The sequence below is a fragment of the Haloplanus sp. GDY1 genome, from assembly GCF_023703775.1.
In the GTDB taxonomy this organism is placed as follows: domain Archaea; phylum Halobacteriota; class Halobacteria; order Halobacteriales; family Haloferacaceae; genus Haloplanus; species Haloplanus halophilus.
Genome location: NZ_CP098514.1, coordinates 2,195,289 through 2,249,306, shown reverse-complemented (window position 1 = coordinate 2,249,306; position 54,018 = coordinate 2,195,289). Strand labels below are relative to the sequence as shown.

61 protein-coding genes and 2 pseudogenes (2 of these 63 running past the window's edge) are annotated in these 54,018 nt (G+C 70.8%); 27 read left to right on the top strand and 36 right to left on the bottom strand.

The genetic code is table 11. The features are described from left to right. From NBT67_RS12080 to NBT67_RS18010, 3 genes are all read right to left on the bottom strand, one after another. Positions 1-54, bottom strand: the beginning of a protein-coding gene (locus NBT67_RS12080) for a hypothetical protein (RefSeq protein WP_251341964.1). The gene continues 345 nt to the left of window position 1, outside the view; 54 of the gene's 399 nt are visible here — the first part of the coding sequence; its start codon is at positions 52-54; the stop codon falls past the left edge of the window. Positions 55-125: 71 nt separating this feature from the next. Continuing rightward, positions 126-371: a PRC-barrel domain containing protein gene (locus NBT67_RS12075; RefSeq protein WP_251341963.1), complete on the bottom strand. Its 246-nt coding sequence runs from the start codon at positions 369-371 to the stop codon at positions 126-128. 73 nt (positions 372-444) lie between these two features. After that, positions 445-567 (bottom strand): hypothetical protein, encoded by a 123-nt coding sequence (locus tag NBT67_RS18010; protein ID WP_256474646.1) that lies wholly within the window; start codon positions 565-567, stop codon positions 445-447. A gap of 115 nt (positions 568-682) precedes the next feature. Between NBT67_RS18010 and NBT67_RS12070 the strand changes: the two genes are divergently transcribed. Together NBT67_RS12070 and NBT67_RS12065 are read left to right on the top strand one after the other, a co-directional pair. Continuing rightward, positions 683-1,360, top strand: a complete 678-nt coding sequence (locus NBT67_RS12070) for a helix-turn-helix domain-containing protein (protein WP_251341962.1) — start codon at positions 683-685, stop codon at positions 1,358-1,360. A 60-nt stretch (positions 1,361-1,420) separates the two neighbouring features. Further along, on the top strand, positions 1,421-2,566 hold the full coding sequence (locus NBT67_RS12065; protein ID WP_251341961.1) for a pyridoxal phosphate-dependent aminotransferase: 1,146 nt from the start codon (positions 1,421-1,423) through the stop codon (positions 2,564-2,566). Between the two features lie 4 nt (positions 2,567-2,570). Here the strand turns inward: NBT67_RS12065 and NBT67_RS12060 are convergent, their stop codons facing one another. Then, a complete protein-coding gene (locus NBT67_RS12060; protein WP_251341960.1) occupies positions 2,571-4,712 on the bottom strand; it encodes a PAS domain S-box protein in 2,142 nt (713 codons plus the stop codon). A 116-nt stretch (positions 4,713-4,828) separates the two neighbouring features. Between NBT67_RS12060 and NBT67_RS12055 the strand changes: the two genes are divergently transcribed. From NBT67_RS12055 to NBT67_RS12045, 3 genes are read left to right on the top strand one after another with little or no spacing between them, the layout of a single operon-like run. Further along, positions 4,829-5,740 carry a DUF5995 family protein gene (locus NBT67_RS12055; protein WP_251341959.1) on the top strand — a complete coding sequence of 304 codons (912 nt, stop codon included), beginning with the start codon at positions 4,829-4,831 and terminating at the stop codon, positions 5,738-5,740. 31 nt (positions 5,741-5,771) lie between these two features. Further along, on the top strand, positions 5,772-6,935 hold the full coding sequence (locus NBT67_RS12050; protein WP_251341958.1) for a thiolase C-terminal domain-containing protein: 1,164 nt from the start codon (positions 5,772-5,774) through the stop codon (positions 6,933-6,935). Continuing rightward, on the top strand, positions 6,928-7,392 hold the full coding sequence (locus NBT67_RS12045; RefSeq protein ID WP_251341957.1) for a Zn-ribbon domain-containing OB-fold protein: 465 nt from the start codon (positions 6,928-6,930) through the stop codon (positions 7,390-7,392). The genes NBT67_RS12050 and NBT67_RS12045 overlap by 8 nt, the downstream gene beginning before the upstream one ends. Positions 7,393-7,398: 6 nt before the next feature. Here the strand turns inward: NBT67_RS12045 and NBT67_RS12040 are convergent, their stop codons facing one another. Beyond that, on the bottom strand, positions 7,399-9,024 hold the full coding sequence (locus NBT67_RS12040) for a Na+/H+ antiporter NhaC family protein (RefSeq protein WP_251341956.1): 1,626 nt from the start codon (positions 9,022-9,024) through the stop codon (positions 7,399-7,401). A gap of 84 nt (positions 9,025-9,108) precedes the next feature. Between NBT67_RS12040 and NBT67_RS12035 the strand changes: the two genes are divergently transcribed. After that, positions 9,109-9,582 (top strand): redoxin domain-containing protein, encoded by a 474-nt coding sequence (locus NBT67_RS12035; protein ID WP_251341955.1) that lies wholly within the window; start codon positions 9,109-9,111, stop codon positions 9,580-9,582. A gap of 13 nt (positions 9,583-9,595) precedes the next feature. Here the strand turns inward: NBT67_RS12035 and NBT67_RS12030 are convergent, their stop codons facing one another. Next, positions 9,596-10,435 carry an ABC transporter permease gene (locus NBT67_RS12030; protein ID WP_251341954.1) on the bottom strand — a complete coding sequence of 280 codons (840 nt, stop codon included), beginning with the start codon at positions 10,433-10,435 and terminating at the stop codon, positions 9,596-9,598. Then, the gene (locus NBT67_RS12025; protein ID WP_251341953.1) at positions 10,432-11,100 is read right to left on the bottom strand and encodes an ABC transporter ATP-binding protein; all 669 of its coding nucleotides are present in this window, start codon (positions 11,098-11,100) and stop codon (positions 10,432-10,434) included. Before NBT67_RS12025 ends, NBT67_RS12030 begins: the two co-directional genes overlap by 4 nt. A gap of 101 nt (positions 11,101-11,201) precedes the next feature. On the opposite strand from NBT67_RS12025, the gene NBT67_RS12020 reads away from it, so the two are divergent. Further along, complete coding sequence (locus tag NBT67_RS12020) at positions 11,202-11,591, top strand: DUF8048 family protein (protein WP_251341952.1); 390 nt, start codon at positions 11,202-11,204, stop codon at positions 11,589-11,591. Positions 11,592-11,644: 53 nt separating this feature from the next. Then, positions 11,645-12,850: an MFS transporter gene (locus NBT67_RS12015; protein WP_251341951.1), complete on the top strand. Its 1,206-nt coding sequence runs from the start codon at positions 11,645-11,647 to the stop codon at positions 12,848-12,850. Here NBT67_RS12015 and NBT67_RS12010 read toward each other — a convergent pair whose 3' ends face one another. Beyond that, positions 12,851-13,270, bottom strand: a complete 420-nt coding sequence (locus NBT67_RS12010) for a universal stress protein (RefSeq protein WP_251341950.1) — start codon at positions 13,268-13,270, stop codon at positions 12,851-12,853. Between the two features lie 386 nt (positions 13,271-13,656). Here NBT67_RS12010 and NBT67_RS12005 point away from each other — a divergent pair, with 386 nt between their 5' ends. After that, positions 13,657-15,045: an Nramp family divalent metal transporter gene (locus NBT67_RS12005; protein WP_251341949.1), complete on the top strand. Its 1,389-nt coding sequence runs from the start codon at positions 13,657-13,659 to the stop codon at positions 15,043-15,045. Between the two features lie 20 nt (positions 15,046-15,065). Here NBT67_RS12005 and NBT67_RS12000 read toward each other — a convergent pair whose 3' ends face one another. The 3 genes and pseudogenes from NBT67_RS12000 to NBT67_RS11990 form a co-directional block, all read right to left on the bottom strand. Further along, a complete protein-coding gene (locus NBT67_RS12000) occupies positions 15,066-15,758 on the bottom strand; it encodes a DUF8127 domain-containing protein (protein ID WP_251341948.1) in 693 nt (230 codons plus the stop codon). A gap of 60 nt (positions 15,759-15,818) precedes the next feature. After that, positions 15,819-17,129, bottom strand: a pseudogene (locus tag NBT67_RS11995) (putative PEP-binding protein); the annotation flags it as partial. 36 nt (positions 17,130-17,165) lie between these two features. Beyond that, a complete protein-coding gene (locus NBT67_RS11990; protein WP_251341947.1) occupies positions 17,166-18,158 on the bottom strand; it encodes a type II glyceraldehyde-3-phosphate dehydrogenase in 993 nt (330 codons plus the stop codon). Between the two features lie 127 nt (positions 18,159-18,285). Between NBT67_RS11990 and NBT67_RS11985 the strand changes: the two genes are divergently transcribed. Both NBT67_RS11985 and NBT67_RS11980 read left to right on the top strand, forming a co-directional pair. Next, positions 18,286-18,495, top strand: coding sequence for a hypothetical protein (locus tag NBT67_RS11985; RefSeq protein WP_251341946.1), 210 nt, complete (start codon positions 18,286-18,288; stop codon positions 18,493-18,495). 167 nt (positions 18,496-18,662) lie between these two features. Next, complete coding sequence (locus tag NBT67_RS11980; protein WP_251341945.1) at positions 18,663-18,914, top strand: hypothetical protein; 252 nt, start codon at positions 18,663-18,665, stop codon at positions 18,912-18,914. An 8-nt stretch (positions 18,915-18,922) separates the two neighbouring features. Here NBT67_RS11980 and NBT67_RS11975 read toward each other — a convergent pair whose 3' ends face one another. After that, complete coding sequence (locus NBT67_RS11975) at positions 18,923-19,645, bottom strand: glycosyltransferase family 2 protein (protein ID WP_251341944.1); 723 nt, start codon at positions 19,643-19,645, stop codon at positions 18,923-18,925. 76 nt (positions 19,646-19,721) lie between these two features. Between NBT67_RS11975 and NBT67_RS11970 the strand changes: the two genes are divergently transcribed. Beyond that, complete coding sequence (locus tag NBT67_RS11970) at positions 19,722-20,081, top strand: DUF7475 family protein (protein WP_251341943.1); 360 nt, start codon at positions 19,722-19,724, stop codon at positions 20,079-20,081. A 23-nt stretch (positions 20,082-20,104) separates the two neighbouring features. Here the strand turns inward: NBT67_RS11970 and NBT67_RS11965 are convergent, their stop codons facing one another. From NBT67_RS11965 to NBT67_RS11945, 5 genes are read right to left on the bottom strand one after another with little or no spacing between them, the layout of a single operon-like run. Next, entirely contained in the window at positions 20,105-20,932 is an 828-nt protein-coding gene (locus NBT67_RS11965; protein ID WP_251341942.1) for a class I SAM-dependent methyltransferase, read from the bottom strand. Continuing rightward, complete coding sequence (locus tag NBT67_RS11960) at positions 20,932-21,309, bottom strand: 6-pyruvoyl trahydropterin synthase family protein (protein WP_251341941.1); 378 nt, start codon at positions 21,307-21,309, stop codon at positions 20,932-20,934. Before NBT67_RS11960 ends, NBT67_RS11965 begins: the two co-directional genes overlap by 1 nt. Positions 21,310-21,345: 36 nt before the next feature. Then, positions 21,346-22,401: a zinc-dependent alcohol dehydrogenase gene (locus NBT67_RS11955; protein ID WP_251341940.1), complete on the bottom strand. Its 1,056-nt coding sequence runs from the start codon at positions 22,399-22,401 to the stop codon at positions 21,346-21,348. 50 nt (positions 22,402-22,451) lie between these two features. Further along, positions 22,452-23,228 carry a CDP-alcohol phosphatidyltransferase family protein gene (locus NBT67_RS11950; protein ID WP_251341939.1) on the bottom strand — a complete coding sequence of 259 codons (777 nt, stop codon included), beginning with the start codon at positions 23,226-23,228 and terminating at the stop codon, positions 22,452-22,454. Then, positions 23,225-25,204 (bottom strand): aldo/keto reductase, encoded by a 1,980-nt coding sequence (locus NBT67_RS11945; RefSeq protein WP_251341938.1) that lies wholly within the window; start codon positions 25,202-25,204, stop codon positions 23,225-23,227. Before NBT67_RS11945 ends, NBT67_RS11950 begins: the two co-directional genes overlap by 4 nt. Before the next feature lie 68 nt (positions 25,205-25,272). Here NBT67_RS11945 and NBT67_RS11940 point away from each other — a divergent pair, with 68 nt between their 5' ends. After that, positions 25,273-26,409: a glycosyltransferase gene (locus tag NBT67_RS11940; protein ID WP_251341937.1), complete on the top strand. Its 1,137-nt coding sequence runs from the start codon at positions 25,273-25,275 to the stop codon at positions 26,407-26,409. 4 nt (positions 26,410-26,413) lie between these two features. Here the strand turns inward: NBT67_RS11940 and NBT67_RS11935 are convergent, their stop codons facing one another. Further along, positions 26,414-26,578 (bottom strand): hypothetical protein, encoded by a 165-nt coding sequence (locus NBT67_RS11935; RefSeq protein WP_251341936.1) that lies wholly within the window; start codon positions 26,576-26,578, stop codon positions 26,414-26,416. A 226-nt stretch (positions 26,579-26,804) separates the two neighbouring features. Between NBT67_RS11935 and NBT67_RS11930 the strand changes: the two genes are divergently transcribed. The 8 genes and pseudogenes from NBT67_RS11930 to NBT67_RS11895 all read left to right on the top strand — a co-directional run bounded on the left by NBT67_RS11930 (position 26,805) and on the right by NBT67_RS11895 (position 33,072). Further along, on the top strand, positions 26,805-27,140 hold the full coding sequence (locus tag NBT67_RS11930; RefSeq protein WP_251341935.1) for a DUF8134 family protein: 336 nt from the start codon (positions 26,805-26,807) through the stop codon (positions 27,138-27,140). A gap of 111 nt (positions 27,141-27,251) precedes the next feature. Then, positions 27,252-29,030, top strand: coding sequence for a nitrite/sulfite reductase (locus NBT67_RS11925; RefSeq protein ID WP_251341934.1), 1,779 nt, complete (start codon positions 27,252-27,254; stop codon positions 29,028-29,030). Between the two features lies 1 nt (position 29,031). Further along, positions 29,032-29,313 carry a DUF6360 family protein gene (locus NBT67_RS11920; protein WP_251341933.1) on the top strand — a complete coding sequence of 94 codons (282 nt, stop codon included), beginning with the start codon at positions 29,032-29,034 and terminating at the stop codon, positions 29,311-29,313. After that, positions 29,310-30,086: pseudogene (locus NBT67_RS11915) on the top strand (CbiX/SirB N-terminal domain-containing protein); the annotation flags it as partial. The gene NBT67_RS11920 and the pseudogene NBT67_RS11915, both read left to right, overlap by 4 nt. Before the next feature lie 63 nt (positions 30,087-30,149). Beyond that, entirely contained in the window at positions 30,150-30,830 is a 681-nt protein-coding gene (locus tag NBT67_RS11910) for a DR2241 family protein (RefSeq protein WP_251344377.1), read from the top strand. Further along, entirely contained in the window at positions 30,827-31,669 is an 843-nt protein-coding gene (gene cobA, locus NBT67_RS11905; RefSeq protein ID WP_251341932.1) for a uroporphyrinogen-III C-methyltransferase, read from the top strand. The genes NBT67_RS11910 and cobA overlap by 4 nt, the downstream gene beginning before the upstream one ends. 22 nt (positions 31,670-31,691) lie before the next feature. After that, positions 31,692-32,708 (top strand): anthranilate phosphoribosyltransferase, encoded by a 1,017-nt coding sequence (locus NBT67_RS11900; protein WP_251344376.1) that lies wholly within the window; start codon positions 31,692-31,694, stop codon positions 32,706-32,708. Between the two features lie 28 nt (positions 32,709-32,736). After that, on the top strand, positions 32,737-33,072 hold the full coding sequence (locus tag NBT67_RS11895; RefSeq protein WP_251341931.1) for a ferredoxin: 336 nt from the start codon (positions 32,737-32,739) through the stop codon (positions 33,070-33,072). 28 nt (positions 33,073-33,100) lie between these two features. Here the strand turns inward: NBT67_RS11895 and NBT67_RS11890 are convergent, their stop codons facing one another. Further along, positions 33,101-33,751 carry a precorrin-2 dehydrogenase/sirohydrochlorin ferrochelatase family protein gene (locus NBT67_RS11890; RefSeq protein ID WP_251341930.1) on the bottom strand — a complete coding sequence of 217 codons (651 nt, stop codon included), beginning with the start codon at positions 33,749-33,751 and terminating at the stop codon, positions 33,101-33,103. A gap of 71 nt (positions 33,752-33,822) precedes the next feature. Between NBT67_RS11890 and NBT67_RS11885 the strand changes: the two genes are divergently transcribed. Further along, positions 33,823-34,176, top strand: a complete 354-nt coding sequence (locus NBT67_RS11885; protein WP_251341929.1) for a TFIIB-type zinc ribbon-containing protein — start codon at positions 33,823-33,825, stop codon at positions 34,174-34,176. Positions 34,177-34,196: 20 nt separating this feature from the next. Here NBT67_RS11885 and NBT67_RS11880 read toward each other — a convergent pair whose 3' ends face one another. From NBT67_RS11880 to NBT67_RS11860, 5 genes are all read right to left on the bottom strand, one after another. Continuing rightward, positions 34,197-34,526, bottom strand: coding sequence for a DUF8062 family protein (locus NBT67_RS11880; protein WP_251341928.1), 330 nt, complete (start codon positions 34,524-34,526; stop codon positions 34,197-34,199). A 220-nt stretch (positions 34,527-34,746) separates the two neighbouring features. Then, on the bottom strand, positions 34,747-36,462 hold the full coding sequence (locus tag NBT67_RS11875; RefSeq protein ID WP_251341927.1) for a formate--tetrahydrofolate ligase: 1,716 nt from the start codon (positions 36,460-36,462) through the stop codon (positions 34,747-34,749). Positions 36,463-36,540: 78 nt separating this feature from the next. Further along, positions 36,541-37,041: a KEOPS complex subunit Cgi121 gene (cgi121, locus tag NBT67_RS11870; RefSeq protein ID WP_251341926.1), complete on the bottom strand. Its 501-nt coding sequence runs from the start codon at positions 37,039-37,041 to the stop codon at positions 36,541-36,543. Next, positions 37,038-39,326, bottom strand: a complete 2,289-nt coding sequence (locus NBT67_RS11865; RefSeq protein WP_251341925.1) for an ATP-dependent DNA helicase — start codon at positions 39,324-39,326, stop codon at positions 37,038-37,040. Before NBT67_RS11865 ends, cgi121 begins: the two co-directional genes overlap by 4 nt. 54 nt (positions 39,327-39,380) lie before the next feature. Continuing rightward, positions 39,381-39,626 (bottom strand): hypothetical protein, encoded by a 246-nt coding sequence (locus tag NBT67_RS11860; protein WP_251341924.1) that lies wholly within the window; start codon positions 39,624-39,626, stop codon positions 39,381-39,383. An 80-nt stretch (positions 39,627-39,706) separates the two neighbouring features. On the opposite strand from NBT67_RS11860, the gene NBT67_RS11855 reads away from it, so the two are divergent. The 3 genes from NBT67_RS11855 to thrC are packed head-to-tail and all read left to right on the top strand — an operon-like array spanning position 39,707 to position 41,673. Beyond that, the gene (locus NBT67_RS11855) at positions 39,707-39,940 is read left to right on the top strand and encodes a DUF8001 family protein (protein ID WP_251341923.1); all 234 of its coding nucleotides are present in this window, start codon (positions 39,707-39,709) and stop codon (positions 39,938-39,940) included. Positions 39,941-39,995: 55 nt separating this feature from the next. Next, positions 39,996-40,373 (top strand): helix-turn-helix domain-containing protein, encoded by a 378-nt coding sequence (locus NBT67_RS11850; RefSeq protein WP_251341922.1) that lies wholly within the window; start codon positions 39,996-39,998, stop codon positions 40,371-40,373. A 40-nt stretch (positions 40,374-40,413) separates the two neighbouring features. Further along, on the top strand, positions 40,414-41,673 hold the full coding sequence (gene thrC / locus NBT67_RS11845; protein ID WP_251341921.1) for a threonine synthase: 1,260 nt from the start codon (positions 40,414-40,416) through the stop codon (positions 41,671-41,673). A gap of 6 nt (positions 41,674-41,679) precedes the next feature. Here the strand turns inward: thrC and NBT67_RS11840 are convergent, their stop codons facing one another. Next, complete coding sequence (locus NBT67_RS11840; RefSeq protein WP_251341920.1) at positions 41,680-41,988, bottom strand: hypothetical protein; 309 nt, start codon at positions 41,986-41,988, stop codon at positions 41,680-41,682. 101 nt (positions 41,989-42,089) lie between these two features. On the opposite strand from NBT67_RS11840, the gene NBT67_RS11835 reads away from it, so the two are divergent. Further along, entirely contained in the window at positions 42,090-42,413 is a 324-nt protein-coding gene (locus tag NBT67_RS11835; RefSeq protein WP_251341919.1) for a hypothetical protein, read from the top strand. Here the strand turns inward: NBT67_RS11835 and serA are convergent. Then, positions 42,410-44,026, bottom strand: a complete 1,617-nt coding sequence (gene serA, locus NBT67_RS11830) for a phosphoglycerate dehydrogenase (RefSeq protein WP_251341918.1) — start codon at positions 44,024-44,026, stop codon at positions 42,410-42,412. The two genes, NBT67_RS11835 and serA, sit on opposite strands and share 4 nt — an antisense overlap. 25 nt (positions 44,027-44,051) lie before the next feature. After that, a complete protein-coding gene (locus tag NBT67_RS11825; protein WP_251341917.1) occupies positions 44,052-45,089 on the bottom strand; it encodes an ATP-binding protein in 1,038 nt (345 codons plus the stop codon). A 100-nt stretch (positions 45,090-45,189) separates the two neighbouring features. Here NBT67_RS11825 and serB point away from each other — a divergent pair, with 100 nt between their 5' ends. After that, positions 45,190-45,828 carry a phosphoserine phosphatase SerB gene (serB, locus tag NBT67_RS11820; RefSeq protein ID WP_251341916.1) on the top strand — a complete coding sequence of 213 codons (639 nt, stop codon included), beginning with the start codon at positions 45,190-45,192 and terminating at the stop codon, positions 45,826-45,828. Positions 45,829-45,898: 70 nt separating this feature from the next. Here serB and NBT67_RS11815 read toward each other — a convergent pair whose 3' ends face one another. The 9 genes from NBT67_RS11815 to NBT67_RS11775 form a co-directional block, all read right to left on the bottom strand. Then, positions 45,899-46,171 (bottom strand): hypothetical protein, encoded by a 273-nt coding sequence (locus NBT67_RS11815; RefSeq protein WP_251341915.1) that lies wholly within the window; start codon positions 46,169-46,171, stop codon positions 45,899-45,901. A 72-nt stretch (positions 46,172-46,243) separates the two neighbouring features. Beyond that, on the bottom strand, positions 46,244-47,548 hold the full coding sequence (locus tag NBT67_RS11810; RefSeq protein ID WP_251341914.1) for an O-acetylhomoserine aminocarboxypropyltransferase/cysteine synthase family protein: 1,305 nt from the start codon (positions 47,546-47,548) through the stop codon (positions 46,244-46,246). Positions 47,549-47,611: 63 nt separating this feature from the next. Next, positions 47,612-48,328, bottom strand: a complete 717-nt coding sequence (locus NBT67_RS11805; RefSeq protein ID WP_251341913.1) for an ABC transporter ATP-binding protein — start codon at positions 48,326-48,328, stop codon at positions 47,612-47,614. Then, positions 48,328-49,092, bottom strand: coding sequence for an ABC transporter ATP-binding protein (locus NBT67_RS11800; protein ID WP_251341912.1), 765 nt, complete (start codon positions 49,090-49,092; stop codon positions 48,328-48,330). Before NBT67_RS11800 ends, NBT67_RS11805 begins: the two co-directional genes overlap by 1 nt. Beyond that, on the bottom strand, positions 49,089-49,952 hold the full coding sequence (locus NBT67_RS11795) for a branched-chain amino acid ABC transporter permease (protein WP_251341911.1): 864 nt from the start codon (positions 49,950-49,952) through the stop codon (positions 49,089-49,091). The genes NBT67_RS11800 and NBT67_RS11795 overlap by 4 nt, the downstream gene beginning before the upstream one ends. After that, complete coding sequence (locus tag NBT67_RS11790) at positions 49,953-50,900, bottom strand: branched-chain amino acid ABC transporter permease (protein WP_251341910.1); 948 nt, start codon at positions 50,898-50,900, stop codon at positions 49,953-49,955. A 54-nt stretch (positions 50,901-50,954) separates the two neighbouring features. Continuing rightward, complete coding sequence (locus NBT67_RS11785) at positions 50,955-52,280, bottom strand: ABC transporter substrate-binding protein (RefSeq protein WP_251341909.1); 1,326 nt, start codon at positions 52,278-52,280, stop codon at positions 50,955-50,957. A gap of 178 nt (positions 52,281-52,458) precedes the next feature. Continuing rightward, positions 52,459-53,685, bottom strand: a complete 1,227-nt coding sequence (metX, locus tag NBT67_RS11780; RefSeq protein ID WP_251341908.1) for a homoserine O-acetyltransferase MetX — start codon at positions 53,683-53,685, stop codon at positions 52,459-52,461. Then, a protein-coding gene (locus NBT67_RS11775; RefSeq protein ID WP_251341907.1) for an O-acetylhomoserine aminocarboxypropyltransferase/cysteine synthase family protein crosses the window boundary here: on the bottom strand, positions 53,682-54,018 show its final stretch. Its footprint extends 929 nt past the window's final position; the window shows 337 of its 1,266 coding nt (coding positions 930-1,266); its start codon lies off the right edge, out of view; it ends in the stop codon at positions 53,682-53,684. The genes metX and NBT67_RS11775 overlap by 4 nt, the downstream gene beginning before the upstream one ends.

The window sequence follows — 54,018 nt, the reverse complement described above, 5'->3', positions numbered from 1 at the left end:
GATCGCGTCCCGTTCGACGAGCACCTCTCGCGAACCTGGATCGGTGTCGTTCACGTGTCTCCCGTGTGGCTCGACGCCCGTAGGGTCACCGCTTGCAGACGCAGCTTTTCCCGCCCTGTGGGGCTCTACAGGTCCGACCGGAGCCTGATCTCGTCGTCGGTCACCGTCTCGATCGCCTCCTCCTGGAGGGGGTAGGCGTCGTCGTCGGTGTCCTCCCACCCGAGTTTCGCCTTCAGCGTCGCCGCGAGTCCGGGGTCCGGTTCCACGTACGCGGTTCCGTGTTCCACTGCGCTGACGATGCCGACGTCGTCGCCGTCGCCGTCGACGACCGACGCGCCGACGTGGTCGTCCGTGATCTGAACGCTTGCCATTGCGACCGTCTCTACCCGTCTCAGCCGCTTCGGCGTAGTGCTTGCCCACGCAGTCCCGTGCGACGCGGACGGCTCACGTGAGGGCGCGCGCACCGACGCCGGCCCCGACGGTGAGCGCGCCGAGGACGAAGGTCCCGGGGATCGGAAGCACGAACACGAACGCGCCGAGCACGATGGCTGCAGTCGAGAGTCGCATGTCCCCACGGAGGGGCGTGAGCGGCCTAACCTCGGTGCTTGTGGCTGCAAGTCGGCCGCCGTCGACGGCCGGGCTCCCACGAGGGATATTTAGGGCCGGTTCGCGAATCGAGGGTATGGCGACCATCGTACTCGGGACGGTCCCCGCCGAGGAGTTCGCCCTCGCCCGGACGCTGGATGCGTGTCCCGACCTCAGCGTCGAGACGGAGCGCATCGTCGAGACGGGCAAGGACACGGTCATGCCGCTGCTGTGGGCGCGCGGAACGCCCCGGTCGACGGTCGAGGAGGCCCTCGCGGCCGACCCCTCGGTCGACAACGTGACGCTCCTCGACGAGTTCGACGACGAACTCCTCTACCGGATGGAGTGGATCGACCACGTCCAGTTGCTGGTCCAGATGCTCGCCAACTCGTCGGCCACGGTCATGGACGCCTGGGGGTCGGCCGACCGGTGGGAGCTTCGGGTCCTCTATCCGGACCGCGACCACTTCTCGCGCACACACGAGTTCTGTGCCGAACACGGCCTCGGCTTCGACGTTCGCTCCATCCGCGACCTGGACGGGGAGCCGGCCGGCCGGTACGGGCTCACCGACGAGCAGTACCGGGCGCTTGCGGCGGCGACCCGTGCGGGCTACTTCGACGTCCCGCGCTCGGTCGACCTGGAGTCGCTGGCCGAGGAGTTCGACATCTCCCACCAGGCGCTCTCCGAGCGACTCCGGCGCGGGACGAAGGCGCTCGTCGAGGACACCCTGTTCGTCGGCGAGGGGGAGCCCGACGACCCCATCCGGTCGGAGTGACCTCCCCGCCAGTCGACCGGAGCGTATTCCCGCTCCCCCGCCGTATCGCCTCCGACACCGATGGTCTCCGAGCGCGCAGCCGACGTCAGCCCGTTCCTGGCGATGGACGTGCTGGAGCGGGCGAACGACACCGACGACGTGATCCACCTGGAGGTTGGCGAACCGGACTTCGACCCCCCGGAGCGGGTGGTCGAGACGGCCGTGGAGTCGCTCCGAGCCGGCAACACGGACTACACCGCGGCGCGGGGGAAGCCGGAACTCCGGCGCGCCATCGCCGCCCACTACGACCGCACGTACGGCGTCGACGTCGACCCCGGACGCGTCGTCGTCACTCCGGGCTCCTCGCCGGGCCTCCTGTTGGCCATGGCGGCGCTCGTCGACCCGGGCGACGAGGTGGTGCTCACCGACCCGCATTACGCCTGCTATCCCAACTTCGTGCGCGTCGTCGGCGGCACCGTCCGCACGGTCCCGTTGCGCCCGGCCGACGGCTTCCGTCCCCGGGCGTCGGCGTTCGCGGACGCGATGGGGCCCGACACCCGAGCGCTGCTGTGCAACTCCCCCGCCAACCCCACCGGGGCCGTGATGGACGGCGACACGCTCTCGGCCCTCGTCGACCTCGCGGCCGAGGCCGACGCCACGCCCGTCGTCGACGAGGTGTACCACGGGCTCTCGTACGACGCCGAGGAGCACACGGTCCTCGAGTACACGGACGACGCCGTCGTCCTCGACGGCTTCTCGAAGCGGTTCGCGATGACGGGCTGGCGCCTCGGGTGGATGGTCGTGCCGCCGGGTCTCGTCGACGCGGTCAACCGCCTCGCGCAGAACCTGTTCATCTGTGCCCCGAACTTCGTGCAGGACGCGGGCGTCGCCGCCCTGGAGACGCCGCCCGAGCGCCTCGACGCCATCCGAGAGACCTACCGCGAGCGCCGCGACCTGCTGGTCGACGCCGTCGCCGACTGGGGGCTGGACCCCGGCTACACCCCACAGGGCGCCTACTACCTGCTGGCTGACGTGAGCGACCTGCCCGGCGACGCGTTCGACGTCGCCGACCTGTTCCTCGAGGAGGCGGGCGTCGCGGTCACGCCCGGCGCCGACTTCGGCGATCAGGCGGCGGCCTACCTCCGGTTCTCCTACGCGACCGACGCGGACGCGATCCGGGAGGCGATCTCCCGCCTCGACGACCTGCTGGCGACGGTCGAGCGGTAGGTCGTCACTCGACGACGTCCACGGCGGTGATCTCGAAGCGGGCGCCGCCGGCCGCGCTCTCGGTCACGCCGATGGACCAGCCGTGGGCCTCCGCCACCTCCTCGGCGATGGCGAGGCCGAACCCGGTGCCGTCCGCCGCGGTCGAGAAGCCGCTCTCGAAGACCCGCCCCCGGTTCGATTCCGGAATCCCGGGCCCGTCGTCGGCGACGTAGAATCCGGTCCCGTCGTCGAGGGTGCCGACCGTGACCGTGACGCTCCGGTCGTCGGTCCCCGTCACCCCGTGTTCGACGGCGTTCTGCAGGAGGTTCGCCAGGAGGTGCTGGAGCCGTCCGGGATCGCCACGGATCGTCAGCGACGTCTCGACGACGAGGCTCGCCCCCGCCGTCTCGACGTTGCGCCAGCAGTCCTCGACGGCGTCCGCGAGCGTCACGGAGTCGATCTCGTTCACCCGCTCTCCCTCCCTCGCCAGACGGAGCAGGTCCGAGATCAGTTCGTCCATCCGGTCGAGGGCGCCCGCGACGCCGTCGAGGTGGCCGCTCTCGCACTCCTCGCGTGCCAGTTCGACGCGCCCCGCGGCGACGTTGAGCGGGGTCTGCAGGTCGTGCGAGACGACGCCGACGAAATCCTCCAGGCGATCGTTCTGTCGGCGGAGTTCGCGCTCCCGGCGCCGGCGCTCGGTGATGTCGATGGCGACGCCGATGGCCCCGGTGACGGTGCCGTCGTCGAACACCGGCTGGTAGGCGGTCTCGTAGAACCGGTTTTCGACCTCCTGTATCGTGCTCACCTCCTCGCCGTCGAGGGCACGCTCGACGGCGTCGATCACGTCCGGCTGGTCCCCGTACAGGTCGAAGACGGAGGAACCGACGACCTCGCCGGATTCCAGGTCGAGCGTGCTCAATCCCTTCCCCTCCGACAGCGTGAACACGCCCTCGGCGTCGAGCGCGAAGAGCACGACGGGCACGTTCGAGACGACCGTGTCGAGGCGCTCCTTGGTCGCCTCCAGGTCCTCCTCCCGGGCCTTCCGCTCGGAGATGTCGCGGCTGATGACGACGAACCGCTTCTCGCCCTCCAGGTCGAGGCGTCGGAGGTGTACCTCCACCGGGAACGTCGAGCCGTCGCGACGGCCGTAGACGCCCTCGAGACGCCGTCTGTCGCCGACGTCCATCTCCTCCCAGACCGCCCGTGCCTCCTCGGGATCGATCCGCTGGTCGAGGTCCCACACCTTCATGTCGGTGAGCGTCGCGGCGTCGTACCCCGTCTTCTCGCACAGCTGAGGGTTCGGTTCGATGATGTTCCCGTCGGTGTCGTGGACGTTGATCATGTCCGGCGAGTTCTCGAAGAGCGCTTCGAGCCGGGCCGTACTCCGCTGGAGGCGCTCCTTGCGCTCCCGGCGCTCGGTGATGTCCTGAAACTGCGAGAAGATGCCGACGGTGTCGCCGTCCGCGTCGGTCACGACGCGGTTGTGCCACTCACAGACGATCCGCTCGCCGTCCGCCCGGACGTTCTCGTTGACGCTCCGGTAGCCGCCCCGATCCGCAAGCAGGGCCTCGACGACGCGTTCGACCGCCTCCGTCTCCGCCTCGGGAACGATCCGCTCCCACGACTCCCCGACCAACTCGTCCTCGTCGTAGCCGAGGATGTCCGTCGCCGCGTCGTTGACGCGGACGATCTCGAAGTGTTCGTCCCACTCGACGACGCCAAGCGGCGACTGCTCGAAGAACAGCGAGAGCCGTTCGCGGCTGGCTTCGAGTTCCCGACGCGAGCGATACTGGTCGACCACGTTCCCGATCCGATTCGCCAGCACGGCGTACCGGCTCGTGTCGCTGCCTTTCTCCAGGTAGTCGGTGACGCCCGCGGAGATGGCATCGCTCGCCACCTCCTCGCTGCCCTTCCCGGTGAAGAGGATGAAGGGGAGGTCGTCGTGTGTCTCGCGGACGGCTTCGAGGAACTCGATCCCGTCGGTCCCGGGCATGTCGTAGTCGGAGACGACACAGTCGACGCCGTCGTCGATCCGATCCAGCGCCTCGCTGGCGCTCGTGGTCGTTTCGACCTCGAACCGGCCGTCCTCCCGTTCCAGGAACGTCGACACCATCGCCGCGAACTCCGGATCGTCGTCGACGTGTAACACCCGGATCGATGCGTCCATCTCGACGCGAACGTGGGCCCCGGCCACCAAAGTGATTCCGCCGACGCCGGGTTGAGCGGCGTCGAGTCCCCACTCGCCGCCAGTTATTTGCTCGCCCCCTCCCTCCTCGACACGCGATGGCCGGCTACGCCTCGGCGCTCCGACTGCTCGACGCCAGCCGGGTCCGCGCCACCCTGATCGGCGTGCGCGCCGCCCCGCCGTCACCCGATCACGACCCCGACCCGGCGCTCGTCGACCTCCTTGAGCGGCCCTTCCGGAGCGTCGACGGCGCCTACGACCGCCTCGCCGACCTCGAATCCCGACTGCGCGCCGCCGGCGACCGGCGCGCCGTCTTCCTCACCGTCTACACCCGCATGACCGACGCCGTCCGCGGGGCCATCGCGGACGGCCGCTTCGACGACGCCGCGTGGATGCGGCGGTACACCGTCTCCTTCGCCGACTACTACCGACGCGCCTTCCGTTCCTTCGAGCGCGGCGATCACGCCGCCGTCCCGGCCCCGTGGCGGGTGGCCTTCGGGACCGCGCTGGCGGGCGACGCCCTCGTCGCGCAGGACGCCTTCCTCGGCATCAACGCCCACATCAACTACGACCTCGCGCTGACGCTCCGCGACCTGGGCATCGACCCCGACCGGGAGCGGAAGCACGCCGACCACGACCGGATCGACGGCGTCCTCGCCGGCCTCGTCGACGCCCAGCAGGCGGCGCTGGCCGACCTCTACGCGCCGGGGCTGTCGACGGTCGATACCACGTTCGGCCGGTTCGACGAGGCCTTCTCCCTGTTCTCGATGACCGAGGGGCGGGCGTGGGCGTGGCGGACGGCCGTCGCCCTGACCGACGTCGGCTGGGCGCCGGCGCGGACGGCCGTCCGGTGGCTCCACCGGACGACCGCGACGGGGAGCGCCCACACCATCCGCTCGCCGCCGGTCGATCCGACCGTGATGGCGGCGCTCCGCCGGGTCGAGCGCGACCGGTTCTCGCTCGACGACGCCCTCGACGCGCTCGCCGCGGAACTCGACGCGGTGACATAGGATTAACTCCCTGGCCCGCCACGCTACCCATGTGACGGATCCACACATCGCGGCCGTCGGCACTTCACCGTTCGGCCGCACCGACCTCACGGGTCGGGACCTCTTCGGTGCCGCCGTCACCGAGGCGTTCGAGGAGGGTCCCGATCCCGCCGACGTCGTCGAGGCGGTGTACGTCGGCAACCAGTCCGAGTCCTACGAGGGCCAGATCATGTACGGCACGCTGCTGGCTGAGTGGGCGGGGCTGCGTCACGTCCCCGCCGAGCGCGTCGAGGGCTGTGCCGCCGCGGGCGCGATGGCCCTCCGCCACGCCGTCGAGGACGTCCGGAGCGGCCGCCGCGACGCCGTCCTCGCCTGCGGCGTCGAGAAGATGACCGCCGGGGGGACCGACGGCGCCACGACCGCGCTCTCGGCGGCCTTCGACCGCGCGCTCGAAGCGCGGTCGGGCGTCACCGCGCCGAGTCAGTACGCCCTCCTCGCGAAGCGCTACCTCCACGAGACGGACGCGACGGAGGCGGACCTGGCCCGCATCGCCGTGAAGAACCACGCCAACGCCGTCGCCAACCCCCGGGCCCAGTTCCGGCGCGAGGTGGACGTCGAGACCGTGCTCGACTCCGACTACGTCGCCCCGCCGCTGAAACTGTACGACTGCGCGCCGGTCACCGACGGCGCGGCCGCCGTCCTCGTCACGAGCGAGGACGTGGCGACGACGCTCCCCGGCGAGACCGTCCGGGTCGCGGGCGTCGCCGCCGGCGCGAACAACATCGCCGTCGCGGAGCGCAACCTCACCGAGATCGAGGGCGCCCACGAGGTGACGACCCGCGCCTACGAGGAGGCGGGCGTCTCGCCTCCCGACGTCGACGTGGCGGAGGTTCACGACGCCTTCACCGTCTCCGAGGCGCTGCTGGCGGAGGCGGCGGGGTTCGCGCCCCGCGGCCGCGGCTACGAGAGCGCGCTCCCGCCCGCCGAGCGCTCGGACGGGTGGACCGACGTCCGCCTGAGCACGAGCGGCGGGCTCAAGGCCCGCGGCCATCCCATCGGCGCCACCGGGCTGGCGCAGGCGGTCGAGGCCTACGAACAGCTCACGGGTACCGCGACGCCCGACCGACAGGTCGACGGCGCCACGACTGGCCTGCTCGTCAACGAGGGCGGCGTCGCCGACGCCGTCACCGTCGCTCACGTCCTCACCAATGCCTGACGACGCCGACTCCACGACCGTTCCGCGCACCGCCGACGAGTTCACCGCCGACAGCCCCTTCACGCTCCCCGGCTTCTTCGCGGCGCTGGCCGAGGGCGACCTGCTGGCCGCCGTCTGTGCGGACTGCGGCGAGCGCCTGCTCCCGCCGCGGCCGGCGTGTTACGCCTGCGGGGGGCGCGACCTCCGGGTCGAGTCGCAGCCCAAGACCGGGGCCGTGGTCACCTACACCGAGGTCCGCACGCCGCCGCCGGCGCTCGCGGAGCGGGCGCCCTACACGGTCGCCGTCGTCGAACTCGACTCCGGCGCGCGGCTCACCGGCCGGCTGACCGTCCCTCACGCCGACGCCGAAATCGGCCTGCCGGTGGCGCTCGCGGCTCGGCCGCCCGAGGCGGACGAACTGGCGATGGCCCGCGACCACGAGCGGGAGTGGCCGATCCACGAGTTCGAACCGGTCTGAGGCGGCTCAGCCGTCGTCCGCCTCGGGCGCGCCGGCGTCGGCCGCTCCGGCGTTCCCGGACGTCGTCCCACCGACGTCGACCGGCTCGACCCCCCGCCGCCGTGCGTCGAGCGTCGACAGGCCGTAGACCAGGCCGACGAGCGCGAGGGCGCCGACGGGGAGCAGATACCACGGGTTCAGACGGGTGTACCCCCACACGATCAGGAGCGTGGCCGCGACGACGACGACGGTGACGGCGTAGTACAGTTGGGTGCGGACGTGATCGATCAGGTCCGCGCCGGTGAAGGTGGCCGAGAGGACGGTCGTGTCCGAGATGGGGGAGGCGTGATCGCCGAAGATGGCGCCGGAGAAGACGGCGCCGACCACCGCGGCGACCATGGCGTGACCGCCGGTCAGGTCCCACGCGACGGGGACGGCGATGGGCGTCACGATGCCCATCGTCCCCCACGAACTCCCGGTCGAGAAGGCGATGAACGCGCCGGTGAACATCACCACGACCGGGAGGACCGCGGGGTCGAGCACCTGCCCCGCGATCCGGCCGACGTACTCCCCGGTGCCGAGCGCCTCGACGACGTTGCCGATGGACCACGCGAGGACGAGGATGGTCACCGCCGTGAGCATGACGCCGAAGCCCTCGATGGTCGTGTCGACGCTCTCGCCGAGCGACAGGCGGTCGGTGGCGACGCCGATGGCGTACGTCGAGGCGACCATCGCGAAGGAGCCGAAGATGAGCGCGACGGCGTAGTCGGCGCCGACGATGGTGTCGTAGAGGCCCGCACCGGGGCTGTAGCCGGTCCACAGCGCCGACCCGAGCGTCACGCCGATCAGGACGCCGATGGGCAGGAAGAAGGCGACCAGCCGGGGGTCCTCGACGGTCGGTTCGCCGAGTTCGGCCGACACGTCCTGCATGGGTCGGGCGTCGTCGCGGGTCACCTTCCCCGTCTCAGCGGCGCGGCGCTCGGCGGCGAGCATCTCGCCGTAGTCGCGGCCGCTCAGGACGACGATGCCGACCATGACGATCGCGAGGATGGCGTAGGTGTTGTACGGGATGGACCGCAGGAAGACGGCGAAGGAGTTGGGCACCTCGCTCGCGGCGAGGTCGGTCGCCTCGTAGCCCGACTCGATCATGGAGAGCTGGAAGGCGACCCACGAGGAGATGGCGAGCGTCGCCACGGGCGCCGCCGTCGAGTCGACGAGGTAGGAGAGCTTCTCCCGGGAGATCCGCAGGTGATCGGAGACGTCCCGCATCGTGCTCCCGACGACCGCCGTGTTGGCGTAGTCGTCGAAAAAGAGGAGCAGGCCGAGCAGCCACGCCGCCACCCCGACCTTGCGTCGGGTGTCGAGGCGGGCGATGGCCCAGTCCCGCACCGCGTGCGAGCCGCCGAGCCGCCAGATCATCGCCACCGCCGACCCCAGCAGCAGGGTGAAGATGAGGATCTGCGCGTGGAAGGTGCTCTCGCCGATTGAGGCGGCGATCCAGTCGAACGTCTGCCCCAGCCCCACCCCGCCGGTGAAGATCACCCCGCCCGACCACACGCCGAGAAAGAGCGACAGCACCGCCTTCCGCGTGACGATGGCCAGGCCGATGGCGAACAGCGGGGGCACGAGCGAGAGGGCGCCGAACTCTGCCATGTGGGTCGGTACCGTGCCACGGTAGTTAGTTGTTCGTCTCCGTTCGTGACTGGGTTTATGTCGACCGCGACCCACCCGTCCGACATGGTCTCTCCCGGAGACGCCGCACCGACGTTCACGGCGACGCTCGGCACCGCAGAACACGAGTCGTTCGACCTCGCCGACCACCTCGGCGACGGCCCGGTCGTCCTCGCCTTCTTCCCCGGCGCCTTCACCCCGCCCTGTCGGAACGAGATGATCGCCCTGCAGGACCGCCTCGACGACTTCCGTGACGCCGGGGCGACCGTCCTCGGCGTGAGCGCCGACTCCCCGTTCTCACAGGGGGCGTTCCGCGAGGAACACGGCCTGGAGTTCGACCTCGTCAGCGACATGGACGGCGACGCCATCGACGCGTACGGCCTGACGATGTCGATCCCGGACCTCGGCCTCCACGGCGTCGCGAACCGCGCCGTGTTCGTCCTCGACGCCGACGGGGTCGTCACTTACCGCTGGGTGGCCGACGATCCGACGAACGAACCCGACTACGACGCCATCCTCGACGCCGTCGCGTCGGCCTGATCGGGGCCTCCGGTCACCGCTGCACGGCCGCCCGCAGCGCCCCGAGCAGCGTCGTCTCCGCGGGTTCGAACCGGCGGAGCTGTGCGGCGTCGGTGAAGGCCACTCGGGTGAGCAGGAGGCTGGTGGTCATGCTCGTCAGACCGCCCGCGGCGAAGATCATGCCCATGATGACGAACTGGTACTCGGCGGCGTAGATGGGGTTCGCGCCCCCGAGGATCATGCCGGCCATCATCCCCGGGATGTAGACGAGACCGAGCGTCCGCATCGCGTCGACGACGGGGATGAGCGACGCCCGTACGGACTCGGTGACGACCGCCGAGACGGCGCGCTCGGGCGGGACGCCGAGCGCGAGGATCGCCTCGATCTCCCCGCGGTTCGACTCGATCTCCCCCTGGAACCGATCCAGGGTCAGCGAGTTGGTCTTCATCGCGTTCGCGATGATCATGCCGCCGACCGGCACGAGGTTCCGGACCGTGCGCTCGATGGCGCCCGCGGCGACCATCGTCACGATGACGACCGCCGACCCGAGCGCGAGCGAGACGACGGAGATGCGGAAGGCCCCCGGCACGCGGTCGCCGCGCTTGCGCGACTCCCAGGCGGCGTAGCCCACCATCGCGGCGAGCAGGAGCCCGGAGTAGGCGAGCGGGATGGCAAAGAGCGCGCCGATCAGCGCCCCCATCGCGAGCACCTGGACGAACCCGCGGGCGAAGGAGCCGCCGAGTTCCCGCTCCAGATCCAGTCCACGGAGCGACGAGATGCCGACGACGACCGCCGCGAGCGCCGTCGCGGCGGCGACCTGGAGCAGCCCCTCGACGACCACGGGATCGGCCAGGCGGTCGGGCAGGGCGCTCACGCGATCACCTCCCGGGGCGTCCCCACCTCGACGATCCGGCCGTCGCGCAGCCGCGCCACGCGGTCGGCCAGGCGCTCGGCCTGTCGCTCGTCGTGCGTGACGAGGACGACGGTCCGCTCGCCCGACGCCAGGAGGTCCGACAGCAGGCGCTCGACCTCGGCCTCGGCGGCGCTATCGAGGCTGGCGGTCGGCTCGTCGAGCAGGAGCACCTCGGGGTCGTTGGCGACCGTCCGCGCGATGGCGACCCGCTGGGCCTCCCCGCCGGACAGGTCGCCCGTCTCCCGGTCGGCGTAGCCCGACAGCCCCACGGCGTCGAGCAGGTCGACGAGGCGCGTCTCGGGGATCGACTCGCCGCGGAGGCGCGGGCCGATGGTGACGTTCTCGCGGACGGTCCCGTCCCGCAGTGCGGGCTGTTGTGGCACCAGTCCCACCCGCTTTCGCAGCGTCTCCGGCGCCAGCGTCCGGTAGTCGGTCCCGTCGAGGTACACCGTCCCCTCGGTCGGCTCGTCGAGGCGATTGCACAGGCGGAGCAGCGACGACTTTCCGGCGCCGGAGGGGCCGACGATGGCCACCGTCTCCCCGCTCGCGACGTCGAGCGACACCCGGTCGAGGATGCGGTCCCCCTCGACCTCGTAACTCAGTTCTTCGGCGCGCAGGTTCGTCATGGATCGGCGGGCGTCCACTACGTGCCCGTGGGGATCGTACCGTCCGGCCACGCATCAACGTTCTCCCCAAGACCGAAGGGTCGGGGGTGCCGACACCGCGTATGACCGACGAGACCACGGTCGACACCGGCGAAGCCCCGATCACCGGCGCGGTCGTCGAGCGGGTGGCCGCCGAGGCCGCCCCCGACGCCGCCGCCGTCGTCGACGCCCTCCTCGCGCTCAACGCGGAGTTGCTCGGGCGACACTCGGCGTTCGAGCGAACGGCCGACTACGTCACCGTCGACGGGAAGCGCGCCTACCGCGTCGACGAGGACAGGTGGGCGTCGCTGATCGAGGACCTGGGATTCGCGGCGTCGACCGCCGCGGCGGTCCGGGCGGCCCACACCGAACAGGCCCGCCTCCTCTTCGCCTCGGCCGTCGAGGCCGACGACGGGTTCGCCCCGGACGAGGTGGGCGTGGTCGTCGGCGTCGACACGGCCGAGCAGTTCTGATCGCCGGGTGCCGCGAACGCAACGGTAACAAGCCCACCGCGTGACCCACTCCCGTGTCCGGCGTCGATGGGGACCGCGGACTGGCGCTCGTCCCGTGGCGGTCGAGTACGCTCTACGTCGTCCTCTCGTGTTCGCTGATGGGCGTGATGGGCGTCTCGCTGGTCAGCCCGGTCCTCCCGGACCTGCGCCCCGTCTTCGGCGTCTCGGACGCGGCCGTCGGGCTGGTCATCACGGCCTACACCCTCCCGGGCGTCGTCGTCACGCCCTTCGTCGGCCTCGTCGCCGACCGGTTCGGCCGCCGGCGCGTCGTGATCCCCCTCCTCTTTCTCTTCGCCGCCGCCGGGACGGGCGTCGCCTTCGCCCGCACGTTCGCCGAGGTGCTCGCGCTCCGCCTGCTGCAGGGGGTGGGCGCGAGCGCGCTCATCACCCTCGCGGTGACCCTCATCGGCGACGTCTACGACGGCCGCCGGCGCGACGCCGTCATGGGGCTGAACGGGAGCACCATCGGCACCGGCGCCGCCTTCTACCCGCTTCTCGGCGGCGCGCTCGCGGGCATCCGCTGGAGCGCGCCCTTCCTGTTTTTCGGCGTCGCCGCGCTCGTCGGCGTCTTCGCCGCCGCCGTCCTGACCGAACCGGACGCCGAGCGGTCGACCGACCTGCGGGCGTACCTCGGCCGTCTCCGGGCCGTCGCCGTCCTGCCGCGGGCGCTCGCCATCTTCGCCGCGCTCTTTCTCGCCTTCTTCATCTTCTACGGTGCCGTCCTCACGGTCCTCCCGCTCCTCCTGAGCGACGCCTACGGGCTGGGCGCCGGCCGCATCGGCGCCACGCTGTCGGCCGTCGCCCTCGCGAGCGCCGCCGTCTCCTCGGGCTACGGCCGCCTCTCGGGGCGCCGGTCGGCGTCGGAACTCGTCGCGCTCGGCTTCGTCGCCTACGGTGTGGGGCTCCTGGCCGTCCGACTCTCCCCCTCGCCGCTCGCCGTGGGCGCGTCGCTCGCCGTCTTCGGAGTCGGGTTCGGCGTCGTGATGCCCTCCATCGACACCGCGGTCGTCACGCTCGTCGACGACGACCTGCGAGCCGGCGTGATGGGGATGCGAACCAGCGTGTTGCGACTCGGGCAGACGCTCGGCCCGGTCGGCTTCACCGCGACTGCGGGACTCGCCTTCGACTCGCCGCTCGCCGGCTACCGCTTCCTCCTCGCCGTCACTGGCCTCGGGGCGGCCCTCGCCGGCGGCGCGGTCTACCTGCTCCTTCGCCGGTGATCAGGCCTCCGCCCGCCGCTTCTGTTCGACCGTCACGACGGGCACGTCCGCGTTCGCCAGGATCAGCTTCGAGACGCTCCCGAGCAGGATCTTTCCCAGTCCCGTGCGCTTGCGCGACCCGATGACGATGTAGTCCGGATCGAGCTCCTCGGCCACCTGCAGGATGTGGTTGGCCGTCCGCCCCGTCGGCAGGTCACGGCGCGTCTGCTCGGGCATGATCCGCAGATCCACCCCGTCCAGGTCGTCGATGACCGACCGGACGATTTCGGTCACCTCCGCCCGGGCACCCTCCTCGTCCCCGTCCTCGGGGACGACGTGGAGGATCACCAGCTCCTCGTCCATGCTCGTCGCGAGGTCGTACGCCGTCTCGACGACACCCTTGCAGCCCGGGTCTCTGTCGATGGCTGTGAGTATCACCATGCGACCAGTAATTCCTAACAATAATTAAAGCACTTTCGACCGCGTCATTCATTACTACGTACCGACTGGTTCGCCGCGGCTCGATCGAGGCGACTGTCGCCACTATCGCGGCGACGGCAGCCGATTTCCCACCGAGATCTTCCTGAAACGAAGGCTGTTAAATCACCTTAAGGAATATGGTGTTCATGATAAATAATGCAAAATGTGCGCCGATCCGCGTTTATACCACGGTCACCGTCTTTCATCGGGTTGTACATGCGGCAGAGACCACGATTCGCTCCCGCGTCGACCCCGGTCGACGCCCCCGGACGCACTGGCCAGTTCCGCTCGCGGACACGCAGTCGCCCCCGCCGCCCCGACGGCGATCCCGCGGGGGGTGTGTCGCGGTGAGTACCGGATCCGTGGACGCCGCGACCGAAACGCGCATCTCCGAGCCCCCGGCCACCCTGACGGAGTTCCTGAGTTACATGGGGCCGGCGTGGGTGTTCACCGCCTCGCAGATCGGCGGGGGCGAGGTGTTGAGCGTGCCACTCGGCGGTGCCTACCTCGGGATGGAGGGCATCTGGCTCATCCCGCTGATCACCTTTACGAAGATCTTCGGGCAGTACTACCTCGTCCGCTACGGCGTCATGACCGGCGACACGTTCCTCGACGCCCTCTACGAGAAGGGTTGGGCGCTGAAGTGGATCTTCTACTACGTGTTCCTCGGCGGCCTGATATACGCCATCGGGCTCTCCGGCCACCTCGGGGAGACCGCCGGCGCGTTCCAGGAACTCGTCCCCCTCTCCACCGAGGTGTGGATGATCGTGACCGTCCTCGCCGGCCTCGCCATCGTGATGACCCGGTCCTACGACCTGATCGAGAAGATCGCCACCTCGCTGCTGTGGATCTTCCTCGTGTTGATCGCGTTCGTCTCGCTCAGCACCGCGGGGCGGTGGATGGACGGCCTCGCGAGCGGCCTGGTCCCCTCGATGCCCGGCGAGGTGTCCGGCCTCGGCGTCGGCGGCATGGCGTTCGTCCTCACGATGTTCGGCTGGATCGGCGCCGGCTTCGGCCCGACCGTCTCCTACGTCTGGTTCGCGAAGGACAAGGTGATGGGGATGTTCGAACCCCTCGAGGCGGGCCACGACGTCGACAAGTACGATCTCTCCGACGAGGAGATCGACCGCCTCAAGGGGTGGGGCGACATCGTCCTCTGGCAGAACCTGCTGTCCTCGACCATCCTGGCCGTCTTCTCCTTTTTCATGTGGACGGCCGCCGCCGCGACGCTGCACACGCAGGGCATCGAGCCCAGCGGGTTCACCGTCATCCCGCAGATGGCCGAGATCTTCACGACCCAGTTCGGCGAGTGGTCCGCCGCGCTCTTCCTGTTGACCACCGTCGCCGCGCTGTTCTCGACGCTCATCGGCCCGCTCTACGGCATGTCGCGGCTCTGGGAGGACGCCTTCGCGCTCCACGGCGTCTTCGACCGGTTCGACGTCACCCGTGACACCGTCTTCCGCGCGACGGTCCTGCTCTTCGCGGCCATCCCGCTCGCGCTCAACCTCCTCTTCGAGGCGCCGCTCATCCTCTTTGCCCTCTCCGGGGCGCTGTTCGCGCCGGTGATCGGCCTCATGTACCTCGCCGTGATGTACATGTCCTTCGACATCGACATCGACTCCCTCTCGCCGACGCGCCGGTGGGCCGTCGCCCTCGCCGTCTTCGCCGGCGTCGTCATGATCGTCTCCGGGCTCTGGGAGGCGCGCGGGTCGATCCAGACGCTGCTCGGGATGTAGCCCTCCTTTTTCCCGTCCCCTCAGGACGCCCGCCGGCCGGCGGTCCACACCAGCGCGAGGCCGCCGAGCCACCCCACGAGGCGCAGCAGGGCCACCTGCGCCGGCGGCGGCGACTCGATCCCCCACCGCCGCGTCTCCTCGACCGTCCGCACCCGCGAGAGGACGTAGTAGGTCCCCTCGTGGGCGACGTATCGCTCGCCGACGGACGCGGTGGTGCGGACCCGCCCCTCCTCGATGGCCGTCCGGGCGGCCGGGCTCGCGTCACCGTACGCCGTCGCCAGCGCCCGGCGTGCCCGCTCGGGCGGGACGCGGTCGAGACCCAGGACGAGCGTGTCGCCCTCGACGCGCGCGGTCGGTCGGAAGACCGAGCCGTTCGCGGCGACGAACCGGTGGTCGGCAGCCCGCCCGTCGACGTCCGCGTCCGTCTCGACGCGGAGCGGTCCCTCCGTCCGGACGTAGCGAACGAGGGCGCAGTCCCGCGACTCGACGGCGACGTAGTTGCAGTCGAGGACGCCCTCGACGGCGTCGTCGGGCAGGGCGCCGGGCGCCGCGTCGCCCACCTCGCGGGCCTCGTAGACGGACACCCGTTCCGCGGGGTTCCCCGCGGGGTAGAGATACAGGCCGTTGGCGACCAGCAGGAGGCCGAGGGCGAAGACGGCGACCGTTCTGACGATCCGTGGGGGCTGGGAAAGGGGAAGCGGACGACTGCTCACGTGCCGGCTCCTCGCGTGCGTGGGGGAAACCCCTGTCGACGGCGAACGGAGTCGCGGCGATCAGTCGATCCGGGGGTCCTCGTCGTCCAGGTTCTCCCGCGCCGCGTCGAGCAGGAGTTTCCGCTCGGCGCGGGCGACGACGCGGCGCACCTCGCCGACGGCGTCGATGTTCGAGGAGAGGGAACTGATCCCCCTCTCCACGAGGAACTTCGCCATGTCGGGGTGGGAGCCGGACTGTCCCGTGATGGTGGTGTCGACGTCGCGTTCGTTACACGCCTCGATGACCTCCGCCATCGCCTCCAGGATGGTGGGGTGGAAGTCGTCGAAGCGGTCCGCGACCATCGCGTTGTTGCGGTCGACCGCGAGCATGAACTGGACGATGTCGTTGGTGCCCAGCGCGACGAAGTCGATGCCCTCGTCGATGATCTCGTCGATGGCGCGGATGCTGGCCGGCGTCTCGATCATCGCCCCCCAGCGGTGCTTCTCCCGGTCGATGCCCACCTCGTCCATCAGTTCGCGGGCGCGGCGCACGTCCGCCGCGTCGTTGGGGAGGGGGAACATGACCTCGACGTTGTCGTAGCCCATGTCGTGCAGGCGCTTGAACGCCCGCAGTTCGAGTTTGACCATCTCGGGTTCCTTCAGCGAGCGCCGGATGCCCCGGTAGCCGAGCATCGGGTTGTGCTCGTGGGGTTCCTCCTCGCCCCCCTCGAGTTCCGCGAGTTCGTCCGTCGGGGCGTCGAGGGTGCGGGCGCGCACCGGCCGCGGGTAGAACGCGTCGGCCACCTTCCGGATCTCCTCGGAGATCTCCTCGACGAAGGCGTCCTCGCCGTGGTCCGCGACGTACCTCTCGGGCGTCTTGCTCGTCGAGAGCAGGATGTGCTCCAGTCGCAGGAGGCCGACGCCGTCGGCGCCCGTGTCGGCCGCCCGCTGGGCGGCGTCGGGGATTGAGACGTTCACCTTCACCTCCGTCGCCGTGGTCGGCGGGGCGCCGCTGCCGCCCTCGGTGGGGTCGTCCCCGGGATCGGCGTCCTCGACTTCCTCCTCGGCGACGACGACCGTCCCTTTCTGGCCGTCGAGGGTGACCCGCTGGCCGTCGGACAGGACGGACGTGGCGTCGCCACAGCCGACGATGGCGGGCACGCCGAGTTCGCGGGAGACGATGGCCGCGTGGGAGGTCATCCCGCCCTCGTCGGTGATGATCCCCGCCGAGCGTTTCATCGCGGGCACCATGTCGGGCGCGGTCATCTCGGTGACGATCACGTCCCCCTCGTCGATCCGGTCGGCCTCGTCGATGTCCTCGATGATCCTCACGGGACCGGTCGCGACGCCGGGGCTCGATCCGTAGCCGCTGACCAGTTCGGTGCCCGGTTCCGACGGCTCGTCGACCGTCTCGGTCTCGCTTGCCATTTAAATGTTGCCGATTCCCAGCACGTCGTTCGTCAGTTCGATGCTCTCCTCGGCGTCGGCGTCGCCCATCATCGCGCGGATGGCGTCGACGTTCTCCGGCACCACGTCGCTCTCGCGGTGGATGGACTGGAACAGGTGGAGCTGTGGCCCCTCCATGCTGATGGAGTCCTCGAAGATCTGGTTCTCGTAGAGGTTCATCCGGTCGCGGCCGCGGTCGAGGGCGAACTCCTGTAGCTCCCACCCGGAGTCGATCCCCAGGTCGCCGTCGACGACGTGGATGCGCGACTGGGAGGCGAGCAGGTCCCGAACCTCCGCGGCGCTCGGCTCCGCCCCGAGTTCCACGTTGATCCCGTGGAAGTGGTGGCGCACCGTCGGCACCTTCATCCCCATCGTCGTCACCGGTCCCATATCCGGAATGACTTCGAGCGCGTCCGGACCGTGATGCGAGGGGAGCGTGACGGGATCGGCGGAGATGACCGCGTGTTCGCCCCGACACCGCACGAGCGTGATGCTCGCGCGTTCGACGCCGTACTCCTCGTGCAGCGGCGCGAACATCCGGTTCAGCCCCGTCGTGTTACAGGAGACGATCCGCACGTACTCCTCGTCGGTCGCCTCGGAGTAGTTGGCGCGGGCGGTGAAACTCGCCTCGGCAACGTCGGCGCCCTCGCCGCCCTGGAACAGCGCCGGCGTGTCGTACTCCTCGTAGACCGGGCGGTACTCCGCGCCCATCCCGGCCGGCGTCGCGTCGGCGACGATGTCGCTCGCCTCGATGAGGTCGTGGATGTCGCCCGCGACCGCCATCCCAGCCTCGGCCCACCGGTCCTCCCGCCCCTCCGGGACGTAGATGTCGTAGCCGCGCTCCGCGGCCGCGTCCGCCGTGTGGTTCGGACTGGCCTTGCCGATGCCCACGAGCTCCATGTCGGGCATCGAGCTCACTGCGTCGGCGACCCGCTTGCCGATGGTGCCGTATCCGTTTACGCCTACGCGAATCATACCGTTCGTTGGCCTCACCCGCATATAGTGTCGATGTCTTTCGCAGGTTTTGCATGAACTTTCGTCCTTAACCGCCGTGCCTACTCACCTCCGGTACCGGCGCCGCCACCCGCGTCGTCGGCCCATCATGGTCGATCCGAAACAAGGGGTCTCCCGTCGCGGCATCCGCATCCTCGGCGTCTTCGTCGCCGCCTATCTGCTGATCGGGTCGTACATGTACCTCTACATGGACCTCCCGACGCTCGCCTACGTCGCCTACGGGATCCTGAGCTGGGTCGGCGGCATGCTGCTGTTCTACCGACTGCACTCCTCGTTCATGGCCGACTTCGACCCGTGACCCGTCCCGCCCGCTGTCGCCTCTCCGCCGCGTTCCACCCCGCCGCGTTCCACCCCGCCGTGCAGTTACTTTCCCGGCAGAATCATTCATGAATATCCATTTTAATAACGGTCGACAATTACCTCGTCAAATATATTTGGGTCCAGCCATAAATTGCTGAGAGACCGATGGCCGCCGTTCCCGACACCTGCGACGACCGATTCGGCTCCGATTCGGGCGAGGGACCCCCCGAAGCGCAGGTCGTCCTCGGCACCGTGATGGTCGCGACCGTCGCCGCCGTCGCCGCCGCGGGCTCCCTCTTCGCCCCCGCCGCCGCGGCCACGGCCGCCGTCGTGATGCTCCCCCTTCTGATCGCCGCCTCGCTTCGGACTTCGCTCTCCGAACACTCCGCCTACGTCGCCCTCGCCGAGCGCCGATAGCCCTCCGGCTACTCGCTTCCGGCGGCCCCCACGCACTCCCCCCGTAGCCGCCGCTTGATCGCGTTTCGCACCCGCTGGAGCGGCTGGGTGATCCCCGCGGCCCGCGCCCGACGATAGAGCCGTCGCGTCGGCGTCACGTCCATCACCTCGTCGTATCGCTCGGGATACTCCCGCTTCAGCCGCGCCTCCAGCGCCGGGTCGAACGCCGTCCGTGGCACCGACGGGTGGCACATCCGGAACGACTCCTCGAACCGACAGCGACCCGCCGCCTCGGCCTCCATCCGCCAGCCGAACTCCACGTCCTCGCGCCACTCGGAGAACGCCGACCGGAAGCCGCCGACGTCGAGGGCCGCGTCCCGCCGGACGGCGAGGTTACACCCCACGTAGTGTCGCGGGCCGAAACTGCGACAGCCGCCGTAGACGGGACCCTCCAGACAGACCAGCGCCGGATCCGACTCGAAGGCGGCGTGGGCCGTCGCCAGCCAGTCCGCCGGCGGTCTGGTGTCGTCGTCGGTGAGCGCCACCACCCCGGCCGACGCCGCCTCCAGCCCCCTGTTTCTGGCTTCCGAGCGGTCGACCGACCCGTCGTCGACGAGGAGGATTTCGTAGTCACCGTCGAACGCCTGTGCCCGCAGGCAGGCCATCGTCGGCCGGTGGTCGGAGGCCGGCACCGACGGCACGACGACCGACACGGCCGGATCGCTCGCCCGCCGCACGTACTCGATGCCCATACCCAACCGACGGCCCGCCGGTCAATAAATAACCGACCCCAGGGTTTAGGCCGCCTCGCGACAACCGTGGGAGGGAATGTCGTCCACGTCCACCTTCGAGACGGCGTCGCTCACCCGCCTCCACTGGTTCGGCGTCGCGCTGGCGGCCGTCACCGGCCTCGTCCACCTGTACTTCGGCGTCCTCGCCATCGACACTCTCCAGGGCGTCAGCTTCGTCCTCGCGGGCGTCGCCTTCTTCGTCGCCATCCTCCTCCTCCTGGTGGGGTATCGCCGCCGGCTCCTCTATCTCGTCGGGATTCCCTTCACCGGCGTCCAGATCCTCCTCTACTTCTACCTGAACTGGCCCAACGTCCTCGGCCCCGGCGGCATCGGCGACAAGGTGGTGCAGGTGACGCTGATCGCCGTCCTCGTCGTCCTCTACCGCCGGGAGGCGTAGTCGCTCGCCCCGAGAGGCGGCGCTCACCCGGGCCGGTAGAGCACGTCGTACCCGTGGGCCACGTAGGTCAGCGTCCCCGAATCGAGCTGTCGGCGGCGGGTTCGGAGCCAGTCCTCGGCTCCCGGCACCCCGTCGACCGCCTCCTCGACGAACGAGAGGATCGCTCCGAGGAAGCGGCGCTCGTCCGCGGGGTAGCCGCCGTCGCGGGGGTGGACGATCCAGTCCGACGCGCCGGCCGCCAGCAGGGCGCCGTCCCGCGCCCGGCAGCGGTCGAGCAGGTGCCGGCCCGCCCGGGCGTCCCGCCCCGGTTCGTCGTCGATGGCGTCGTGATACGCCGCGACGACGGCGTCGTCGGCCGGGTGGTCGGGCTGGAAGACCGTCTCGCCGTCGAAGGTGATCGGCGCGTACACCAGGCCGCCGGGCGCCAGCGCCGACGCGAAGGCGTCGAGCGCCTCGTCGACGGGCACGAGGTCCAGAAACGCCGCCGCGACGACGAGGTCCGCCCGCTCGCCGGCGAACGCGTCGAGGGCGTCGCCCGCCTCGAACCGGACGGTCAGGTCGTCGACGCGGAATCCCTCGCCGTCGGCGTCGGCGTCGGCGTCGAGTTCCGCCGCCCGCAGCGCCCGGGCGCGCTCGACGGTGGCGGCGTCGCGGTCGACTCCCCGGTACTCGCCGTCGGTCACGCCCCACGCCACGAGACGGGGGACGGTGACGCCGGTGCCACAGCCGGCCTCAAGCACCCGCGGCGCCGCCGGGAGTTCGTCGAGGAGGCGGTCACGCACCCGCCGGTCCAGCGCGCGCTCGTCGACCGTGCGCTTCGCCTCCAGATACCCCTCGTCGGCGTGGTTCATCACAGCGCGCGCTCGTGGCTGGCCCACGCGTCCTCGTCCTCCCACATCCGGACGGTCAGGCGCGTGGGGTGGTCGGTGGGAACGTGCTCGACGAACCGGTCGCCGAAGACCCGCGCGAAGCGCTCGACGCTCGGGTTCGCCCCCTCGAACTCCGGCAGGTCGTTCAGGAGCGCGTCGCGATAGCGGGCCTCCAGGTCGTCGAGGGCGGCGTCGACGGCGTCGATGTCGACGAGGTAGCCGTACTCGTTGAGGTCGGGGCCGGCGAAGCGCACCGCCACCTCGAAGTGGTGGCTGTGCACCTCGCCTTCGGGGCCGGGGTCGGGGACCGTGAGGAAGTGTTGGGCCACGAAGTCCCGCGACACCGAGAGCCGATACATACCCGGGCGTGGGGGCGGATCGACTTATACCCCGGCCTACTCGTAGGTGAGCAACACCTGCAGCGCGTTCTCGGGGCCGTCGTCCAGCAGTCGGTAGGCGTCCCCGGCGCTCCCGACGCCGATCCGGTGGGTGACGAGGCGGTCGGTCGCCAGTCCCCGGAGGCGCTCCCACGCCACGTCCAGCCGCCGTTCCTTGGTCCACCGACCCCGGAGGTCGGGCGCGAGCGTGCTCACCTGACTCGACGACACGTCGATCCGGTTCCGGTGGAAAAAGCCCCCGAGGTCCGTCTCGGCGCGCTTGCGCCCGTACCACGACCCGACGACGATCCGGCCGTCGTACCCCACGGCGTCGATGGCGCCGTCGAGCGTCTCGGGCGACCCCGAGAGTTCGTAAACCAGGTCCGCGCCCGGGGGGTCGCCGCGCTCGCCCACCGTCGCCGCCGCCTCGGGCCGGAGCGTCTCGTCGGCGCCGAGGCGGGTGGCCATCTCCCGCCGGTGGGGGACGGGCTCGACCACCGTGAGCCGCTCCAGCGGGAACGACGACAGGACGCTCGTCGTGACGAGGCCGACCATGCCCGCGCCGAAGACGACGACCCGTTCGCCGACCCGCGGCCGGCCGTCCATGGCGAGCGTCGTCGCCGTCTCCGCCGTCGGCAGGAGGGCCGCCGTCTCCGTCGAGACGTCCTCCGGCACCGGCACGAGGGCGTCCGGCGTCGCGAGGAAGTGGCTCTCGTGGGGGTGGAAGGCGAAGACCCGCCGGCCGCGCCACGACTCGTCGACGTTCGCGCCGCAGGCCACCACCTCCCCGACGGCCGCGTAGCCGTACTTCAGCGGGTAGGAGAGGTCGCCGTCGAGCGAATCGAGCGTCGCGTCGGCGGGCAGGTCGCGGGGCATCTCCCCACGGTAGATCAGGAGTTCGGTCCCCGAACTCACCGCCGAGCGGCGCGTCTCGACGAGCACCTCGTCGGGGCCGGGGGCGCTCACCGGCTCCGGTTCGACGCTGACCGTCCGTGGCTCGGTGAAGTAGAGCGACCGTCCGGTCGTGGGGAGGGTGGTCCCCGTCTCGTCGGCGTCCTCGACGCTCCCTGTCACGAACGCTCTAGCGACGCCGCTCACTTCATACTGCCGCCCGGGACGGGCGGCTACCCATCGCCGCGCCGGCCGATCCGTCCCCCCAGTCGCCCCGTGACGGCCAGGTAGTCGCGCGCGAAGACGGCGAGCGACGGCGCGACGACGACCAGGCTCGCCGGGTGGACGAGCGACGCCGGCAGGGCCGGCGCCAGCGCGACGGTGATGAACCCCATCTGGAGCGCCGCCAGCGGGCGTCGCACCCGGCTGGCCGGCAGGTCGGCCACGGGTCGCTCCCGGCGGCGGCGCCACCCGACGCCGGCGCGGTAGACGTACCGCGCGGCCGACAGCGAGAGGTAGGCGAGGGGGAGTCGCCCCCACGCGACGCCCACGAGCGGCGCGACGAGAAAGCCCAGCGTATCGAAGGCGTGGTCGAGTCTCTCCCCGAGCGGCGTCGTCCGCCCCGTTCGCCGCGCGAGACGGCCGTCGGCGAAATCGAGGGCGACGCCGGTCCCGTAACAGACCGCGGGCGCCCAGCGCACCGCCGGCGCCGACGGCGGGACGACCAGAAACCCCGCCGTCGCGGCGTACAGCAGCCCCCGTGCCAGCGTGACGAGGTTCGGCGGGGCGGCCGCCGCTCCCGGTCGGTCGGCGTCGACGTGGTAGGCGAGAAAGCCCACCTCGTAGGCCAGGACCGCCCCCGTCACCAGCGTCCACCGGTTCGCGGCGGCGCGGGTCGTCGCGTCGGCGACGAGCGTCCACCCCCCGACCGCCACCCCGGCGGCGGCGACGGCCGTCGCCGTCACCGCGGCGGCCCCCAGTCGCCGTTCGCGGACGTTCCTCCCGCTCATCGCTCGAACTCCGGGTCTTCGAGCCCCGCGAACCGCTCCCGCGCCTCGGGGGGGAGGCGGTGGCCCGCCGCGGCGAGGTTCTCGACCACGTGGTCGGGGTCGGTGCTGGAGGGGATGGGGACGACGCCCCGGCCGACGTGCCACGCGAGGACCGCCGCCGCCGGCGTGACGCCCATCGCGGCGGCGACGTCCTCGACGACCGGGTCGTCGAGCAGCCCCGGCACCGACAGCGGGGAGTGGGCCACTACCCGGATTCCCCGCTCGTGACACCAGTCGACCAGGTCGGTCCGGGGCCGGTAGGGGTGGCACGCCACCTGCACGACGGCGGGGGGAACCCGCGCGAACGCGACGAGTTCGACGAGCGTCGACAGGTCGACGTTACAGATCCCGAGCGTCGCCGCGAGCCCCCGGTCGTGGAGGTCCTCCATCCCCCGCCACGCCGATTCGAGGCTCACGTCCGCCCGCTCCCGGTCGCCGTCCGCCGTCTCGGGGAAGGTGAGCGCCTCCTGTCTCTCGACCGGTAGCTCCGCGAGTCGCCGCAGCGGTCCGGTGTACGCCCACGACTCCGGCCAGTGGAGCATGTAGCAGTCCAGGGAGTCCAGCCCGAGGTCGGCGAGCGTCGTCTCGCAGGCCTCCGCGACGTGACCGTGGTTGGTGTTCCACGCCTTGCTCGCGACGAACAGGGCCTCCCGGTCGGGGCTCCCCGGCGCGGCCAGAATCTCGCCGATCCGCGCCTCGTTGCCGTACAGTTCCGCGGAGTCGAGGAGGCGATAGCCGGCGTCCAGCGCCCGCTCGATGGAGTCCCGCCGGTCGACGTACTCGCCGTCGCGGTAGCGCGAACACCCGAACCCGACCGGGGGGAGACGGAGGGCGGCGTCCGGGGGGCCGACGGGGCCGTCGGCGTCCGTCCCGCCGGCCGCCCCCCACACCACGCGCCGCTCGGCGGGCGCGTCGACGCCGCACGCGTCCACCGCCGCCGACCCCCGCTCGGCCGCCCGTTCGACCGCGTTGCAGACGGCGACGACGTGGGCGGCCCGCCGGGCGGTCGAGCGGTCCGGCCGCCCCCGGCGGACGCTCGCCGCGAGGCGCTCCGGCCCCGCGAGATACGGCGTCCGCCGCGACGGCGCGGTGAGCGGGTTCGGGGTGTACTCCCGCCCCGCCCGGCCCACCGAGACGTGGCGCTCGCCGTCGCCGCCGAGGGCGCCCGCGTCGTCGAGATAGCACGATCCGTCGTCGCCGTGGAGTTCGAGGCTGGTGAACTCCCGGCTCCGGTGGGGGGCGTAGAAGCTCGCGGTCAGGCGCGTCACCGGACCGTCGGCGAAGTCGAGGGTCGCCTCGACGTGACTGGGCCGCTCCGGCGTCCGCGCCGCCCGGTCGGGCCAGGGGTCGACGGCGTCGGCGGTCCGCACCCGGGCCACCGGTCCGAACCACGCCACGAGGAGGGTCAGCGGGTAGACCCCGCCGTCGTACAGCGGGCCGACCCGGAGGAAGGAGTCGGGGTCGTCGTGCCACTCCGTCACCCGGCCGACGTGGGCGTGGGCGTACGCCAGGCGGACGGCGCCGAGGCGACCGTCGTCGACCGCCCGCCGCGCGAGTCGCTGGGCCTCGCCCTCGGGGTTGGTGGGCGCACACCCGAGCGCCAACCCCCGCCGCTCCGCGAGGGCGACCAGTTCCCGCGCCCGGTCGGCCGACAGCGCGAGCGGTTTCTCGCTCCAGACGTGTCGCCCCGCGCGGAGCGCCCGCTCCGTCACCGTCGCGTGGGCGTCGTGGCTCGTGAGGTTCACCACCAGCGGCGCGTCCGTCGCCGCGAGGGCGGCGTCGAGGTCGGTGTAGGCCGTCGCGCCCGTCTCGGCCGCGAACGCGGCCGCCCGGTCGGCGTCGAAGTCACACGCCGCGACCGGCGAGAGCGGCGAGGCGTCCAGGGTGGCGGCGTACTTCCGGGCCACCGCGCCACACCCCACGAACGCACACTCCATACCCGTCGGCAGGCGGCGGTCGTGAAAAGCCTCCCGCCGCTTAAGTCGGTTCGCCCCCCACGACGGCCATGGCGCGGGTGGCGGTCCTCCACAACACGCTCGACGGCCGCGGCGGCGCCGACGCCGTCTGTCTCCACGTCTGTGAGGCGCTCCAGTCCGTCCACGACGTGACCCTCCTCACCCTCTCGCGGTCGTCGCTCGCGGACCTGAACCGGCTGTTCGACACCGACGCACGCGTCCCCGTCTACCGTCCGCCGGGCACGGCCCTCGTCTGCCGGGCGTTCGACGCCCTCCCCGAACGCTGGGGGCCGGCGCTGGCCCCGCGGAGCGTCCTGCTTCACCGCCTGTTCGCCCGCCACGCCGACCGGTTCGACGCCGCCGTCAGCACCGCCAACGAGTTCGCCCTCCCGGTTCCCTCCGTGCAGTACGTCCACTACCCGCAGTTCAACCGGCGGGCGGCGCCGGCCGGGTCGGCGGGCCGCCTGAACCCGCTCTGGAGCCGGCTGGCCGGCCTCGGGGACCGACGCCTCCCGGCCGACGCCCGCCTCCTCGCCAACTCCGCGTGGACGGCCGACGCCGTCGAGGCCGTCTACGGCCGCCGACCCGCGGTCACGTTCCCGCCGGTCGACCCGCCGCCGGATCCGCGTCCGTGGACCGAACGCGAGAGCGGGATCGTCGTGGTGGGGCGTCTGGCGCCCGACAAGCGGCCGCTGCGGGCGATCCGGATCGTCGACGGCGTCCGCGAGCGGGGACACGACCTGCATCTCCACCTGGCCGGGTCGTCCTCGTCGGCCTACGCCGAGTACGCCCGACGGGTCGCCGCCGCGGCCGCCGACCGGCCGTACGTCCACCTGGACCGCGACGCGCCCCGCGAGCGGATCGACGAGTTGCTGGAAACCCACCGCTACGGGCTCAACTGCAAGCCACGGGAACACTTCGGGATGGCCGTCGCGGAGTACGTCGCGGCGGGGATGGTGGCGTTCGCGCCCGACGCCGGCGGGCAACGGGAGGTGTTGGCGAACCGCACGGACCGGCTGTTCGACTCCACGGCCGACGCGGTGGCGACCGTCGCCGCGGCCATCGAGGCGGACGCCCGACCCACGCTCCCCCGCGACCGCTACGCGAGCGACCGGTTTCACGCCGCGATCCGGCGCCACGTGGCCGAACTCCTCGGCCGTTCGCCCGCCGAACGCGTGGAGAAGTAGCCGTTCAGTCCCGCTCCGCGTCGTCCCGCGTCTCGCTCAGATGCTCCCAGATCTCCGTACAGCCCGCCCCGGCCTCGACGTCGGAGAGATGCGTTCGCTCTTCGGCGTCGTCGTCTCGCTCGGCGTCGACCTCCGCCGACCCCATCACGGTCTCGCTTTTCTCGGTCATCGAAACCCCGTAGACGTCACGCCCTCATAAGGCCGTGTTCGGCCGTAATCGCTACCCGTTCTCCCGCATGGAGGCGGTCCTTTCCGGTATCCGTGACGGGGGATCGAGCCGTCGGGACGACGCAGTCGGGCGATTTCGCTCGCTCGCTCCCGACTCTCGTGCGTGACGAGCGGCAATCGTCGCTGCCGCCGACGGGCTTACCGCCCTCGGCGGTCAAGCGGGAAGCATGACCACCGCCGTTCACCAACTCGACGACGGGGCCTGGGTCAGCGTCAACGACTCCCGCGAGGTGAACGTCAGCAACCTCTGGCGGCTCGCACGACACGATTTCTGCGGGTGCCGGCTCGCGGACTTCCTCGCGGAGGGGTTCGTCGAGGTGGCCGCCGACGGGGCGGACGTGGAGGCCCGCATCGCCGGCCAGTGCATCCAGTGCGGCGAGAGCGGTGTCACCGAGTGGCTCACCCTCGGCCGCGTCGATCCCGAGACCGACGAATTCCGGTCGGTCGTCCCCGAGAGCGTCCACGTGCCGAACCGACGGCGCCGGCTGGCGTCGCCGCCCTGAAGGGCCGCGGGGCGTCTCACACATAGAGGCAAATGTTTCCTCATCCCCGGAGAGCCGGGGAAGGTTGACGACGTGCCCGACCGTATATGTTCGCGTGTATTCTAGCTGTCCATGCCGTCCAAGGTCGAGAGCTGGAAAGACGAAATCTACGGGATGGAGATCCGCGACCACCTCCTCCGATTCGCGGAGGAGGGGTGGGACGCCATCCCGGAGGACGAACACGACGCGTGGTTCGAGCGGTTCAAGTGGTGGGGGCTGTATCACCAGCGGAAGGGGCAGGAGAGCTACTTCATGATGCGCATCGGGACGCCGATGGGCCGGATGACGCCCGAACAGCTCCGGACCGTCGGCGAGGTGGCCCGGGAGTACGCCACCGGCCCGGTCGACAACCCCGAGTTCGGCGAGGCCTACGCCGACTTCACGACCCGGCAGTCGATCCAGCTCCACTGGATCAAAGTCGAGGACATTCCGGAGATATTCGACGCACTCGAATCCGTGGGGCTGTCCACGATTCAGGCGTGTGGCGACTCCTGGCGCAACATCGTCGGCTCGCCCGTCGCCGGCCGCGACGCCGAGGAACTCATCGACGTCTGGCCCGTGGTGCAGGAACTCCACGAGACGTTCAAGGGCAACGACCTCTACGCCAACCTGCCCCGGAAGTGGAAGGTCGCCGTGACCGGCGACCGCCGCGGCGCCGGCCAGGGCGACATCAACGACCTCGCCTTCGAGCCCGCGGTCAAGGAGATCGAGGGGGAGGAGGTCGCCGGCTTCAACGTCAACGTCGGCGGCGGCCTCGCCCGCAAGGAACCCCGCTTCGCCCGCGACATCGACGTCTTCTGCCGTCCCGAGAACGCGGCCGACGTGGCCGCCGGTCTCTCCGCGCTCTTCCGCGACTACGGCGACCGCGAGGATCGCTTCAACGCCCGCATCAAGTTCCTCGTCGACGAGTGGGGCCCCGAGAAGGTCCGTTCGGTGCTGCAGGACGAGTACGTCGACTACGAACTCCCGACCGCCGGCGAGGGACTCCGCGACGAGTACGACTACAACGCCGGCCGTTCGGACTCGCCGGGCGACTACATCGGCGTCCACGACCAGGACGACGGGCAGAACTTCGTCGGCCTCTCGGTCCTCGTCGGGCGCATGGGCGCCGACGACGTGATCGAACTCGCGGACCTGGCCGAGGCGTACGGCTCCGAGATGATCGGCCTGACCCAGCGCCAGAACGTCATCGTCGGCGACATCGCCGACGAGGACCTCGACGACTTCCTCGACGAGGGTCTGCTGGAGGAACACTCGCCGGACCCCCATCCGTTCATGCGTGGCTCCATCGCGTGTACGGGCACCGAGTACTGCTCGCTCTCCATCGTCGAGACGAAAAACCGGATGGTCCGCTACGGGCGCTGGCTCCGGGACAACGTGCCCGTCCCCGAGGGCGTCGAGGACTTCCACATCCACCTCTCGGGGTGTACCGCCTCCTGTGCCCAGCCACAGATCGCCGACATCAGCCTCCGAGGCATGAAGACCCGGAAGGACGGCGACGCCGTGGAGGCGTTCGACGTGGGTCTGGGCGGCGGCCTCGGCGAGAACCCGAAGTTCGCCGACTGGGTGAAGATGCGCGTGCCCGCCGACGAGGTGCCCGGGTACGTCGAGAACCTGCTCGAAACCTACGAGGCGGAGCGTGCGGGCCCCGAGGAGTCCTTCCGCGAGTTCGTCGCCGACAGGGACGAGGACGAACTCGCCGCCCTCGCCGACGCCGAGGAGACGAGCTACGAGGACCCCTACCTCGGGAACACGAAGATGACGTGGTACCCCTACGCCGAGGACACCGACATGAACGCCTCGCCCGCGCCGACGGACGGTCGCGGCGAACCGCTCCCCTCGGACGACTGAGATGGCCGACCGCGTGCTGAAGGTCAACGCCTTCACGACGTTCGACCTGCTCGACGCCCGGGTCGAGGGGCACGGCTTCGAGGAGGAGGCCTTCGCCACGCTGAACGTGCGGACGGCCCGCGAGGACCCCGAGGAGATCTCGCTCGACCTCGAACTCGACAACACCCAACTGGAGTCGGTCCCGGCCCACGCCGACCGCGTGACGCTCTCGGCCGCGGAGGCGCGCACCCTCGCGACCGAACTACACAAGGCCGCGGACCGAGTGGACGCGAACGACGAATGACCGACCAGGCGCTGATCGTCGCGGCACACGGCTCCCACCGGAATCCGGACTCCGCGACGCCGACGTACGCCCACGCCGACGCCATCCGCGAGCGCGGCTGCTTCGAGCAGGTGCGCGAGGCCTTCTGGAAGGAGGCGCCCTCCTTCCGGTCCGCGATGCGGACGGTCGACGCCGACGTGGCGTACGTCGTGCCGCTGTTCGTGAGCGAGGGCTACTTCGTCGACGGGGTGCTCCCCCGGGAGTTCGGCCTCGGCGTCGCCGACGTGACGGGCACCGAGGCGGAACCCGAGGTGGTCTACACCGACCCCGTCGGCACCCACCCCGCGATGACCGAGGTGGTGGCCGAACGCGCCCGTCGCTACCTCGGCGACGACGTCGACGAGGCGTCGGCGGCGCTCGCGGTGGTCGGCCACGGCACCGAGCGCAACCCCAACAGCGCCGACGCCATCTACGACCACGTCGACGCCCTGCGCGGGACGACCGACTTCGCGGAGGTCGGCGCCCTGTTCATGGACGAGGAGCCCTACGTCGACGACGTCCTCGACCGGTTCGACGCCGACGACGTCGCGGTCGTCCCCCTCTTCATCGCCGACGGCTTCCACACCCAGGACGAGATTCCGGAACTCCTCGGCATCACGGACGACCCGCGGGCGGGCTACCCCGTCCCCGGCGAGGTCGAGGGCCGCCGGATCTGGTACACCTCCGCGGTGGGCACCGACCCGCTCATGCCCGAGGTGCTCCTCGAGCGCGCGGCGGACGCGGGCGCCGACGTCGACGGGGCCGCCGGCCCGGGGACGCCCGTCCGCCCCGACGCCGGCGAGGCCTTCCTGTCGTGGGTGGACGCCGCGCCCGCGACCGACGGTCGCCGGACCCGTGAGTGGGGCGACCTCCTCGTCGTCGCCGACGGGGCCTACGAACTCCGCCACCGGAGCGACCGCGGGGTCCCCCGGAGCGACCTCTCGGCGCGCGACCCCGCCTCGTTCCGCGGGTTCGTCCGCAGCGACGACGACGGCCGCTACCGCCCCTTCGCGGGCGAGCGCTCGCTGCCGACCGGGTGGGTCCTGTCGGACCTCGACGGCCGGGAACTCCTGCGCGCCGTCGCCGCGGTGTACCCCGCCGCCGTCGAGGAGTGGGCCGACGACGCCGACCCCGTCCCCTACCGCGAGGTGGCCGCCAGACAGACGGGCATCTACGAGCGCGTCTCGAACCTCTCCCGCGAGCAACTGATCGACGTGACCGAGGCGGTCTGTGGCAACTGCGCCAAGCGCCGCGAGTGGGACGAGCGCGCGGGGGACGCGCTCCCCGTCGACCGGGGCGAGGGGCCGCTCCCCTGCCGGGAGCCGTGTTCCTTCCTCGTCGCCGCGGCCCGCGAGGTGCTGGTCGACGAACCGCCGGAGGAACAGCCACCAGAACAGCCAGCCGCCGACGTGCCGCCGGGCGACCTGACCGATCCGGCCAACCGCTACCGGGTCCGCTACCGGCGCGCCGGCGGCACCCACACGACCACTCACAGATGAACACGACGACGACCGGAACGGTGTATCTCGTCGGCGCCGGCCCGGGTGATCCCGAACTCATGACCGTGAAGGCCCGGCGCCTGCTCGACGAGGCCGACGTCGTCCTCCACGACTCGCTCGTGGGCGACGGCGTGATCGAATCGATCCCCGACCCGACGCGGGTCGAGAACGTCGGCAAGCGCGCCGACGGCGAGCGGACGCCACAGGCGGAGATCAACGACCGCCTGGTCCGCGAGGCGACCGCGGGCCGCGAGGTGGTCCGCCTGAAGGGCGGCGACCCGACCATCTTCGCCCGCGGGGGCGAGGAGGCCGAACACCTCGCGAGCCACGGCGTCCCCTTCGAGGTGGTGCCCGGGATCACGAGCGCCGTCGCCGCCCCCGGCGTCGCCGGCATCCCGCCGACGCACCGCGACCACGCCTCGACGCTCGCGGTCGTGACGGGTCACGAGGACCCGACCAAGGCCGACAGCGCCCTCGACTGGGACGCCCTGTCTTCCCTCGTCGCCGCCGGCGGGACGCTGGTGATCCTGATGGGCGTGGGGCGCCTGCCCGACAACGTGGCGGCGCTCCGGGCGGGCGGCGTCGACGCCGACACGCCCGTCGCGATGGTCGAGCGTGCCACCCTCGACGACGAGCGGGTGGTCACGGGGACGCTCGACTCCATCGTCTCCCGGGCCGAGGAGGCGGCGGTCGAACCCCCCGCCGTCACCGTCGTCGGCGACGTGGTGGACGTCCGCGAGACGGTCGCGCACTGCCTCGGCGGCGGCGACGCGGTGGCCGAGGGGACCCCCCTCGCCGTCCCCGGCGAGCGGGTCGTGGAGGTGACCGACAGTGACTGAGTCGTGGCCGCTCAAGCGCCTGATGACCGAGGTGGTGGGGTCGGGGACCAAATCGGCGGAAGACATGACCCGCCGGCAGGCGGGCGAGGCGATGCGTCGCATCCTCGACGGCGACCCCGACCCGACGACGCTCGGCGCCTTCTGGCTGGCCAACCGCTGGAAACACAACACCCCGACCGAACTCGCCGCGTTCACCGACGAGATGTGCGACCGCGTCGAGTACGCGACGCCGGACGCCGACCCGGTCGACTGCGGCGCCAACTACGACGGCAAGGGCCGGTCGGCCATCCTCGGCGTCGCCGCCGGCGTCGTCGCCGCCGCCGCGGGGACGCCCGTGGTCGCCCACTCCGGCGACCGCGTCCCCACGCAGAAGCAGGACGCGTACAAGCACGTCCTCGACGAACTCGGCGTCGCGACCGAACTGACGCCCCGCGATTCCGCCGCGATGGTCGACGAGGTGGGCTTCGGCTTCTACTACCAGCCGGCCTTCAACCCCGCCGTCCACGACCTGTTCGACCGCCGGGACCGGATGGGCGTGCGCACCTTCGTCAACACCGTCGAGACGCTCGCCAACCCCGCGGGCGCGAGCGTCCACCTCGGCTCCTTCTACCACCTCGCCTTCGCGAAGAAGGTGGTCGAGACGTTCGACGAGAGCACGTTCCACGACCTGGATCGCGTCATCATGTTCCAGGGGATGGAGGGGTACGACGACATCCGGCCCGGCTACACGAAGGTCGCCGACTGGTCGGCCGACGGCGAGTTCGAGGATTACGAGATCGAGACCGCCGAGTACGGCATGGACTTCGAAACCGAGGACTTGGGCGTCGAGGACGTCGCCGCGGACAGCGCCCGCCTCACCCGCGAGGTGGTCGCGGGCGACAGGACCGACCACTGGTACGACGCCGTCGCGCTGAACGCCGCCGTCCGGATCTACGCCGGCGGCGACGCCGACAGCCTCGACGCCGGCCTCGACGCCGCCCGGTCGGCCATCGACGACGGGTCCGCCGCGGCCGTCCTCGACGACCTTCGGGGGTTCTGAGTATCTCCCTCAGCGACCAACGACCGCCATGAGCGAGGACCCCATCCGGCCGAGCGACGTCGGCGACGCCGACGCGCCGCCGGTCGACGAGAAGCCCTACAAGATCATCTTCGAGGCGAACAAATGCATCGGCACCGGGAAGTGCGCCGAGGTGTCGGACAACTGGGATCTCGACCTCGACACCGGGCTGGCGCGCCCGCGGTCCTACTACGTCGGAGCGGACGACCTCTCGCACAACGTCCGCGCCGCGGAGGTCTGCCCGGCCAAGAAGGGACGGGGCGTCATCCACGTGATCGACCGCCGCACCGACGAGGAGGTCGCGCCCGACCCCGAGGGTGACGGAACGCTGAGCGTCGACTGGTAGTGGCGGCACGCTGAGCGTCGACTGGTCGTCACGGCCCGTCGAGTGCGTCCTCGACCGCCCGCCGCGCGGCCGTGCGGACGCGCTCCTCGTCGCCGTCGCCCTCGGCCGCCGACCACACCGACGGAGCCGCCGCCGCGGCACGGATCGCCGCCCGCCGCCGCTCCGGGTCGACGCCGCGATCCTTGAGGTCGGCACGCAGGTCCGCGACGACCGTCGCGACCAGTCCCGCTCCCTCGATCACGCCCGCCAGCTCCCGGCGCAGGTGGCGGCTCACCGCGGGGCTGGTGCCCCCCGTCGTGACCGCGACGCGCACCGGGTCGTCGTCGACGGTGGCGGGGACGACGACGCTGCCGCGCGCCCGGTCGCCGCTCCGGTCGGCGCGGTTGACGAGGACGCCCGCCTCGCGGGCGTGACGCTCGACGGCGGCGTTGAGCGCCGCGTCGTCCGTCGCGGCGACGACCAGCGCGGGGTCGGCGGCGTCGAGCCACGCCGGCACGTCCTCGGGACCGGGTGCCGCGCGGACGAACTCGCTCCCGCCGAAGTCGGCGTCCGCGAACGCGGGGCTGAGGACGACGACCCGCGCCTCGCGAGCGAAGCGTCGGGCCTTCCGGGCGCCGACGGCGCCGCCGCCGAACACCAGCACCACCTCGCCGTCGAAGTCGTGGACCAGCGGGATCACGGTGGCCCATCGCGGCCGGCGGCCAAAAGTCGTCCCCTAGAGGTTTTGTCACCGGGTTCGTAGCCGCCGCCATGCTCGGACGGGTGCTGGGGTGGCTCGGACTGGGGGACCGCGACGCGGACGCGGGGGACGACGCCGGCCTCGACTGGACCGATCCGGGCGCCGAGTACGGCGGCGACGGGCCGCCCCGCCGCTACACCTGCACGGAGTGTGGCGCGACCGTCGAGGGCGTCGGCGCCGACCACGGGGTCGAGTGCCCGGACTGCGGGACGGTGTTCAAGGGCACGCTCGTCCCCGACCACGCGGTCTGTCCGGACTGCGGCGCGCGCGTCGACGACGCCGCGTTCTACCCCGAGACGCGTCGCGACACCGAGTACGCCGACTGCGGGGCGTGTGACTACCGGTGGGAGAGCGACCCGCGGTGAGACACGACGGACCGGACGAGTCACTCCGCGTTCGCGCCCTCGATCAGCGCCTCCTCGCCCTCCGCGCCCCGGAGCGTGACGTCGTGGCGGGTGTGACGGGCGTGGGTCCGCGCCCAGCGGCGCGCGGCCGACTCCGAGAGGCGCTCGACGCCGTCCGGGCAGTGCCGACAGGCCGCGCGCCACGTCGCCACGCCGTCGGGGTAGTGCCCCGTGTGGCGCTCGTGGTCGAGCGCGAACTGCTCGACGGCGCGGTTCCCCGCCACCAGTTCGTCGAGTTCGTAGGAGAGGTCCCACTCCCGCCCGCACCGCTCACAGGAGACCGTGGGTACGTCGTCGATCCGATCTGACACGCGCCGACGTACGTGGCCGACGCTCTTGAACGATCCGAAAGGGGGGTGATCGCGACGAGGGGGAAGGGGGGGAGCGTCGCGATCGGTTCGGCGATCAGCTGTCCACCGGCACGACGATCGAGCGACCGGCGTGTGGGGTGCCTCAACTGTCCGGTGGACGTGATGTCTCTGGAGGCGGACTGTGGTAATCTTTTTCCTTTGGAAAGCGCTCGGTGCGGCCCTAGAACAGGCCGCTCACGTTGCCCTCGGCGTCCACGTCCATCTCCTCGGCGGCGGGTTCCGCGGGCAGCCCCGGCATGGTGAGCACGTCGCCCGTCAGGACGACGACGAAGCCGGCGCCGGCGTCGGGGTAACACTCGCGCACCGTGAGCGTCCAGTCGAGCGCCGGGGCACCCTTCCGCGTCGGGTCGTCCGTGGTCGAGTGCTGTGTCTTCGAGAGACAGACGGGCATGTCGCCGTAGCCCTGTTCCTCGAGGCGCTCCAGGTCGTCGAGCGCGTCCTCCGTGAAGTGGACGTCGGAGGCGCCGTACACGTCGGTGGCGACGGTTCGGATCTTCTCCGTCAGCTCCTCGTCGACGTCGTAGAGGGGTTCGAAGTCGCCCTCGTCGCTGTCCGCGAGGGCCTTGGCCGTCTCGGCGAGTTCCGCCGCGCCCTCGCCGCCGTCGGCGAAGGCGTTCGAGACGACGACGGGGTACCCCTCCCGCTCGCAGTGGTCGATGATCGCCTGAATCTCCTCGTCGGTGTCCGTCGGGAAGCGGTTGATGGCGACGACGAAGGGGACGCCGAACTGGTCGATGATGCCGGCGTGGTGGTCGAGGTTCGACATGCCCGCCCGCACCGCGTCGGGGTCGGGTTCCTTCAGGCGGTCGTAGTCGACCGGCCACATGTCGAGTCCGTGGTACTTCATCGACCGAACGGCGGTCGTCAGGACCGCCGCGTCGGGCGCGACGCCGTGTCGGGAGACGATGTTGCCGAACTTCTCGAAGCCGAGGTCGGCGGCGAAGCCCGCCTCCGTGACGAGGTAGTCACCGAGGGCGAGGCCGAGTTTGTCGGCCACGAGCGAGTTCGTCCCGTGGGCGATGTTGGCGAAGGGGCCGCCGTGGACGAAGGCGGGCGTCCCCTCGATGGTCTGGACGAGGTTCGGTCGCAGCGCGTCCTTCAGGAGCATGGCCATCGCGCCCTGGATGCCCAGATCCGAGACGGTGACGGGGTCGCCCTCGGAGTCGTAGGCGACGATGGTGCGGGAGAGTCGCTCCTTCAGGTCCGAGAGGGAGTCGGCCAGACAGAGCACCGCCATCACCTCGGAGGCGGCCGTGATCTGGAACCCCTCCTCCCGGGGCGGGCCGTTGGTCTCGCCGCCGAGGCCGACGACCACCTCGCGGAGCGCGCGGTCGTTCATGTCCAGCGCGCGCTTCCAGGACACGTTGTCCACGTCGACGTCGTGTTGGTTGCCGTAGTGGATCTTGGTGTCGAGCGTCGCCGAGACGAGGTTGTGCGCCGTCGTCAGGGCGTGGAGGTCGCCCGTGAAGTGGAGGTTGATGTCCTCCATCGGGAGCACCTGCGAGTAGCCGCCGCCAGCGGCGCCGCCCTTGATGCCGAAGACGGGGCCGAGCGACGGCTCGCGTACCGCGACGACGCCCTGCTCGCCGATGTGGTTCAGTCCCTGTCCGAGGCCGACCGTCGTGACGGTCTTGCCCGCGCCCTTCGGCGTCGCCGTCGTCCCCGTCACGAGGATGAGGTTCCCCTCGTCGGCGTCCTCGAGGGTCCGCTGGATCGCGTCCTGCTCGATCTTCGCGATGCCGTTGCCCTGCGGATCGAGGTCGTCCCGGGACAGCCCGAGATCGCCGGCCACGTCGGTGATCGGGCGCGTCTCCGTCGCCCGTGCGATCTCCATGTCCGTCGGTGCGTCGTCGCCGTCGGCGTCGTCCGTAGTCATCTCGACGGGATAGAGGTCTCCCCCCTATGTAAGCGACCGGGACGATTCTGACACGGTTTTTTATTCCCCCCGGCGGCGCTACTTTTCGACGTCGAGCAACGCCACGCGCTCGCACACCAGGTCGCTCAGGTCGCCCGCACCCGCGTCGAGTTCCGCGCTCGTCACGTCGAAGAACGCCCGCACCCGCTCGGCGTCGACCGACCCGAGCGTCGGCGCCGGGTCGAGGTCGAGGCGGTCCCGCAGGGCGTCGGCCGCGGCCGACTCGTCGCCCGCCGCGCCGTCGATCAGGACCGCGACCGGCGTCTCCCCCTCGCTGACGCCCATCTCCAGCGCGTCGTCGATCTGTCGGCGGCCCGCGGCGTACAGCAGGATCTCGACGCTCCGCTCGCGGGCGACGTTCTCCCCCCGCTCGAACGCCCGGTCGGCGAGTTCGACCGCCCGCTCCAGGTGGGTCCGGCCGACCAGGTAGCGCGCGTCGAAGGCCTGCACCGTGACGCCGTACTCCTCGGCGGCGGCATCGAGGGTCGCGAGGAAGTCGTCGAGGTCGCTCACCGTGGCGACCCCCTCGACGACGATCACTCGAAATCACCCAGGCTGGCCTGCTGATCGCCCGAATCCGCGGCCGACCCGTCCCCGGCGCGTCGCGTGTCCGCGTCGCTCCCGTCCCCGTCCCCGTCCTCGCCGTCGGCGCTCGCCTCGGCGACGCTCACGCCCTCCATCGAGGGGTCCTCCCGCCCGGCGTTCTCGAGGACCCGCTCGGCCGTCCGCTCGCGGCCACGGAGCGCCCCGAGGACGACCGACTTCTCCGCCTCGCGGAGGTCGGCGCGCGACTCGACGCCCGCCTCGTAGAGCCGACGAGCGCGCTTGCGCCCCACGCCGCGCACGCCCGTCAGATCGAGCAGTTCCTCGCGCACGCCGTCCGCGACCCGCTTTTTCGCCTCGCGCACCGCCACGGCGCAGTCGAGGTCGAGTTCGACCGCGAGGCGCTCGGCCGCGCCGAGCAGCCACTCCGCGGTGTCGACCTTCCCGCGCACGTCGCCGGGGCCGACGCCGTACCGCTCGGTGATGCGGTCCTCGTCGACCTCCCGCGCCCAGTCCTCCAGCAGTTTCGCCGTCTTCAGCGCCGACAGCCACTCCTCGAAGCGCACGTCCTCGAACTCCGAGGGGACCCGGCCCAGAAATTCGTCCTCGCGCTCGTAACAGCGTTCGGTGTACGTCTCCCGGTCCCCCGACTTCAGGTAGAGTTCGTACATGTCGGGGGTACGACAGACGAGGTGGTAGAGCCCGAGCGGGGAGGGGTCCTCGGCGTCCCGCAGGCCGTCGACGATCTCCGCGGCGCTCATCGGATCGAGGTAGAGGCGGGAGACGGTGTGACCCAGCGCCGTGGCGGTGATCTCCTCCCCGTCGCGCTCCACGAAGTCGTTGGCGACGAGGTAGTCGAGCGTCGAGTCGACGACCGACTCCAGGCGCTCGGTACCCTCGCTCTGTGCCGCGTACAGCGTCCGGTCGAGGAAGTCGAGGAGCCCCGAGCGCGTGCGGGCGAACCCGGAGGCGACCGTCGCGAGCAGGTGGGTCCGCATCGCGGGCTCCCGCGCGAGTTTCGACTGTACGGGCTCGGGCTCTGCCTCGACGTACCGGTCGAACAGTTGGTCCATCGCGTCGTGATCCTTCGCGATCAGGACGGCCTCGCCGTAGGGGTCCAGCCCCGGCCGCCCCGCGCGGCCGAACATCTGGTGGACCTCCAGGGTGTCGAGGGGTTTCATGCCGCCGAACTCGCCGTCGTAGCGGCGCCAGTCCCGGACGATCACCCGCCGGCTGGGGGTGTTCACTCCCGCCGCCAGCGTCGGCGTCGCACAGATGACCTTCAGCAGGCGGTCGCGGAACGCGTCCTCGACGAGCGACCGGTGTTCGGCGGAGAGGCCGGCGTGGTGGAAGGCGGCGCCCCGCTCCACCACTGCGGCGAGGTCCTCGCTCGTCTCGGTGTCGGAGACGCCCGCCACCTCGTCGGCGAGGGCGGCCAGGTCGTCGCGCTCGTCGTCGGTGAGGTGGTCCTCGGCCACGTCGGCCCCCCGCCGGGCCGCCGCCTCGGCGTTCCGGCGGGAGTTGACGAAGACGAGCGACGAGCCACCCTCCGACAGCGTGTCGTCGAGGAGCGCGGCGGTCGGACGCTCGCCCCGTCCCACCGGCACCTCGCGTTGCTCCCCGTCGGCGAAGGTGATGGCGTCGCCGTAGTGGACGCCCGTCCGCAGGTCGACGGGCCGCCAGTCCGACTTCACCAGTTCGGCGTCCAGCCAGTCGGCCACCTCGTCGGCGTTGTCGACGGTGGCCGAGAGCGCGACGGTCTGGAGGCCGGGGTTGATGCGCCGGAGTTTCGCCAGCGTCACCTCCAGGGTCGGTCCCCGGCTGGGGTCGTCGACGAGGTGGACCTCGTCGGCGACGACGCAGGTGAGGTCGTCGATCCACGGCGCCCCGTTGCGGACGAGCGAGTCGACCTTCTCGCTCGTCGCGACGACGACGTCGCGGGAGGCCAGCCACTCCTCGCTCGACTCGTAGTTGCCCGTCGAGATGCCCACCTCGACGCCGAAGTCGCTCCAGCGCTCGAACTCGGCCTTCTTCTCGCTGGCGAGCGCGCGGAGCGGCACGACGTACAGCGCCTTGCCGCCCCGGTGGACGCTCGACAGCATGGCGAGTTCCGCCACGAGGGTCTTGCCGCTCGCGGTGGGAACGCTCGCGACCACGCTCTCTCCCTCGGTGACGCCGGCGTCGACGGCCGCGGCCTGTGGCGGATAGAGCTCCTCGATCCCCGACTCCCGAAGGACGTCGGGGACGCCCGACGGGAGGCCGGACACGTCGGTGGGGTTCATCGGTCGGTGACCCTTGGCGCGGGTCCGCGGTTAGGCTTTCGGGTCGGGACGCCGTTACCCGAGGGCGCCGACGGCGGCGGCGAGTCCCATCCCGACGCCGAGCGCACCGCCGTGTCGGAGGCTGGTTCGCCACCCCCGGTCGGTCGTCCCGTAGACGAGCCCCGTCGCGGGGAGGCCGAGGAGGCCGGCGACGACCGGTCGCGGGACCCACTCCGGGGAGTGGAGCGTCACGACGGCGACGCCGACCAGACCGCCGAGGACCGCGAACAGCCGCGTCCAGCGTCCGTCGGAGGGCTGCACGCCCGGACCCGGGGACGCGACCACCTTCACGCTTCGGGTCCGCCGCCCCTACTATGTCGGTGGCCGCCACACGTCCCTCCATGACGCTCACGGTCGACGCCGGCGAACTCACCGCCGCGGAGATTCTCGACGCCCTGGAGGACGGCCAGCGGGTCGTCGTCCGCGTCGAGATGCTCGGCGGCGTCCACGAGGTGACGCTCCGTCACGACGGCACCACCTACTACTGCGACACGCCGACGACGCTCCACAAACACGAGTCGGTCGACGCGATGCGCACCTGCATCGAGGAGATGGGCTACGGTCGCGGCGAATAGGGCGAGCCACGCGACCCTGGCGGGGTTTTAACGTCACCCGTGGCCAACGGAGGGTATGTCCGACGCCCCCGACATCGAGGAGCTGGTCGGCGTCGAGGAGCCGGAGTTCCAGCACGTCCTCTCCTGTGTCTTCGGCATTCAGGACCACGAGAGCCGGACGTATCTCGTCTTGCTCGACAACCCCGGGAGCACGGTGGCCGAACTCGCGGCGGAACTCGACCGCGACCGGAGCAACGTCAACCGGTCGCTGACGACGCTGCTCGACAAACGGCTCGTGGAGCGGGAGCGCCGGCTGCTCGACCCCGGGGGGTACGTCTACCAGTACACCGCGACGCCGCTCCCGGAGGCCAAGGAGCTGATGCACCGCACCCTCGACGAGTGGGCCGATCGGGTCCACGACGCCATCGACGACTTCGGGACCGAGCGGGAGTGAACCCGCCCCGTTTTTGCCTCCGCGGCTCGTCCCTCCGGTAATGAGTCTCGACCTGACCGCGGACGCCCCGGCGGCACCGGCGGCCGCCACCGACGGCGTCTGGCTCGCCTGCATCGAGTGCGGCGAGACGTTCGCCCCCTTCTCGTCGATCCGGTACACCTGCGACGACTGTTCGGGTCTGCTGGAGGTGCGCTACGCCGACCCGCCGACCTTCGCGGACTTCGAGGGCGACGGCGTCTGGCGCTACGCGGCCGCGCTCCCCTTCGAGGCCGGCGTCTCACTCCCCGAGGGCGCCACGCCGCTGCACCGCGTCCCCCGGCTGGAGGCAGACGTGGGCGTCGAGCGCCTCCGGATCAAACACGAGGGCATGAACCCGACGGGCAGCTTCAAGGACCGGGGCATGACCGTCGGCGTCCGCGTCGCGAAGGAACTCGGCGTCGGCCGACTGGCCTGTGCCTCGACGGGCAACACCAGCGCCGCGCTCGCGGCCTACGGCGCCCGGGGCGGGATGGAGACGCTCGTACTCCTGCCGGCGGGGAAGGTCGCCGCCGGCAAGGTCGCACAGGCCGCGCTCCACGACGCCCGCATCCTCGAGGTCGACGGCAACTTCGACGACTGCCTCGACATCGTGCAGGATCTGGCCGGCCGCGGCGAGGCGTACCTGCTCAACTCGCTCAACCCCTTCCGCCTGGAGGGCCAGAAGACCATCGGGCTGGAGATCCTCGAGGAGTTCCACGCGGACCACGGCACCTACCCCGACCGGATCGTCCTGCCGGTGGGCAACGCGGGCAACACCGCGGCGCTGTACAAGTGCTTCCGGGAACTCGTCGGGAGCGGCGCGCTGGACCCCGCCGACGTCCCGAAGCTCACGGGGGTCCAGGCCGAGGGCGCGGCGCCGCTGGTCGAGGCGGTCGAGGAGGGCAACGACGAGGTCCGTCGGTGGCCGGAGGTCGAGACCATCGCCACCGCCATCCGCATCGGCAACCCGGTGAACGCGCCGAAGGCGCTGCCGGGCATCCGAGAGACGGGCGGCACCGCCGTGGCCGTCTCCGACGAGGCCATCACCGACGCCCAGCGGTCGCTCGCGGCCGAGGGCGTCGGCGTCGAACCCGCCTCCGCGGCCTCCGTCGCGGGCCTCCGGAAACTCCGGGAGCGGGGCGTCGTCGGCGACGACGAGCGGGTGGTCTGTCTCACGACCGGCCACCTGCTGAAGGACCCCGACGCGGCCTTCGCCGCCGGCAACGAGCCCGAACCCGTCCCGAACGACGTCGGGGCGGTGCTGGACCACCTCGCGGAGTAGCCGCGCTCAGGCGCCGATGTCCGGATCGGCCGACAGGTCGTCGAACCCGGCGAGCCGGTACGCCCGCGAGTCGGTGCAGTCCTCGTCGTCGGCCGCCAGGTCGCCGATGGCGAGGTCGTACCGGTGGGCGAAGCCCTCGTAGTCGTCCGCCTCGGCGACGGCGTCGAGCAGTTCGTCGGCGGTCAGGTCCTCGGCCACCTCGTCGCGGAACGTCGCCGCCGCCGCCGCCGCGGCGGCCGCCGTCTCGGCGTCGGCGCCGAACCGTGACTCGAACCCCTCCGCGACCGTCGCTCGGAAGTCGTCGTCCTCGCTCATGTGTCCGGGCCGGGCCGCCGGCCACCTATACGTTGCGAGTCGACGACCGTCCGACGGCCGTCTGACGGGGGTTTTTCGTCGCGTGTGAGCATGTATCACGCATGGTTCCGAGTGGCCTTCCGACCGGGACGGTCAGCAGCGGGCGGGACGGGCCGTCGGTCTCCCGCGACTCCCCCGCTGCCGACGCCGACGCACGCACGCGCATCGCCGAACTGGAGCGGGAAAACGAGGCGCTCCGCGCCGCGGTCGAGAAACAGCGCCGCGAGAACGAGCGGATCGTCGAGCGGTACGAGCGGTTGCTCGAACGGCAGCGGGAGTGTGGGTCGGCGTCCGACTCGCCGACCGACGACGGCGGGGCCGAGGTGTCGCCGCCCGACACGGACGACGACGCCCTCGGCCGCATCGCCCGCTTTTTCGGCCTCTAGTCGTCCGCGGTCCCGGTGTCGCCCTCGTCCTCGCCGTCGCCGAGGGTGAGCTGTTTCACCTCGATGATGCGCTCGTCCGCCCGGATCTGCCCGACGACGGCCTCGGGAACCTGCTCGTCGAGGTTGTAGACGGTCATCGCCTCGCCGCCGAGCGTCTCGCGGCCGTTGAACATCCCCGCGATGTTGATGTCGTTGTCGCCGAGGACGGTCCCGATCAGGCCCAGCACGCCGGGGCGGTCGTAGTTGCGCACGACGAGCATCTGGCCGTGGGGGACGGCGTCGACCCGGTAGCCGTCGATGCGGACGATCCGGGGGTCGTCGCCGGCGAAGAGCGTGCCACACACGCCGACTTCGTCGGTGCCGTCGCCGACGGTGACGGTGACGAGGCTCTGGAAGTCCTCGCTCTGTCGGGTCTTCTCCTCGGTCACCTCGATGCCCCGCTCCTCGGCGATCTTCGGGGCGTTGACCGCGTTCACCTGCCACTCCAGGGGCTCGAAGACGCCCTTGAGCCCGCTCGCGGTGACGAACTCGATGTCCTCCTCCGCGATGTCGCCCTCGTAGCGCACCCGGACCTCGGAGATGCGGCCGTCGAACATCTGGGCGGCGACCTTGCCGGCCGTCTCCGCGAGTTCGATGTACGGCTGGACGCGCGGGAACGCGCTCTCGTCGATGGAGGGGGCGTTCAGCGCGTTCGCGACGGGTTCGTCGTTGAAGGCGGCGACGATCTGATCCGCGATGCTCGTGGCGACGTGTTCCTGTGCCGCCTCCGTCGCGGCGCCCAGGTGGGGCGTGACGACGACGTCGTCGACGGCGAGCAGCGGGTTGTCGGCGTCGACGGGTTCGTCCGCGAACACGTCGATGGCGGCCCCGTCGAGCGTTCCGTCCTCGACCGCCGCCGCGAGCGCCGCCTCGTCGACGACGCCGCCGCGCGCACAGTTGACGACGTAACCGCCGTCCATCAGGGCGAGTTCGTCGGTGCCGATCATCCCCTCGGTCTCCGGCGTCAGCGGCGTGTGGACCGTCAGGAAGTCCGCACGCTCCAGACAGGTCTCGAACTCGGCGAGTTCGGCGCCCAACTGGTCGGCCCGCTCCTGGCCGATGTACGGATCGTACGCGACGAGGTCCATCCCGAGCGAGCGCAGTCGCTTCGCCACCTCCTGTCCGACGCGCCCGAGGCCGACGATGCCGAGCGTCTTGCCGTTGAGTTCGGTGCCGAGATAGTCGCCTTTCGCCCACTCGCCGGCCCGCAGGCGGGCGTGTGCCTGGGGGATGGAGCGGGCGGTCGCGAAGGCCATCCCGACGGTGTGTTCCGCCGCCGCCCGGACGTTCCCCTCGGGCGCGTTGGCGACGATGACGCCGTGATCGGTCGCGGCGTCGAGGTCGATGTTGTCGACGCCGATGCCCGCCCGCCCGACGATGATCAGGTTCGGCGCCGCCTCGAACACCGCCTCGGTCACGTCCGTCCCCGACCGCACGACGAGCGCGTTGGCGTCCGCGACGGCGTCCAGCAGGGCGGACCCCTCCACCTCGTAGGCGGTCTCCACCTCGTGGCCAGCATCGCGAAGCCGGTCCAGCCCTGCGTCGGCGATCGGGTCCGTGACGAGTACCCTCATACTCGAACCGACCCGAGGACGGCTGTTAAGGGTTTCCAAACGTGCCGTGGCCCTCGGGTGCCGGGAGCCACACCTCGATCCGGGCGCCCTCCGCCTCGTTGGTCACCGTCACCTCGCCGCCGTAGCGCTCGGCCAGTGTCACCACGAGATACTGCTGGAACTGGAGGACGCCGGCCTCGGTGTCGATGGCCGAGGGGTCGACCGCCTCGACGGCCGGCTCCGCGGCGTCGTCGTCGACGGTCAGGCGCACGCCGCGGTCGGTGCGGGTCGCGTCGATCCGGATCGTCGGCTCCCCGTCGTCCGCGCGGTCGGCCGCCTGATAGAGCAGCCCCTCGACCAGTACGTCCAGGGCGTCGTCGGCCAGCACCGGCGTCGGTTCGGGCACCCGGTCGACGATGCGGGCGTCCGCCCCGAAGTCGGCGTTCGCCTCCGCCACCGCCGCCGCGAGGTCGACCGGCCACGGCTCGTCCTCGTTCGACATCAGCGCCCCCATCTGCTCGACGTGTCGCGCCATCCGCCGTCCCGCGTCCGCGACGACCGTCGCGTCCGCGTCGCCGGTCCGCTCCGCGAGCAGGTCCGCGCGGCCGACGATCACCTGCGCGGCGTTCAACACGTAGTGTCTGAGCAGTTCGTTCAGGAAGTCGATCCGCTCCCGTTTCCGGCGGAGCGCCCGCTCGTGTTCCCGCCACCGCGCGCTGTTCGTCCCGAGCCACAGGCCCGCGACCGCGCCGACGGAGGTGACCACGGGCGCGAGCGCCCCGAACGAGAGGTCCGTGGCGTCGAGGTGGGCGAGGGTGACGATCCAGAGCCCGACCACGACCATCCCGGCGGCGACCGAGAGCGTCCACCCCGTCACCACGGCCGTGAACGCCGGCGGCTTCCGGCGGGCGTACGCCACTCCCGCGTAGGTCACGCCGCCGAACAGCAGGAGGGGGACGCCGCACTCGAGCAGCGCCGTCGCCCCTTCCGGGGCGACGATCAGGCGGGCGACCGGAACCGTGGCGAGGACGACGCCCGTCGCCGCGAGCGACCACCGTTTCAGCGGGCGAGGGACGTCGAACATGGACACGGGGGACCGGCGTACGTCGTATCCCCGGCGGCACACTGATAAGCGTTGCCGCGGTCGTCGGGGGATTCAAACCCTCGGCCGGCGACGGACCGGTATGCGACTCGTCGCCTTCGACTTCGACGGCACGCTCTCGGACTCCGAGATGACGGTCCTGCTCGGGGAGCAGCGCGGCGTCGCCGACCGCATGGCCGACATCACCGAACGGGCGATGAACGACGAACTCGGCTACGCCGAGAGCCTGCGCGAACGCGCGGCGCTGCTGGAGGGGCTGGAACTGGACCGCGCCGAGGCGGCGTTCGACGGGGTCCGCCTCCGGCCGGGTGCGGCCGACCTGCTCGCCCGCCTGAACGACGCCGGCCACCACACCGCCGTCCTCACCGGCGGGTTCGAGCGCGGCGTCGCCCGCGCCCTCGAACGCGAGGGCGTGACCGTCGACACCGTCGTCGCCAACCGACTGCCCGCGAGCGGCGGCCGCCTCACCGGCGCCGTCGAGGGGCCGCTGATCGAGGGGACGAAAGACGAGGCGCTGGAGTCGCTGGCGGCCGACGTCGACGTGCCCCCCTCGCGGACCGTCGCCGTCGGCGACGGCGCCAACGACCTCCCGATGCTGGAGGTGGCGGGGCTGGCCGTCGGCTTCCTCCCCAAGCCCGCGGTGCGTCCCGCCTGCGACGTGGTGGTGGCGTCGATGGACCGACTGGCGCGGGTGTTCGAGGAGCGCGGACTGCTGGAGTGACCCGCGGGCGCGCGGTGACCACCGTCGGTGCCGCCTCCGATCGCTACGATAGCCGACAGCGCGACCGGCGCTACTCGTCGCTCCCGCCGTCGCCGAGGTCGATCCCGTTGCGCTCCGCGACCGCCGACAGCACCGCCTCCGCCCGGTCGTCGCTCACGTCCTCGACCAGACAGTCGACGAACGCCGCCAGCAACGCCGGCTTGATCCGGAGGTCGACGTACGCTACTCGCCCCCCGACGACGACGGCGTCGACGTCCCACTCCCCTTCCTCGGGATCGGTCATGCGTACGTCGATCCACTCGTCGTGCGTCTCGTCGGGGTCGGTGAACGACTCGTCCGTCATGCCACACCTATCACTCAGCGGGAATATAAAGCTGCGTCCCGGCGGCCACCCGCTCGTCGGGATCGTCGGTCCCTATCGGGTCGCGGCGTCGATGGCCCCCTCCAGGTCGGCGACGATGTCCGCGACGTCCTCCAGACCGACCGACAGGCGGACCATGTCGGGCGTGACGCCCGCGGCCTCCTGTTCCTCGTCGGTCAACTGCTGGTGGGTGGTGGAGGCGGGGTGGATCACCAGCGTCTTCGCGTCGCCGACGTTCGCGAGCAGGGAGGCGAGTTCCACCTCGTTGACCGTTCCCTTCGCCGCCTCGTAGCCGTCCGCGAGGCCGAAGGTGATCATGCCGCCGTAGCCCCCCTCCAGATATTCGCTCGCCGTCCCGTGGGTTTCGTGGGACTCCAGGCCGGGGTAGTTGACCCACGCCACCTCGGGGTGGTCGTCGAGGAACTCCGCGACGGCCATCGCGTTCTCGCAGTGGCGCTCCATCCGCATCGGGAACGACTCGAGTTTCTGGAGGGTGACCCACGCGTCGAACGGCGACTGCGTGTTGCCCAGGTCACGCAGACCGCGGGCGATGGCCGCGTAGGTGAACCCCGCGGGGGCGAACGTCTCGTGGAAGTTGACGCCGTGGTACGCGGGGTTCGACTGGCCGATCTCGGGGTAGTCCTCGGCGTACGCCCCCCAGTCGAAGGTGCCGCCGTCGATCAGGGCGCCGCCGACGGTCGACCCCGACCCGTGGAGCCACTTGGTCGTCGAGTTCCAGACCAGATCCGCCCCGTGTTCGAGCGGCCGGCACAGGTACGGCGTCGCGAAGGTGTTGTCGACGAGCAGCGGGACGCCGTGGTCGTGGGCGATGTCCGCGACCCGTTCGATGTCCGGGGTGACGAGGGCGGGGTTGCCGATCGTTTCGAGGTGGACGTAGGCGGTGTCGTCGTCGATGGCCTCGGCGTAGGCGTCGTAATCGAGCGTGTCGACGAAGCGGGTCGTGATCCCGCGGCGCTCGACGGAGTGGGTGAAGTAGGTGTACGTGCCGCCGTACAGCGCCGACGCGGTGACGACGTTGTCGCCCGCCTCGGCCAGCAGGAAGGTGGCGAGGTCCAGCGAGGCCATCCCCGAGGCGGTGGCGGCGGCGCCGACGCCGCCCTCCAGCGAGGCGAGGCGCTCCTGCAGCGTCCCCACGGTGGGGTTCATCAGCCGCGAGTAGATGTGCCCCTCCTTCTCGAGGGCGAACTGGCCGGCGGCGTCGTCGGCGTCGTCGAAGACGTACGACGTGGTCTGGTAGATCGGCGGTGCCCGGGCACCCGTCGATGGGTCCGGCGACTGTCCGGCGTGGAGGCTTCGCGTGTGGAATCCGGGTCCGTCTCCGTCGTCTTCGTCTGCCATGCGACGGCCTTCGGAAGCGACCGTACTAAAAGCGCCGGAGACGGTGGCCCGCCCGTCCGGCGGTCAGTCGGTGCCGAGGTAGAGTTCGGCCACCTCGTCGCTGTCGAGCAGTTCCTCGCCGCTTCCCTCGAACCGGTTCTCGCCCATGTCGAGGACGATGCCGCGGTCGGACCGCTTCAGCGCCGCCCGGGCGTTCTGCTCGACCATCAGCACGGGCGTTCCGGCCTCGTTGATCTCGACGATCTTCTGGAACACCTCCTCGACGAGCTGTGGCGCCAGCCCCGCCGACGGTTCGTCGAGGACGAGCAGGTCCGGATCGAGGATCATCGCGGTTCCCATCGCGACCATCTGCTGTTGCCCGCCGCTCAGGGCGCCCGCCCGCTGATCGGCGCGCTCTTCGAGGACGGGAAACTGGGCGTACACCTCCTCGAGGCGTTCGTCGAAGTCGAACCAGTCTTCACCCTCGGCCGGCCACGCCCCCATCTTCAGGTTCTCCATGACCGAGAGGTTCGGGAAGATGTTGTCGTCCTGTCGGACATAACAGATGCCGTGTTCGACGACCTTCTCCGGGGGGAGCCCCGCGATGTCGGTACCGTCGAACCGGATCGTCCCCTCCCGGGCCTCGACGACGCCGACGATCGTCTTCAGGAGCGTCGACTTGCCGGCACCGTTCGGGCCGATGATCGTGACCATCTCGCCGTCGGTCATCTCCATGTCGACGCCGTGGACGATGATCGCGTCACCGTAGCCGCTGACGACGTCCTCCAGTTCGAGCAACATCAGACGTCACCTCCGAGGTAGGCCTCGAGCATGCGTTCGTCGGACTGCACTTCCTCCGGCGTTCCCTTCGACAGTACCTTGCCGTCGTGCATCCCGATGACGGTGTCGGAGATTCGCATGATCGCCTCGATGTCGTGTTCCACGACGAGGAACGTCATGTCCCGCTCGTCGCGCAGTTCCATGATGCGCTCGAGGAGCCGATCGGTCAGGTCGGGATTGACGCCGGCCATCGGTTCGTCCAGTAACAAGAGATCCGGCTCCGCCATCAGCGCCCGACCCAACTCCAGCAGCTTTCGTTGCCCGCCCGAGAGGTTGCCGGCGTACTCCTCGCGAAGGTCCCAGAGTTCGAGGAACTTCAGTAGCTCCTCGGCGCGCTCGCGGGCCTCCGATTCGTGGTCGCGGACGGTCCCGGTGTTCGCCGCCGCCGCGAGGACCTTCTCGCCGGGGTGGTTCTGCGATGCCAGGAGCATGTTCTCCATCACCTGCATCCCGGTGAGTTCCTGAGCGATCTGGAAGGTCCGGACCATGCCGCGCTGGGCGCGTTCGTCGGGTTCGAGTTCCGTCACGTCCTCGCCGTCGAACTCGACGGAGCCCTCGTCCGGGTGGTGGAATCCGGACAGCAGCTTGAACATCGTGGACTTGCCGGCGCCGTTCGGGCCGATGACGCCGACGATCTCCCGGCGTTCGACCTCGAAGGAGACCTCGTCGACGGCGACGATGCCGCCGAACGTCTTCCGGAGGTTGCTGGCTTCGAGCAGGGTCATCGCGTTGCCTCCCCGAACAGTCCGTCCGGACGCGTGATCAGGCCGACGATCAGCGCCAGCAGTCCGACGCCGAACTTGTACTCCGAGGGAATGACGCTCACGCTCACTTCCTGGAGGACGCCGATGGTGTAGCCGCCGGCGACGGCACCCTTGGGGTCACCGATGCCGCCGAGGATCACCGCGGCGAAGATGGGGATGAGGGCGGTAAAGCCCATGTTCGGCCGGATCTGGGCGTCGAGTCCGAGCATGATGCCCCCCAGTCCGGCGATGGCGCCGCCGATCAGCCAGACGTAGAGGACGAGCCGTTCGGTGTCGACGCCGCGAATCCGGCTGAGCATCCGGTCGTCCGACGCCGCGCGCATCGCGATCCCGATCCGCGTCCGTCGGAGCAGGCCGTACACGCCGACCAACAGCACCAGGCTGGTCACCATGATCGCCACCTGCTCGATGCTGTACCTGATGCCCAGGACCGACGGATTGGCGGTCAGCGGCAGTTCGTAGAAGTGTCCGCTGGGTCCCCAGACCGCGCGAATCAGGTTCCGGAGGAAGAACGCCACGCCGATGGAGACGATGAGCAGCGTGATCGGACTCCGGGACCGGAAATGCTGGAACACGATCTTGTCGAGCACCACCGCGCCGACCGACATCGTCAGGATGCCGACGACGATGGCGACCCCGAGCGGGAGTCCCACCTGCGCGTTGACCGCCCAGGCGACGTACGCCCCGGCGGCCATGTAGTCGCCGTACGCGATGTTGATGAAGTTGAGGATGCCGAAGATGAGCGTCAGTCCGAGCGCCGAGACGGCGATGATGCTCCCGACGACCAGTCCGTTCCAGACGAGCTGTAGATCGAGTACCATCTACGTTCCCTCCGAGGTGCCTGCCTGCAGTCGTTCGCTGTTGCCAAGCAGTCCTTCGGGTCGGAAGTAGAGGACGAGGATCAACACCACGCCCACCACCATCAGGCGGATGTACGCGAGTTCGTCGCCGAAGGGGACGCTCCCCGGGATGAACCGCGTGATCTGCCGAAGGAACACGATGACCGTGGCGCCCACGATGGCGCCGGCGTAGCTCCCGGCGCCGCCGATGATGACCGCCGCCCAGATCAGGAAGGTGACGCTGGGGAGGAACATGATCGACGTGATGGCGTAGACGTAGTGGGCCCACAACCCGCCGGCGAGGCCGGCGACTGCGGCGCCGATGCCGAACGACTTCAGCTTGAACACGGCCGTGTTCTTGCCCAGCGCGAGCGGGACGTCGTCGTTCTCGCGGATCGCGTGGAGGACGCGACCGAACGGGCTCTCCGACAGCCGCACGAACAGGAGGTAACACGCACCCACGATCGCCCACACGAGGACGAAATAGAAGAGGTCGTAACTGACCGGAACGGCCCCGTCGAGCGGGCGCGGGATGTTCTTCAGCGTCTGTGCACCGGTGGTCAACCACGCCTCGTTGTGGATCATCAACCGGATCAGTTCGGCGGAACTCAGCGTCACCATCGCCAGATAGTCGCCCTCCAGACGGACGCTGGTCACGGCGATCAGCGTACCGACGAGCCCCGCCAGGATCGTCCCGGCGATCAGCCCCACGAGGATGGGAAAGTCGAACCCGACGACGCGCGTGGCCAGCTGACCCGTCGCCGGTGGGGTCGTGAGGATCGCCGACGTGTACGCGCCGATGGCGAAGAAGGCCGCGTGCGCGAAATTCAACAGTCCGGTATCTCCCCAGTGCATGTTCATTCCGATCGCCAGCAGCGAGTAGATGCCGGCGATGATTCCGACGACCAACAGGAGGTCTACGATTGCCATTGTCAGGTATCGAATTTGTGATTGTAATTCGGAGGAGCGGCTTCGAACCCGCTCTCAGGCCGTGAGTTCCGCCGCGGAGAACGTCGTCACTTCGGCCCACTCACCGCCCTGCACGTCGAGGACGGAGAACGGTCCGACGGGGTCGCCGTCCTCGTCGAAGTTCTGCGGGTTCGACGCGCCCTGGTAGTTGATCTCGTTACCTGCCTCGAGTTCCGCCTTGCCCTCGGAGAACGACGTCACCTCGGTCCCCTCGGGCCGCGCGACGGGGTTGATGTTGTCGGTGATCGCCTGCCGGGTGGCCTCGCCGGCCCGGTGGGCCGCCAGCGCGATCAGGTTCATCGCGTCGTAGCCCGCGGCGCTGAAGGTGCCGGGGGCCTGCCCGTGCATCTCTTGGTGGCGTTCCGCGAACGACTCGTAGGACGGACCGGGCGCCGGCGCCTGTCCGAAGATGGGTGCGTCCGCCATCGCCTCGGCGCCTATCCGCTCGATGAAGTCGGGCGTGACGACGTCGTTTCCGATGAAGATCGGAATGTCGGCACCCGCTTCCAGGTAGTTGCGCATGAACAGCGCCGACACCTCCGTCCCGGCAGTCATGGAGATCACGTCGGGGTCGGCGTCCATGATCTGCTGGATCTCGCTGCGGTAGGAGTCGGCGTTGATTCCCAGCGCCACGTCGGCGACCTGTTCGCCGCCCTGCGAGGTGAAGTACTCCGCGACAGCCGTCGAGAAGCTCTGTGACCCCTTGTCGTCCTTGTACGTGACCGCCATCGTGTTGTAGTCCTGCGAGAGCGCGTACTGGCCCTGTGCGCGACCGGCGATGGAGTCGCTCGGCACCGTCCGCCACAGGTAGGCCTCGGGGCCGCCGACGTCGTCGAGCTGCATCGTCCCCGCGGAGACCGAGAGCATCGGCAACCCCGCGTCTTCCACCGGCTGGATGAGGTTCGGGATCACCGAACTCGACGGCCCGAGGGTCGCCACCACGCCGGCCTCGTCCAGCGTGTTGAACCCGGAAATCGCCGCCTGGGGCGTCGTCTCCGTGTCCTGTTCGTTGATCTCGATCTCCCGACCGAGGAGTCCGGCGTCCTCGATGTCCGCGAGTGCGACGTCGCGGCCACGGGCGGCGTTCGGACCGACCCACCCGAGCCCCTGACTGAACGGTGCCAGGGTCCCGACGAGGATCGGATCACTGCCGCTACTACCGGTACTCCCGCCGTCGCCACCGTCGCCGCCACCGCCGTCGCCGCCGTCGCCACCGTCGCCGCCACCGCCGTCGCCCTCGCCGCCACCGCCGCCGCCACCCGAACAGCCGGCGAGGCCGACGACACCTGCTACACCCGCAGCCTTGACGAACTTACGTCGTCGTACGTTACCATCGGACATTCCAGCCCATACTGAACAAACTTATCTCCATTAATTATTGTGGTATTGGTTCACTATGACAATCATAAATATTATTCACTTAAACTGGATAGCGTGTCGCTCTCGTCGTGTCCTCTCCGACCGCGCCGCTCGGGAATCGGGGCGGGGGAGCCCCCGTCAGAACAGAGTTGCAGTGTGCTTATCCGCCGAACAGCGAGTTGTGGACCGGCGCGAAGTCGTCCTCGCCTTCCGCTTCCGCGTCGTCCTCGGCGGTGTCGTGGATGGCCCGGCCCTCCAGTCCGTCCGCGAGGAAGTCCCGGAGCGGCGGGCCGACCTTCTCCGGTTCGACGAGGAAGGCGTCGTGTCCGTGGTTCGACTCGACCACGTGGTGGGCGACGGGGACGCCCGCCGTGCGGCACGCCTCGGCGAGCGATTCGGACTGCGAGACCGTGAAGTGCCAGTCGCCGGTGAAAGACATGAGCAGCGTCTCGCCCTCGAAGGCGGCGAGGGCGTCGGCGTCGCCCTCGTACCCCTCGCTGAGGTCGTAGTCGTCCATCGCGCGGGTCAGGTAGAGGTAGGTGTTCGGGTCGAACCGGTCGACGAACTTCTCGGCCTGGTAGTCGAGGTAGGACTCCACCTCGCGGTAGGGGAAGAAGGCGGCGGCGCGGTCGGCGGGGAAGGAGCGCACGGCGTCGCGGCCGGCCGCCCGGCGGCCGAACTTCTCGTTCATCGACGTCTTCGAGAGGTACATCACGTGGCCGATCTGTCTGGCGAGCGCGAGGCCGTCGGTCGGTTCCTCGCCGCCGTAGTAGTCACCGCCCTGCCAGGCGTCGTCGGTGGTGATGGCCCGGCGGGCGATGGCGTCGAGGGCGAGACACTGGGCGTCGAGGCGGGCGGCGGCCGCGACGGGGGCGATGCGGGCCACGTCGTCGGGGTACTGCACCGCCCAGTCCAGGACGTTCATGCCGCCGGCGCTCCCGCCGACGACGGCGTGCAGGCGGCCGACGCCCAGGTCGTCGAGCAGGCGTCGCTGGGCCCGCGTCCAGTCCCCCACCGTCACGGGCGGGAAGTCGGTGCCCCACGGTTCGCCGGTGTCGGGGTTCTCCGCCGGCGGCCCGGACGACCCGTAACAGGACCCGGGGACGTTCGCACAGACGACGTAGTACTCCGTCGTGTCGATGGCCTTGCCGGGGCCGACGATGTCGTTCCACCACGCCCGCGCCTGCCCCGCGGTTTCGGCCAGCCCCGCGCTGGCGACGTTCTGGCTCCCCGTGAGCGCGTGGCAGATCAGGACGGCGTTGCTGCCTCCCTCCGTCGCCTCGAAGTCGCCGTAGGCCTCGTAGGCGATCCGCAGGTTCTCGATGGACTCCCCGCACTCGAAGGTGAACTCCCCCAGGTCCCGCGTGCCGCTCTCGACGGAGGTCATCGCAGCCCCCGCTCCAGGTCGGCGACGACGTCCTCGACGTCCTCCAGGCCGACCGAGAGCCGAACCATGTCCGGCGTGACGCCCGCGGCGCGCTGTTCGGCCTCGCTCAACTGGGAGTGGGTGGTGGAGGCGGGGTGGATCACCAGCGTCTTCGCGTCGCCGATGTTGGCGAGGAAACTCGCGAGTTCGACCGTCTCGCACAGCTCCTTCGCCGCCTCGTAGCCGTCCGCGAGACCGAAGGTGACCATCCCGCCGTAGCCGTCGAGATACTCGCTCGCGTTGGCGTGGGTCTCGTGGGACGCCAGCCCGGGGTAGTTCACCCACCCGACGGCG

Excerpts from the sequence above, each read along its gene's own strand:
- NBT67_RS12075 (WP_251341963.1), bottom strand. The coding sequence starts at position 371 with ATGGCAAGCGTTCAGATCACGGACGACCACGTCGGCGCGTCGGTCGTC.
- NBT67_RS18010 (WP_256474646.1), bottom strand. The coding sequence starts at position 567 with ATGCGACTCTCGACTGCAGCCATCGTGCTCGGCGCGTTCGTGTTCGTG.
- NBT67_RS12070 (WP_251341962.1), top strand. The coding sequence starts at position 683 with ATGGCGACCATCGTACTCGGGACGGTCCCCGCCGAGGAGTTCGCCCTC.
- NBT67_RS12065 (WP_251341961.1), top strand. The coding sequence starts at position 1,421 with ATGGTCTCCGAGCGCGCAGCCGACGTCAGCCCGTTCCTGGCGATGGAC.
- NBT67_RS12060 (WP_251341960.1), bottom strand. The coding sequence starts at position 4,712 with ATGGACGCATCGATCCGGGTGTTACACGTCGACGACGATCCGGAGTTC.
- NBT67_RS12055 (WP_251341959.1), top strand. The coding sequence starts at position 4,829 with ATGGCCGGCTACGCCTCGGCGCTCCGACTGCTCGACGCCAGCCGGGTC.
- NBT67_RS12045 (WP_251341957.1), top strand. The coding sequence starts at position 6,928 with ATGCCTGACGACGCCGACTCCACGACCGTTCCGCGCACCGCCGACGAG.
- NBT67_RS12040 (WP_251341956.1), bottom strand. The coding sequence starts at position 9,024 with ATGGCAGAGTTCGGCGCCCTCTCGCTCGTGCCCCCGCTGTTCGCCATC.
- NBT67_RS12035 (WP_251341955.1), top strand. The coding sequence starts at position 9,109 with ATGGTCTCTCCCGGAGACGCCGCACCGACGTTCACGGCGACGCTCGGC.
- NBT67_RS12025 (WP_251341953.1), bottom strand. The coding sequence starts at position 11,100 with ATGACGAACCTGCGCGCCGAAGAACTGAGTTACGAGGTCGAGGGGGAC.
- NBT67_RS12020 (WP_251341952.1), top strand. The coding sequence starts at position 11,202 with ATGACCGACGAGACCACGGTCGACACCGGCGAAGCCCCGATCACCGGC.
- NBT67_RS12010 (WP_251341950.1), bottom strand. The coding sequence starts at position 13,270 with ATGGTGATACTCACAGCCATCGACAGAGACCCGGGCTGCAAGGGTGTC.
- NBT67_RS11990 (WP_251341947.1), bottom strand. The coding sequence starts at position 18,158 with ATGATTCGCGTAGGCGTAAACGGATACGGCACCATCGGCAAGCGGGTC.
- NBT67_RS11985 (WP_251341946.1), top strand. The coding sequence starts at position 18,286 with ATGGTCGATCCGAAACAAGGGGTCTCCCGTCGCGGCATCCGCATCCTC.
- NBT67_RS11980 (WP_251341945.1), top strand. The coding sequence starts at position 18,663 with ATGGCCGCCGTTCCCGACACCTGCGACGACCGATTCGGCTCCGATTCG.
- NBT67_RS11975 (WP_251341944.1), bottom strand. The coding sequence starts at position 19,645 with ATGGGCATCGAGTACGTGCGGCGGGCGAGCGATCCGGCCGTGTCGGTC.
- NBT67_RS11970 (WP_251341943.1), top strand. The coding sequence starts at position 19,722 with ATGTCGTCCACGTCCACCTTCGAGACGGCGTCGCTCACCCGCCTCCAC.
- NBT67_RS11965 (WP_251341942.1), bottom strand. The coding sequence starts at position 20,932 with ATGAACCACGCCGACGAGGGGTATCTGGAGGCGAAGCGCACGGTCGAC.
- NBT67_RS11960 (WP_251341941.1), bottom strand. The coding sequence starts at position 21,309 with ATGTATCGGCTCTCGGTGTCGCGGGACTTCGTGGCCCAACACTTCCTC.
- NBT67_RS11950 (WP_251341939.1), bottom strand. The coding sequence starts at position 23,228 with ATGAGCGGGAGGAACGTCCGCGAACGGCGACTGGGGGCCGCCGCGGTG.
- NBT67_RS11945 (WP_251341938.1), bottom strand. The coding sequence starts at position 25,204 with ATGGAGTGTGCGTTCGTGGGGTGTGGCGCGGTGGCCCGGAAGTACGCC.
- NBT67_RS11940 (WP_251341937.1), top strand. The coding sequence starts at position 25,273 with ATGGCGCGGGTGGCGGTCCTCCACAACACGCTCGACGGCCGCGGCGGC.
- NBT67_RS11935 (WP_251341936.1), bottom strand. The coding sequence starts at position 26,578 with ATGACCGAGAAAAGCGAGACCGTGATGGGGTCGGCGGAGGTCGACGCC.
- NBT67_RS11930 (WP_251341935.1), top strand. The coding sequence starts at position 26,805 with ATGACCACCGCCGTTCACCAACTCGACGACGGGGCCTGGGTCAGCGTC.
- NBT67_RS11925 (WP_251341934.1), top strand. The coding sequence starts at position 27,252 with ATGCCGTCCAAGGTCGAGAGCTGGAAAGACGAAATCTACGGGATGGAG.
- NBT67_RS11920 (WP_251341933.1), top strand. The coding sequence starts at position 29,032 with ATGGCCGACCGCGTGCTGAAGGTCAACGCCTTCACGACGTTCGACCTG.
- cobA (WP_251341932.1), top strand. The coding sequence starts at position 30,827 with ATGAACACGACGACGACCGGAACGGTGTATCTCGTCGGCGCCGGCCCG.
- NBT67_RS11900 (WP_251344376.1), top strand. The coding sequence starts at position 31,692 with ATGACCGAGGTGGTGGGGTCGGGGACCAAATCGGCGGAAGACATGACC.
- NBT67_RS11895 (WP_251341931.1), top strand. The coding sequence starts at position 32,737 with ATGAGCGAGGACCCCATCCGGCCGAGCGACGTCGGCGACGCCGACGCG.
- NBT67_RS11885 (WP_251341929.1), top strand. The coding sequence starts at position 33,823 with ATGCTCGGACGGGTGCTGGGGTGGCTCGGACTGGGGGACCGCGACGCG.
- NBT67_RS11875 (WP_251341927.1), bottom strand. The coding sequence starts at position 36,462 with ATGACTACGGACGACGCCGACGGCGACGACGCACCGACGGACATGGAG.
- NBT67_RS11865 (WP_251341925.1), bottom strand. The coding sequence starts at position 39,326 with ATGAACCCCACCGACGTGTCCGGCCTCCCGTCGGGCGTCCCCGACGTC.
- NBT67_RS11855 (WP_251341923.1), top strand. The coding sequence starts at position 39,707 with ATGACGCTCACGGTCGACGCCGGCGAACTCACCGCCGCGGAGATTCTC.
- NBT67_RS11850 (WP_251341922.1), top strand. The coding sequence starts at position 39,996 with ATGTCCGACGCCCCCGACATCGAGGAGCTGGTCGGCGTCGAGGAGCCG.
- thrC (WP_251341921.1), top strand. The coding sequence starts at position 40,414 with ATGAGTCTCGACCTGACCGCGGACGCCCCGGCGGCACCGGCGGCCGCC.
- NBT67_RS11840 (WP_251341920.1), bottom strand. The coding sequence starts at position 41,988 with ATGAGCGAGGACGACGACTTCCGAGCGACGGTCGCGGAGGGGTTCGAG.
- NBT67_RS11835 (WP_251341919.1), top strand. The coding sequence starts at position 42,090 with ATGGTTCCGAGTGGCCTTCCGACCGGGACGGTCAGCAGCGGGCGGGAC.
- serA (WP_251341918.1), bottom strand. The coding sequence starts at position 44,026 with ATGAGGGTACTCGTCACGGACCCGATCGCCGACGCAGGGCTGGACCGG.
- NBT67_RS11825 (WP_251341917.1), bottom strand. The coding sequence starts at position 45,089 with ATGTTCGACGTCCCTCGCCCGCTGAAACGGTGGTCGCTCGCGGCGACG.
- serB (WP_251341916.1), top strand. The coding sequence starts at position 45,190 with ATGCGACTCGTCGCCTTCGACTTCGACGGCACGCTCTCGGACTCCGAG.
- NBT67_RS11815 (WP_251341915.1), bottom strand. The coding sequence starts at position 46,171 with ATGACGGACGAGTCGTTCACCGACCCCGACGAGACGCACGACGAGTGG.
- NBT67_RS11810 (WP_251341914.1), bottom strand. The coding sequence starts at position 47,548 with ATGGCAGACGAAGACGACGGAGACGGACCCGGATTCCACACGCGAAGC.
- NBT67_RS11805 (WP_251341913.1), bottom strand. The coding sequence starts at position 48,328 with ATGTTGCTCGAACTGGAGGACGTCGTCAGCGGCTACGGTGACGCGATC.
- NBT67_RS11800 (WP_251341912.1), bottom strand. The coding sequence starts at position 49,092 with ATGACCCTGCTCGAAGCCAGCAACCTCCGGAAGACGTTCGGCGGCATC.
- NBT67_RS11795 (WP_251341911.1), bottom strand. The coding sequence starts at position 49,952 with ATGGTACTCGATCTACAGCTCGTCTGGAACGGACTGGTCGTCGGGAGC.
- NBT67_RS11790 (WP_251341910.1), bottom strand. The coding sequence starts at position 50,900 with ATGGCAATCGTAGACCTCCTGTTGGTCGTCGGAATCATCGCCGGCATC.
- NBT67_RS11785 (WP_251341909.1), bottom strand. The coding sequence starts at position 52,280 with ATGTCCGATGGTAACGTACGACGACGTAAGTTCGTCAAGGCTGCGGGT.
- metX (WP_251341908.1), bottom strand. The coding sequence starts at position 53,685 with ATGACCTCCGTCGAGAGCGGCACGCGGGACCTGGGGGAGTTCACCTTC.